53 protein-coding genes (1 of these 53 running past the window's edge) are annotated in these 54,369 nt (G+C 68.3%); 22 read left to right on the forward strand and 31 right to left on the reverse strand.

All coding sequences use genetic code 11. The annotated features are described in order from the left end of the window. Positions 1-272, forward strand: the 3' portion of a protein-coding gene (treS, locus tag AC5RTY_RS11580) for a maltose alpha-D-glucosyltransferase (RefSeq protein WP_494013131.1). The gene continues 2,092 nt to the left of window position 1, outside the view; 272 of the gene's 2,364 nt are visible here — the last part of the coding sequence; its start codon lies beyond the left edge, outside the window; the stop codon is at positions 270-272. A 4-nt stretch (positions 273-276) separates the two neighbouring features. Here treS and AC5RTY_RS11585 read toward each other — a convergent pair whose 3' ends face one another. The 3 genes from AC5RTY_RS11585 to AC5RTY_RS11595 form a co-directional block, all read right to left on the reverse strand. Next, the gene (locus AC5RTY_RS11585; RefSeq protein WP_494013130.1) at positions 277-1,188 is read right to left on the reverse strand and encodes a hypothetical protein; all 912 of its coding nucleotides are present in this window, start codon (positions 1,186-1,188) and stop codon (positions 277-279) included. 96 nt (positions 1,189-1,284) lie between these two features. Further along, positions 1,285-1,632 carry a GNAT family N-acetyltransferase gene (locus tag AC5RTY_RS11590; protein WP_494013129.1) on the reverse strand — a complete coding sequence of 116 codons (348 nt, stop codon included), beginning with the start codon at positions 1,630-1,632 and terminating at the stop codon, positions 1,285-1,287. 34 nt (positions 1,633-1,666) lie between these two features. Beyond that, positions 1,667-2,680: a pirin family protein gene (locus AC5RTY_RS11595; protein WP_494013128.1), complete on the reverse strand. Its 1,014-nt coding sequence runs from the start codon at positions 2,678-2,680 to the stop codon at positions 1,667-1,669. Between the two features lie 84 nt (positions 2,681-2,764). Between AC5RTY_RS11595 and AC5RTY_RS11600 the strand changes: the two genes are divergently transcribed. After that, a complete protein-coding gene (locus AC5RTY_RS11600; RefSeq protein WP_494013127.1) occupies positions 2,765-3,388 on the forward strand; it encodes a DedA family protein in 624 nt (207 codons plus the stop codon). 44 nt (positions 3,389-3,432) lie between these two features. Here AC5RTY_RS11600 and AC5RTY_RS11605 read toward each other — a convergent pair whose 3' ends face one another. From AC5RTY_RS11605 to AC5RTY_RS11615, 3 genes are all read right to left on the reverse strand, one after another. Then, a complete protein-coding gene (locus tag AC5RTY_RS11605; protein WP_494013126.1) occupies positions 3,433-4,707 on the reverse strand; it encodes an ArgE/DapE family deacylase in 1,275 nt (424 codons plus the stop codon). Between the two features lie 134 nt (positions 4,708-4,841). Beyond that, positions 4,842-6,170, reverse strand: coding sequence for an MFS transporter (locus tag AC5RTY_RS11610; protein ID WP_494002204.1), 1,329 nt, complete (start codon positions 6,168-6,170; stop codon positions 4,842-4,844). Between the two features lie 186 nt (positions 6,171-6,356). Continuing rightward, a complete protein-coding gene (locus tag AC5RTY_RS11615; protein ID WP_494110372.1) occupies positions 6,357-7,553 on the reverse strand; it encodes a helix-turn-helix domain-containing protein in 1,197 nt (398 codons plus the stop codon). A 162-nt stretch (positions 7,554-7,715) separates the two neighbouring features. On the opposite strand from AC5RTY_RS11615, the gene AC5RTY_RS11620 reads away from it, so the two are divergent. Together AC5RTY_RS11620 and AC5RTY_RS11625 are read left to right on the forward strand one after the other, a co-directional pair. Further along, complete coding sequence (locus AC5RTY_RS11620; RefSeq protein WP_494139571.1) at positions 7,716-9,410, forward strand: amidohydrolase; 1,695 nt, start codon at positions 7,716-7,718, stop codon at positions 9,408-9,410. Next, on the forward strand, positions 9,407-10,660 hold the full coding sequence (locus AC5RTY_RS11625) for a M20 family metallo-hydrolase (protein WP_494139572.1): 1,254 nt from the start codon (positions 9,407-9,409) through the stop codon (positions 10,658-10,660). Before AC5RTY_RS11620 ends, AC5RTY_RS11625 begins: the two co-directional genes overlap by 4 nt. Before the next feature lie 27 nt (positions 10,661-10,687). Here AC5RTY_RS11625 and AC5RTY_RS11630 read toward each other — a convergent pair whose 3' ends face one another. Genes AC5RTY_RS11630 through AC5RTY_RS11645 form a run of 4 tightly spaced genes read right to left on the reverse strand, consistent with a single transcriptional unit; the run spans position 10,688 to position 14,498 of the window. Further along, on the reverse strand, positions 10,688-11,128 hold the full coding sequence (locus tag AC5RTY_RS11630; protein ID WP_494139573.1) for an ATP-binding protein: 441 nt from the start codon (positions 11,126-11,128) through the stop codon (positions 10,688-10,690). Further along, positions 11,121-11,453: an STAS domain-containing protein gene (locus AC5RTY_RS11635; protein ID WP_494002209.1), complete on the reverse strand. Its 333-nt coding sequence runs from the start codon at positions 11,451-11,453 to the stop codon at positions 11,121-11,123. The genes AC5RTY_RS11630 and AC5RTY_RS11635 overlap by 8 nt, the downstream gene beginning before the upstream one ends. After that, complete coding sequence (locus tag AC5RTY_RS11640; protein WP_494139574.1) at positions 11,437-13,389, reverse strand: glycosyltransferase family 2 protein; 1,953 nt, start codon at positions 13,387-13,389, stop codon at positions 11,437-11,439. Before AC5RTY_RS11640 ends, AC5RTY_RS11635 begins: the two co-directional genes overlap by 17 nt. Further along, positions 13,386-14,498 carry a response regulator gene (locus AC5RTY_RS11645; RefSeq protein WP_494139575.1) on the reverse strand — a complete coding sequence of 371 codons (1,113 nt, stop codon included), beginning with the start codon at positions 14,496-14,498 and terminating at the stop codon, positions 13,386-13,388. The genes AC5RTY_RS11640 and AC5RTY_RS11645 overlap by 4 nt, the downstream gene beginning before the upstream one ends. Positions 14,499-14,556: 58 nt before the next feature. On the opposite strand from AC5RTY_RS11645, the gene AC5RTY_RS11650 reads away from it, so the two are divergent. Continuing rightward, positions 14,557-16,314, forward strand: a complete 1,758-nt coding sequence (locus AC5RTY_RS11650) for a sensor histidine kinase (RefSeq protein ID WP_494139576.1) — start codon at positions 14,557-14,559, stop codon at positions 16,312-16,314. Between the two features lie 65 nt (positions 16,315-16,379). Here the strand turns inward: AC5RTY_RS11650 and AC5RTY_RS11655 are convergent, their stop codons facing one another. After that, positions 16,380-17,603 (reverse strand): glycine cleavage T C-terminal barrel domain-containing protein, encoded by a 1,224-nt coding sequence (locus AC5RTY_RS11655; RefSeq protein WP_494013116.1) that lies wholly within the window; start codon positions 17,601-17,603, stop codon positions 16,380-16,382. A gap of 428 nt (positions 17,604-18,031) precedes the next feature. Between AC5RTY_RS11655 and AC5RTY_RS11660 the strand changes: the two genes are divergently transcribed. Then, positions 18,032-18,553: a CarD family transcriptional regulator gene (locus AC5RTY_RS11660; protein ID WP_494013115.1), complete on the forward strand. Its 522-nt coding sequence runs from the start codon at positions 18,032-18,034 to the stop codon at positions 18,551-18,553. A gap of 95 nt (positions 18,554-18,648) precedes the next feature. Here the strand turns inward: AC5RTY_RS11660 and AC5RTY_RS11665 are convergent, their stop codons facing one another. Beyond that, the gene (locus tag AC5RTY_RS11665) at positions 18,649-19,332 is read right to left on the reverse strand and encodes a pullulanase X25 domain-containing protein (protein WP_494139577.1); all 684 of its coding nucleotides are present in this window, start codon (positions 19,330-19,332) and stop codon (positions 18,649-18,651) included. Positions 19,333-19,431: 99 nt separating this feature from the next. Further along, positions 19,432-20,484: an NAD(P)-dependent alcohol dehydrogenase gene (locus tag AC5RTY_RS11670; RefSeq protein WP_494013113.1), complete on the reverse strand. Its 1,053-nt coding sequence runs from the start codon at positions 20,482-20,484 to the stop codon at positions 19,432-19,434. A 102-nt stretch (positions 20,485-20,586) separates the two neighbouring features. On the opposite strand from AC5RTY_RS11670, the gene AC5RTY_RS11675 reads away from it, so the two are divergent. Beyond that, on the forward strand, positions 20,587-21,309 hold the full coding sequence (locus tag AC5RTY_RS11675; RefSeq protein ID WP_494013112.1) for a TetR/AcrR family transcriptional regulator C-terminal domain-containing protein: 723 nt from the start codon (positions 20,587-20,589) through the stop codon (positions 21,307-21,309). Positions 21,310-21,521: 212 nt separating this feature from the next. Here the strand turns inward: AC5RTY_RS11675 and AC5RTY_RS11680 are convergent, their stop codons facing one another. Next, positions 21,522-24,116 (reverse strand): ATP-dependent Clp protease ATP-binding subunit, encoded by a 2,595-nt coding sequence (locus AC5RTY_RS11680; protein WP_494013111.1) that lies wholly within the window; start codon positions 24,114-24,116, stop codon positions 21,522-21,524. 211 nt (positions 24,117-24,327) lie between these two features. On the opposite strand from AC5RTY_RS11680, the gene AC5RTY_RS11685 reads away from it, so the two are divergent. Together AC5RTY_RS11685 and AC5RTY_RS11690 are read left to right on the forward strand one after the other, a co-directional pair. Further along, the gene (locus AC5RTY_RS11685) at positions 24,328-24,702 is read left to right on the forward strand and encodes a LexA family protein (protein ID WP_494139617.1); all 375 of its coding nucleotides are present in this window, start codon (positions 24,328-24,330) and stop codon (positions 24,700-24,702) included. Next, positions 24,695-26,053, forward strand: coding sequence for a Y-family DNA polymerase (locus tag AC5RTY_RS11690; RefSeq protein ID WP_494013110.1), 1,359 nt, complete (start codon positions 24,695-24,697; stop codon positions 26,051-26,053). Before AC5RTY_RS11685 ends, AC5RTY_RS11690 begins: the two co-directional genes overlap by 8 nt. A 108-nt stretch (positions 26,054-26,161) precedes the next feature. Here the strand turns inward: AC5RTY_RS11690 and AC5RTY_RS11695 are convergent, their stop codons facing one another. From AC5RTY_RS11695 to AC5RTY_RS11720, 6 genes are all read right to left on the reverse strand, one after another. Then, positions 26,162-26,377 (reverse strand): hypothetical protein, encoded by a 216-nt coding sequence (locus tag AC5RTY_RS11695; protein WP_494013109.1) that lies wholly within the window; start codon positions 26,375-26,377, stop codon positions 26,162-26,164. A gap of 75 nt (positions 26,378-26,452) precedes the next feature. Further along, positions 26,453-26,932 (reverse strand): hypothetical protein, encoded by a 480-nt coding sequence (locus AC5RTY_RS11700; RefSeq protein ID WP_494013108.1) that lies wholly within the window; start codon positions 26,930-26,932, stop codon positions 26,453-26,455. 62 nt (positions 26,933-26,994) lie between these two features. Beyond that, a complete protein-coding gene (locus AC5RTY_RS11705) occupies positions 26,995-27,213 on the reverse strand; it encodes a hypothetical protein (RefSeq protein WP_494002222.1) in 219 nt (72 codons plus the stop codon). Positions 27,214-27,295: 82 nt separating this feature from the next. After that, entirely contained in the window at positions 27,296-28,366 is a 1,071-nt protein-coding gene (locus tag AC5RTY_RS11710; protein WP_494139578.1) for an NAD-dependent epimerase/dehydratase family protein, read from the reverse strand. Between the two features lie 140 nt (positions 28,367-28,506). After that, positions 28,507-30,156, reverse strand: a complete 1,650-nt coding sequence (locus AC5RTY_RS11715; protein ID WP_494139618.1) for a catalase — start codon at positions 30,154-30,156, stop codon at positions 28,507-28,509. 358 nt (positions 30,157-30,514) lie between these two features. Further along, positions 30,515-31,741 carry an MFS transporter gene (locus AC5RTY_RS11720; protein ID WP_494024387.1) on the reverse strand — a complete coding sequence of 409 codons (1,227 nt, stop codon included), beginning with the start codon at positions 31,739-31,741 and terminating at the stop codon, positions 30,515-30,517. A 225-nt stretch (positions 31,742-31,966) separates the two neighbouring features. Here AC5RTY_RS11720 and AC5RTY_RS11725 point away from each other — a divergent pair, with 225 nt between their 5' ends. After that, on the forward strand, positions 31,967-32,446 hold the full coding sequence (locus tag AC5RTY_RS11725) for a TetR family transcriptional regulator (protein WP_494002225.1): 480 nt from the start codon (positions 31,967-31,969) through the stop codon (positions 32,444-32,446). A 157-nt stretch (positions 32,447-32,603) separates the two neighbouring features. Here AC5RTY_RS11725 and AC5RTY_RS11730 read toward each other — a convergent pair whose 3' ends face one another. After that, positions 32,604-33,050, reverse strand: coding sequence for an iron chaperone (locus tag AC5RTY_RS11730; protein ID WP_494139579.1), 447 nt, complete (start codon positions 33,048-33,050; stop codon positions 32,604-32,606). Beyond that, a complete protein-coding gene (locus AC5RTY_RS11735; RefSeq protein ID WP_494024593.1) occupies positions 33,031-33,966 on the reverse strand; it encodes an NADP-dependent oxidoreductase in 936 nt (311 codons plus the stop codon). The genes AC5RTY_RS11730 and AC5RTY_RS11735 overlap by 20 nt, the downstream gene beginning before the upstream one ends. 168 nt (positions 33,967-34,134) lie before the next feature. Between AC5RTY_RS11735 and AC5RTY_RS11740 the strand changes: the two genes are divergently transcribed. Beyond that, entirely contained in the window at positions 34,135-34,761 is a 627-nt protein-coding gene (locus AC5RTY_RS11740) for a malonic semialdehyde reductase (RefSeq protein WP_494002227.1), read from the forward strand. A gap of 211 nt (positions 34,762-34,972) precedes the next feature. On the opposite strand, the gene thiD is transcribed toward AC5RTY_RS11740, so the two are convergent. Further along, entirely contained in the window at positions 34,973-35,806 is an 834-nt protein-coding gene (thiD, locus tag AC5RTY_RS11745; RefSeq protein WP_494024385.1) for a bifunctional hydroxymethylpyrimidine kinase/phosphomethylpyrimidine kinase, read from the reverse strand. Between the two features lie 121 nt (positions 35,807-35,927). Further along, a complete protein-coding gene (locus tag AC5RTY_RS11750; RefSeq protein ID WP_494024664.1) occupies positions 35,928-36,380 on the reverse strand; it encodes a hypothetical protein in 453 nt (150 codons plus the stop codon). A gap of 199 nt (positions 36,381-36,579) precedes the next feature. Between AC5RTY_RS11750 and AC5RTY_RS11755 the strand changes: the two genes are divergently transcribed. Then, the gene (locus AC5RTY_RS11755) at positions 36,580-37,287 is read left to right on the forward strand and encodes a queuosine precursor transporter (protein ID WP_494024383.1); all 708 of its coding nucleotides are present in this window, start codon (positions 36,580-36,582) and stop codon (positions 37,285-37,287) included. Here the strand turns inward: AC5RTY_RS11755 and AC5RTY_RS11760 are convergent. Beyond that, complete coding sequence (locus tag AC5RTY_RS11760; protein WP_494002231.1) at positions 37,254-37,490, reverse strand: hypothetical protein; 237 nt, start codon at positions 37,488-37,490, stop codon at positions 37,254-37,256. The two genes, AC5RTY_RS11755 and AC5RTY_RS11760, sit on opposite strands and share 34 nt — an antisense overlap. Before the next feature lie 321 nt (positions 37,491-37,811). Here AC5RTY_RS11760 and AC5RTY_RS11765 point away from each other — a divergent pair, with 321 nt between their 5' ends. The 3 genes from AC5RTY_RS11765 (at position 37,812) to AC5RTY_RS11775 (ending at position 39,547) form a co-directional block, all read left to right on the forward strand. Continuing rightward, positions 37,812-38,525 carry a TetR/AcrR family transcriptional regulator gene (locus AC5RTY_RS11765; protein ID WP_494024382.1) on the forward strand — a complete coding sequence of 238 codons (714 nt, stop codon included), beginning with the start codon at positions 37,812-37,814 and terminating at the stop codon, positions 38,523-38,525. A 276-nt stretch (positions 38,526-38,801) separates the two neighbouring features. Next, entirely contained in the window at positions 38,802-39,233 is a 432-nt protein-coding gene (locus tag AC5RTY_RS11770; protein ID WP_494002233.1) for a GNAT family N-acetyltransferase, read from the forward strand. Then, the gene (locus AC5RTY_RS11775) at positions 39,230-39,547 is read left to right on the forward strand and encodes a hypothetical protein (protein ID WP_494024381.1); all 318 of its coding nucleotides are present in this window, start codon (positions 39,230-39,232) and stop codon (positions 39,545-39,547) included. The genes AC5RTY_RS11770 and AC5RTY_RS11775 overlap by 4 nt, the downstream gene beginning before the upstream one ends. 126 nt (positions 39,548-39,673) lie before the next feature. Here AC5RTY_RS11775 and tgt read toward each other — a convergent pair whose 3' ends face one another. Then, complete coding sequence (gene tgt / locus AC5RTY_RS11780) at positions 39,674-40,933, reverse strand: tRNA guanosine(34) transglycosylase Tgt (RefSeq protein ID WP_494024380.1); 1,260 nt, start codon at positions 40,931-40,933, stop codon at positions 39,674-39,676. A 130-nt stretch (positions 40,934-41,063) separates the two neighbouring features. On the opposite strand from tgt, the gene AC5RTY_RS11785 reads away from it, so the two are divergent. Further along, the gene (locus AC5RTY_RS11785) at positions 41,064-42,122 is read left to right on the forward strand and encodes an FUSC family protein (protein ID WP_494024379.1); all 1,059 of its coding nucleotides are present in this window, start codon (positions 41,064-41,066) and stop codon (positions 42,120-42,122) included. 42 nt (positions 42,123-42,164) lie between these two features. On the opposite strand, the gene AC5RTY_RS11790 is transcribed toward AC5RTY_RS11785, so the two are convergent. Both AC5RTY_RS11790 and AC5RTY_RS11795 read right to left on the reverse strand, forming a co-directional pair. Next, positions 42,165-42,941 (reverse strand): SRPBCC family protein, encoded by a 777-nt coding sequence (locus AC5RTY_RS11790; protein WP_494024378.1) that lies wholly within the window; start codon positions 42,939-42,941, stop codon positions 42,165-42,167. Positions 42,942-42,996: 55 nt separating this feature from the next. Then, positions 42,997-43,905 (reverse strand): DUF6707 family protein, encoded by a 909-nt coding sequence (locus AC5RTY_RS11795; RefSeq protein WP_494002238.1) that lies wholly within the window; start codon positions 43,903-43,905, stop codon positions 42,997-42,999. A gap of 359 nt (positions 43,906-44,264) precedes the next feature. On the opposite strand from AC5RTY_RS11795, the gene AC5RTY_RS11800 reads away from it, so the two are divergent. Then, on the forward strand, positions 44,265-44,516 hold the full coding sequence (locus AC5RTY_RS11800; RefSeq protein ID WP_494002239.1) for a hypothetical protein: 252 nt from the start codon (positions 44,265-44,267) through the stop codon (positions 44,514-44,516). A gap of 107 nt (positions 44,517-44,623) precedes the next feature. Here the strand turns inward: AC5RTY_RS11800 and AC5RTY_RS11805 are convergent, their stop codons facing one another. Then, positions 44,624-45,163 carry an NUDIX hydrolase family protein gene (locus tag AC5RTY_RS11805; protein WP_494002240.1) on the reverse strand — a complete coding sequence of 180 codons (540 nt, stop codon included), beginning with the start codon at positions 45,161-45,163 and terminating at the stop codon, positions 44,624-44,626. Between the two features lie 118 nt (positions 45,164-45,281). Beyond that, positions 45,282-46,040 carry a VOC family protein gene (locus AC5RTY_RS11810; RefSeq protein WP_494024377.1) on the reverse strand — a complete coding sequence of 253 codons (759 nt, stop codon included), beginning with the start codon at positions 46,038-46,040 and terminating at the stop codon, positions 45,282-45,284. A gap of 79 nt (positions 46,041-46,119) precedes the next feature. Here AC5RTY_RS11810 and AC5RTY_RS11815 point away from each other — a divergent pair, with 79 nt between their 5' ends. Next, positions 46,120-46,713: a YdeI/OmpD-associated family protein gene (locus AC5RTY_RS11815; protein ID WP_494002242.1), complete on the forward strand. Its 594-nt coding sequence runs from the start codon at positions 46,120-46,122 to the stop codon at positions 46,711-46,713. 103 nt (positions 46,714-46,816) lie between these two features. Here AC5RTY_RS11815 and AC5RTY_RS11820 read toward each other — a convergent pair whose 3' ends face one another. After that, positions 46,817-47,977, reverse strand: coding sequence for a glycoside hydrolase family 76 protein (locus AC5RTY_RS11820; RefSeq protein ID WP_494024376.1), 1,161 nt, complete (start codon positions 47,975-47,977; stop codon positions 46,817-46,819). Positions 47,978-48,132: 155 nt separating this feature from the next. Between AC5RTY_RS11820 and AC5RTY_RS11825 the strand changes: the two genes are divergently transcribed. From AC5RTY_RS11825 to AC5RTY_RS11840, 4 genes are all read left to right on the forward strand, one after another. Then, positions 48,133-48,909 carry an SDR family NAD(P)-dependent oxidoreductase gene (locus AC5RTY_RS11825; RefSeq protein WP_494024592.1) on the forward strand — a complete coding sequence of 259 codons (777 nt, stop codon included), beginning with the start codon at positions 48,133-48,135 and terminating at the stop codon, positions 48,907-48,909. Positions 48,910-49,156: 247 nt separating this feature from the next. Further along, positions 49,157-52,120: a phosphoenolpyruvate carboxylase gene (locus tag AC5RTY_RS11830; RefSeq protein ID WP_494024375.1), complete on the forward strand. Its 2,964-nt coding sequence runs from the start codon at positions 49,157-49,159 to the stop codon at positions 52,118-52,120. Positions 52,121-52,618: 498 nt separating this feature from the next. Then, positions 52,619-53,305, forward strand: a complete 687-nt coding sequence (locus tag AC5RTY_RS11835) for an HD domain-containing protein (RefSeq protein ID WP_494024374.1) — start codon at positions 52,619-52,621, stop codon at positions 53,303-53,305. A gap of 201 nt (positions 53,306-53,506) precedes the next feature. After that, on the forward strand, positions 53,507-54,301 hold the full coding sequence (locus AC5RTY_RS11840; RefSeq protein ID WP_494024373.1) for an IclR family transcriptional regulator: 795 nt from the start codon (positions 53,507-53,509) through the stop codon (positions 54,299-54,301). The last annotated feature ends 68 nt before the right edge of the window (positions 54,302-54,369 follow it).

The raw sequence follows: 54,369 nt of genomic DNA on the forward strand, positions 1-54,369 counted from the left end.
GCGGCATGCTGGTGATGGTCCACCAACTGGTCTCGGGCGGGCAAGAGGTCACGGTCCTGAACTTCTCCGGGCAGGAAATCGCCGGTACCGTCCGCTCCGAAGCCTTGGAGCTGGGCTCCGAAGTGACCGACGCGTTCAGTGGCGAAACCATCGGCACAGTGGACGACCTGCACAGCTTCTATCTCCACCTCGGACCGTACGCGGGCACCGCCTTGCTGATCGCGCCGCCGGTTGCCGAGGCCGACGACGACGCTCCCCAGGCGGGTGCCTGATCCGCTAGATCTCCCAGTCGCCGAGCCCCTCGGCGCCGTCGCCAAAGAAACCACCGAAGCCTGCGTTGTCTGCAAAGCCCTCACCGGCGGAGGCGACGGTGTCGCCGAATCCTTCTGCGGCGCCGGCCAGTCCTTCCCCGATGCCGGAGAATCCTTCCAGCAGGGGACCGGCGATGGCCGAGCCGACGAAGCCGGCGGCCACACCGGCCAGCAGGCCGGCGCCCAGACCTCCCGCGGCGCCGGCGGCTCCGGCGGCAAGGCGGCCGCCGCCCCGGCCCGTTCCGCTCCGGCCGAGGATCCGTTCCATGAAGCCCGGCTGCGCCAGTTCGGCGCGGGTGGCGGTCCTGGCCAGCGTCTCGGGCCGGTCGGAGGCGGCCCGCTCTGCGGCGGGGAGCTGGCTGTTGAGCTCGTCCCGGAGCATCGCGCGCTGCTGCGGGGTCAACCGGTTGAAGGCTTCGGCGTGGGCCCGCTCCATGTCCTGGGGCGGTGCAGTCTGCAGCATGTACTTGTATTTCGCGATGGCCGCCTGGTCGGCGTCCCGGCCGGCGGGTTGCCCGGGCCTGCCGTCGCGAGGCTGCGGCCGGGACGGATACCTTTGACCGCCGTCGCCACCGCCTCGGTTGTACCCGCCGTCGTAGCCGCGGTCCTGCCCATAACCACGGTCTTGCCCGTAACCGCGGTCGTAATTACGGTCCTGGCCGTAGCCGCGGTTGTAACCGCCGTCGTAGTTAGGGTCCTGGCCGTATTCGCGGTTTTGGCCGCGCCCGTAGCCTGCATCCTGGCCGTAGCCGGGTCCCCGGCCGGAGTCCTGGGGCCGCGGCGGGCGCTGCTGTCCGGTGCGTTGGGCCAATTGCTCCTTGGCGTACTGGATGGCCTTTTGCTTGCCCTTTTGGACCAGCTTGTCGAACATTCCCATGTTTCCGCTCCTTGCCTGCCCGGTGGAAGCCGGTGCACGGGGTCATCTCTCCCCGTTAAGAACTGTTGGCGACGGCAAAGGGTTCCGGCGGTCTCCCTAGCCCGCGACGCGTTCGACCGCTTTAAGGTGTTCGGGCCGCACCGGGGCGGTCTGGGCCAGGTACTCCGGGTGCTTCTCGACGTAGGCCTTAATGTAGGGGCATACGGTCACCACGGACACCCCGGCAGCGGCGGTGTCATCCAGCGCGTAGCGGGCCAGGCGTCCGGCCAGTCCCTGCCCGGCATACTCTTCGTCAACGGTGGTGTGGAAGAAGACACGCTCGGGGCCCGACGGCCCCTCGAACGGCAACCAGTGGGCCTTGCCGATCACCTTGCCGCCGTCCACCAGTTCGTAGCGGCGCCGTCCGGCATTGCTGCGGACGGCGATGGGGGCGTCGGCTTCCATGGGTCCTCCTGATGATGGGTCGGTCCGGCAGTGCTCAGCCGCGGGGTCGCAGCTGGACGGTCGGCAGTGTCGGGGCGGGCAGCGGTGCGGGCGTCCCGTCGGGGAAGGGGCCGAACCGGGGATACGGGGCGCCGTCCGGATAGGTGCCGTTTTCGGGTTCCGGCGCGGTGTCGACGTCGATCTCGGCCTGCCAGGCGGCGCGGTACGCCACGATCTCCTCATGGCTCCGGCCCACGAAGTTCCACCACATGATGATCTGCTCGCCCAGCGGCTGGCCGCCGATGAGCAGCAGCCGGGCCGGGGCGTCCCCGGCCTCGAGGACGAGGCGCTTTCGCCCGGGGGCGAGGTAAACCAAGTGGTCCACCGGGACGTCGTTTCCGTCCAGCCGGAGGTCGCCGGTATCCAGCAGGACTCCGTGTTCGAACCCGGCGTCCAGGGCGAGTTCCAGCCGGGACCCCGCACGCAGCGTGGCCTCGGCACCGAGCAGCGGAGGGGTGTAGGTGTTGACGGGAGACGTGGAGCCGGCCAGCGAACCGAAGAAGACGCGCAACTCCGTCCCGTCGCCGACGACGGGTTCCGGTGCGTAATGTTCGAACGTCGGCGGCATGTTGCGGGTCGAGTCCGGAAGGGCGAACCAGAGCTGCGCGCCGTGCAGGACGGTGGTGTCCGGCGTCGAAAATTCCTGGTGGGAGATGCCCCGGCCGGCGATCATGAGGTTCACTTCCCCCGGGCGCACGATGGCTTCAAACCCGGCCGAATCCCGGTGCGCGATCTTGCCGGAGAACAGCCAGCTGACCGTGGCCAGGCCGGTGTGCGGGTGGCGGGGAACCTGCATGCCGCCGGTACCGGACACCAGGTCGGGCCCGTAATGATCCAGGAAGCACCAGGAACCGATCAGGCTGCGCCGTTTCTGCGGCAGGGTGCGGCGGACGTTCATGGCCCGGATGCCGCCCAGCGGGACGTCACGCGGCGCCAGGACCTCCGCGTCGGCGGAGTCTGCTTCCAGTGAACAGACAACTTCCCTCGGTGCCGCCTCCAGGTTGCTCATGGCCCCAGTTTAGACGGGCGATTGTAGCGTGTCGCCAGATGCAGCGTTGCACCTGCACCGCCGTGCATCGGGGAGGATGGGGGGATGGAAGAACTCGGCGAACTGCTGCGCAGCCTGGATTACTGGTGGATCTACCCTGCCGGTGCGCTCTCCGTGACCGTTTCCGCGCTGGTTCCTCCGGTGCCGAGCACCACGCTGTTCGTCGCGCTGGGGTCGCTCTCGGTGCACTCGGACCACCTCGACCCTTACGTACTGGCGGCCGCCATGCTGGCCGGTGCGGTAGCGGGTGACGCCGGCACGTTCTTTCTGGTGCGCCGCTTCAACCTCGCCGAGCGGAAGGTGTTCTCCGGGCGACACTGGCAGTCAGGCTTCCGCAAGGCCCGCACCGGGCTGGGGCGCAAGGGGCTGCCGCTGGTGCTGACGTCCCGGTTTGTTCCCATGGGGCGGGTGACGCTTAATGTGGCCGCCGCGATGATTCCCCAGCCCGGCCGCCGGTTCCTGGCCCACTCCGCCCTGGCCGGTGTGCTGTGGTCCGCCTACTCGGTGGGCATTGGCACCGCGTCGGGCGTGTGGCCGCAGCTGTCCACCGAGTTCGCGGTGCTGCTCGCCATCGCAGCGTCCTTGGTGCTCGGGTCGCTGATCAACCACACGTTGAAGTGGTGGGAAAACCGGCAACGGATGGAGTCCAGCGGGAATCGGGGCCGCTAGGCGGTCGCCGGCACCGGCAGGAAGTGCGGGTGCCGGCGACTGCATCAGGCCCGCTCTTCCACGCCGCACCAGTTGGCGATGAACAGAGCGATGCTCTTGGTGATTCGACGGACCGATTCGATGGATACCCGCTCGTCGAAGCCATGGATCGCTTCGGAGACTGGGCCGTAAACAAGCGCGGGCGTGTCGGCATAGAGCGCGAAGACACGCCCGTCCAGGTAGCCGGGAGTGGTGAAACTGCCAAGCTCCTGACCGAAGACCTGCTCGTGCGTGCTCTCCAGCAGGGACTCGGCTTCGCTGCCGGGCTCCAGCACGTAGCCTTCGGAGAAGAATCCGGTTTTGGTGGCGACGGCCTTGATCGGCTCGGGGCCGGCCCCCAGCCGGGCGAGGCATTCCTGCAGTTCGTGCCAGGCCTGCTCGGCCGGGATCCCGGGGTAAATGGCCGCCCGCACATCGAATTCACACCAGGCGGGCACGCTGGAGGGCCAGTCGCCGCCGATGATCTGCCCGAAGTTGAAGTTGATGGGGTGTTCCAGGTCCTCGAAGTAGCGGTGCCGGCCCCGCTCCGCGTTCCACTTCTCCTCGACCTCGCGCAGGGCGGTGATGGCGGTATAGGCGGCGTCGATGGCGTTGAAGCCGGTGCCCATCTCGCGCGGATGGGTCGGGTTGCCGGTGACACGCACCTTGAACCAGAGCACCCCGACGTTGGCCCGGACCAGCATGTCCTCTTCGGGCTCGGGAATGATGACCGCGTCCGCCCGGTACCCGCGCATCAGCGCGGACAGGGAACCGTTGCCCGTGCATTCCTCTTCGACGACGGACTGGAAGTGGATGCGGCCGGCGGGTTCGAGGCCGGCCGCCTTGACGGCGTCGAACGCGAAGAGGTTGGCGGCCAGCCCGGCCTTCATGTCGCCGGCTCCGCGGCCGTACATCCAGCCGTCGATGATGGGAGCATCCCAGGGGGAGCGCGACCATGCCTCTTCCGGCCCTTCCGGCACCACGTCGACGTGTCCGTTCAGGATAAGCGAGCGGCCGGTTTCGGCGGCAGGCCGGTACGTGCCGACAACATTGTCGACGTCGTCGTAGGAGACGGTGACGGGGCCGAAGCCCGGATGCGTGGCGAGCTCGTCGGGATCCAGCTGCCAGCGGTCCATTTCCAGGCCGCGGGCGGCCATCGCCGTGTGCAGCAGGTCCTGCGCGCTGCCTTCCGCGGTCCGGAGCGACGGGTGCTTCACCAGCTCCTGGGTGAAGGCCAGCTGCGCGTCGAACGCGGCGTCGACGGCATCGAGAATACGTTGGGACTGTTCGTCATTGATCATCCGAATGCTCCTTGATATGGCGCGGGGGAGCCGCCCGGCTGGACGGCTCCCCGCGAGGTGGTGAGACGCTGGCTTCCGGAGGCGGTGTCCACCGGAGGCCGGAGCCCGCCCCGGGGTGGGGCGGGCGTGGGGACTTAGCTGTCGGCCACGATCTGCTTGTCCTTGACCCGCAGCCGTTCGCCGAGGAACCCGCCGAGGGCCGTGAGCAGCGCGATGATGGCAAGGATCATGGCCGCGCCCCAGGACTGGTTGCCGGAGACGCCGAGCATGGCGGTGGCGATCATGGGCATGAAGCCGCTGGTCGCGCCGGCGATGTTGTAGCCCAGGGCCACGCCGGAGTAACGCAGTTTCGCCGGGAACAGTTCGGTCAGCAGCGCGCCGTTGACCGCGTACGCCACGGCGATCAGCATGATGCCGAACGTGATGGCCAAGGTGATCAGCAGCGGGGACTTGGTGTCGATCATGGCGAACAACGGGAAGGCCAGGACGGCGGTGAGGATGCCGCCCCACATGGTGACCTTGCCCGGGCCGATCTTTTCCGCGAGCCGGCCCATCAGGATGGTGACGATGATCTGGGCGACGGCGGCGATCAGGGTGGCGTTGACCATCACGTTGCGGTCCACACCCAGGGTGTTGACGCCGTAGCTGACCACGAAGGTGGTGATCATGTAGAAGCCGCCCACGCCCAGCAGGGCGGCGAGCACGGCAACCACCAGGCGGCCGCCGGCGTTGCGGAAGACGTCGAAGGCCGGGACCTTGGAGGTCTCTTCCTGGGCCAGCAGATCCTTGAAGATCGGCGACTCCTCCACCTTGAGCCGGATCCACAGGGCGATCAGGAGCATCGGGAAGGCCAGCAGGAAGGGAATGCGCCAGCCCCAGGCGTCAAAGAAGTCGGACGGGAAGAGCAGCACGAGGGTGAACGCCGTGGAGGCCAGCAGGGTCGCCACCGGCGAGCCGACCTGGACCAGGGCGGCGTACCGGCCGCGCTTCTCGGCCGGGGCGTGCTCGACGGCCATCGTGACCGCGCCACCCCATTCGCCGCCCACGGCCAGTCCCTGGACGAGCCGCAGGACGGCGAGCAGGATCGGGGCCGCCAGGCCGATGCTGCCGAAGTCGGGCAGCAGGCCGATCAGGCCGGTGGCGACGCCGATCATGACGATGGTGGTCAGCAGGGCGGGCCGGCGGCCGTACTTGTCGCCGATGTAGCCGAACAGCATAGCGCCGATCGGACGGGCTGCGAAGCCGACGCCGAAGGTGGCGAACGAAGCCAGCAACGCGGCCGTGGGATCCAGTTCCGTAAAGAACAGGCGGTTGAACACCAACGCGGCGGCCGTGCCGAAGAGGTAGTAGTCGTACCACTCGAGCGCCGTTCCGACGAAGGCGGCCCGGGCGATCTTGCCTGCGTCCTTGCCGGAGACTTTCGGCGGAGCGCCGGGGGTGTTGAGAGATTGCGGCGTCGTCACGTGTTGCCTTTCAAGCTGTGCGGGGCCGGCATCGTTGGAGGAGGCAGCGGCAGCCCGTAATTCCTATGGCCCTGAACGGAGGACATCCCGAGGTAGAGCTGTGAAGTACCTCTCGACTGTAAGGTAGTGCCATTCCCCTGAACAATGACAATACTCACCGGCTTGACAGAGCTTACTTGTGCCTTTTCACAACTTGTGCCCATTTTTGTAGTCCGCGAGCGCCACGAGTGCGAGCGCTGCCTGCGCCGGAACCGTCATGTCCAGCCCGATGACTTCCTCCAGCGAATGCAGCCGGTTGACCACCGTGTTTCGGTGGCAGTACAGTTCCTCCGCGGTTTCCTTGATCGAACCGGTACGGCCGTAACTTTGCGCCACCTGCAGCAACCGCTGGCGCTCATGCGGCGTGCAGTGGTCCAGTGCCGTGGTGACGGGGAGCGAGAATCCGGGGAGCGCCTTCTCCAGGAGGTCCCGGGCGATGGACATCCAGGTGCCCGCGATGGTGGCCAGCCCCGTATCGGCACCGTGCTTGGCGGCCAAAACCAAAGCCGCCGCTGCCGCCTGCGGAATCGCGGCCAGGCCCTCCACGCCGGGCATATAGCCGGCCGGAAATTCGGGCGGATCGTCCTGCCAGGTCCGTCCGGCTCGGCTTACCCGGAAAAGGTAGAGGGCGCCGGCGCGTTCGTAGGAGAAGGTGTGACGGTCGGCCGCCGGCTGGTCCGGCAACTTCGTCGCGGCCTCCTTGGTGACCGCAATCAGTTCAAACACGTCCGAGCTTTCTACTTCCAAGCCGGCGGCGATGTCGGAGACCTCGCCGGTGTTTTGGGTGTCGGTGTTAAAGAGCCGCGAAAGCAGCCGTTGCCGGTGCAGCTGCTTGTCGCGGGCAAGCAGGGCTTCCTCTTCCGAAAACGCCTGCTGGATGCTGCTGACGTATCTCTCCACAGTGTCCAAGACCCGGTCCATGTTGGCAACGAGCACGTCGGTGCCGTGCCCCCGTGCAACGCGTTCAAGGCCTTTCCACAGGACCCGGAAGTCGTTGCGTACCGCGCTCAGGAAGGCCTCCAGCGGAACCCCCTGGCGTGCCCGGCGGGAAGCCACATCCCTCGGCAGGGACCGAAGATCGGGCGGCAACTCGAGGCCGGCCATCTGGAACAGGAACATCTCCATCGTGTCCACCGCTGTCCGGCGGACATCCTCGTCCGGAACCAGTGCCCCCTCATAGGAGATGGCCGCAAAGCGCTCCAGGAAGTCGCTGACCAGTAAATCGCGTTCCTGCCACAGGCGCCGGATAAGTTCGGTCCACTGAGGTTCGGCCGACGGGTCGGGATTGAAGTCCCGGTGCCGGCTGGCGTCGTGGGGGAAGGGCTCTACGCGCGGCTCGCTCATGCATCCATCTTATGCATTTGCCTAATCCTTTCGCTGGAGATGGCGTCTTTTGTCCATTGAGCGTGACATTGCTCCAGTGTTGAAATGGAGGGGGCGCCGGGCACGGCTAGCTGCGCCATCTACCGCTCCGGGCACGCCGCAGCGAAAGCACGAAGAGGACTCATGCTCGTCGATCTCCTGATCCGCAACGCCCGCATACTGACCCAGGACCCCGGACATCCGGTGGCAGAAAACCTGCTGATCCACGACGGGAAGGTGCTGGCACTCGACGTCGACCCGCAGGCCGCGCCCCGGGCCCGGAGGGTCGTCGACGCCGCCGGTGCGGTCATCGTCCCCGGCTTCAATGACGTGCACGCCCACAGCGTCTGGTTCGGGCTCGGCCTGATGGAAGCGAATTTGGGGACCGTCGCCAGCCTCGATGAGGCCTATGCGGTGATAGCCGACGCCGCGTCCACGCTGGCGGAGGACGAATGGGTGGTGGCCTCGGGGTACAGCCCGCTGCTGCACGGCGGAGCCCAGCCTGACCGCGACCGGCTCGATGCTGCCGCCGGCGGCCGCCCGGTATGGATCAAGCACTCCTCCGGCCACGCCTGCAATGTCAACGGTGTCGCACTCGATCTCATCGCCGCACGCGGCGCCGACCTTGCCGCGCCGATCGATGGCGGCGTCGTTGTCACGGATGCCCAGGGCCGGCCCACCGGGCTGCTGGAAGAGAACGCCATGCGGTTGGTGCAGGACATCATGCTGCCCTACCCGCTGGCGACCATCGAACGCGCGCTGGACCTCGCGACCACCCACTATCTGACCGAGGGCATCACCAGCGTCACCGACGCAGGCATCGCCGGCGGCTGGATCGGCTACTCACCGCGCGAGTTCGGCGCCTACCAAAGTGCACGGGACAAGGGGCTGCTGAGCGTCCGGATGCAACCCATGCTGGTTCTGGATGCCTTGCACGAGGTTCCAGGGCACGACGCAGACCCGGTCTCGCGGGGCCTCGACGCCGGCATCCGCACCGGTCTGGGGGACGACTGGCTCCGGCTGGGACCGGTGAAAATCTTCAGCGACGGATCGCTGCTGGGCAGCACCGCCTACGTCACCGAAGAGTACGTCGGCTGCCCCCACAACCACGGCTACCTGCAAATGGACGCCGAAGTGCTGCGCGCATCGTCCCTCGAGGCGTACCGCGCCGGTTGGTCCATCGCGATGCACGCGATCGGGGACCACGCCATCGACCACGCGATCGACATCATCACCGAAGCCCAGGAAATCTACGGCCGCAGGCCGCTGCCCAACAGGATTGAGCACGGCGGCGTGATCCGGCCGGAGCAGTTGGACCGCATCGCCGCGGCCGGCATCGTCCTGGTGCCGCAGCCGCATTTCATCACCGAGTTCGGCGACGGCATGGCGCGGCTGCTCGGTCCGGAGCGGACGGCCACGTCCTACCCGGCCAACAGCCTGCTGCGGCGCGGCGCCACGTTGCCGGGCAGCTCGGACCGACCGGTGTCCAACGGCCGTCCGCTCGACGTGATCCAATCGTTCGTGCAGCGGCTGACCCCGTCCGGCGAGGTATACGGCCCCGACGAGCGGATCACCGCGGCCGAGGCGCTGGCCGCCTACACCGTCGGTTCCGCCGCGGCGACGGGAGCGGGGGACACCAAGGGCCGGTTGGTACCGGGCATGCTGGCCGACCTGGTCTTTCTGGACCAAGACCCCACTGCCGTCGAGCCGTCGCGCATCGGCGCCACGCAGGTGCTGGCCACCATGGTGGGCGGCGACATTCGCTTCGGCGCGGAGAAATTTCCGGCACTGGACTTCGCTGATGCGGCGACGGCGTCGACGGGGGAGGAAGCACGATGAGCACGACCGGCCAGGGATTTCTCAACGACTTCGGTGCCATGTCCGGGTTCGGCGCGACCGCCGGCGGCGGCGTGGACCGGCAGGCCGGTACGCCGGAGGACCATGCCACCCGCCGGTGGTTCGGCGAGTGGCTGGCGCGGCACGGCTTCACGGAAACGGTAGACGCCGCCGGAAACCAGTTCGGGACCCTTGAACTTGTTCCCGGTGCTCCCTATGTCTTGCTCGGCTCGCACCTGGACTCCCAGCCGTTGGCCGGGCGGTACGACGGCGCCTACGGCGTGTTGGCCGGGGCCCACGCCGCGGCCCGCGTGGCGGCCGAAGCTGCCGCGGGCGGGATCGACCCGGTCTACAACGTGGCCGTGGTCAACTGGTTCAACGAGGAAGGCAGCCGCTTCACGCCCAGCATGATGGGCAGTTCGGTTTTCACGGGGAAGCTGCCCCTGGAAGAGGCGCTGGCCACCGCGGATCCGGCCGGGACGACGGTTGCCGCGGCCTTGGCCGCCGGCCACCGCACCGCCGACGACGGCGCCCCCCGGCTCGCCGACGTGGCCCGTTACGCCGAGATCCATATTGAACAGGGCCGGAGCCTCGAGGAAACCGGCACGCAGGTCGGAATCGTGGACCGCACGTGGGCGGCGAGCAAGTACCGCGTCACGGTGGACGGGGAGCAGTCGCATACCGGCTCCACCCGGATGGAGGACCGCAGGGATGCCCTCTACGGAGCCGCCCTGGTCATCTCCGCCGCCCGCGACCTCGCCGCGGAGTTCGCCCCCGGCCAGCTGCACACCTCGGTCTCCGAGATGTACGTGTTGCCCAACTCGCCGGTGACCATTGCGCGCCAGGCCGTCATGAACCTGGACCTGCGGTCGCCGGATGAGGACGTCCTGGCCCGCGCCATGGAATTGCTGGACAAAAGGATCGCCGAGGCGGAGGCCGTGTCCCGGACGACGGTCGGTTTGGAGCTGACCCACCGGTGGGGACTGGTGTCCTACCAGCCCGCGGGCGTGGCGCTCGGCATCGCCAGCGCGGAGCGGCTCGGGTTCAGCCACACGGATATCATGACCGTGGCCGGCCACGACTCGACGAACCTGAAGGACGTTGTGCCGACGGTCATGCTCTTCGTTCCCAGCGTCGAAGGGATCTCCCACAACGAGGCCGAATTCACCCGGGACGACGACGCTGTGCGCGGCGTGGAACTGCTGACCGAGGTCGCGCGGCGGCTGGTCGCCGGGGAGCTCGCGGCCGGCTAGGAGCCGGTAAGCAGCCGGACGGCGGCTTCAGGCGCTGTCCTCGGAGGCATGGCGGCAGAGGACCCATACGTTGTCCTCGCCGTGGCGCTCGAAGGTGACGGTGCTGACCAAGGCATGGATCAGGTTGAGTCCGCGCCCTGACTCCGACCCGTCGTCGACGTCGTGCTCTTGCGGGTTCGAGATGCCGGGGCTGGAAGGTGCTGCGCCGATTTCGGAAATGCGTGCTTCCAACCGGCGGGACCAGATGGTGATCTCAACACCGAGCTGGAGGGGAGTTTCGGAAGCAGGGACGGCGTGCTGGACCACATTGGTGGCGGCCTCGATCACGGCAGTCGAGAAGGCCATCCGGTCCAAGTCCGGAACGAAGTCGGCTTTCGTCCACAGCGCCTCGAAGTCCTCGTGCAGGGCCTCGACGGTTTCGGCCGTGGCCAGCCCCTGGCGTGTCGTTCGGGCGAGGACCTCAGTCATCGGAAAACGCCGCGTCGACGCTCTGGTAAGGAGTCAGCACGCGGTGCATGCTGGTCAGCTCAAGCACCATCCTCACCTGCGGCTGCACGTTCGCGATGCGGAGGTCGCCCCCGGCTTGCCGGGCGATCTTCAGGCAGCCGATGAGCGCCCCGAGGCCGGAGGAGTCCATGAACTCCGTACCCGCCATATTCACCACCACATGGTGGTTTCCTTTAGCCACGACGGCCGCGACAACTTCCCGGAGGCGGGGTGCTGCGACCATGTTGAGCCGGCCGCTCCCGATGACTTCGGCATAGGCGGGCGTGGTCTCAACGGTGAACTGCATCCACGTTCCTTTCGTCGGGCTTGAACCCTTTGTACCTGACGGCCTTGACCAGCACGCCCAGAATCAGCAAATCAAACATAACCCAGGCCACGTTCACCAGCGTGCCCACGGGTTCGTTCAGTCCGGCCGCCAGTCTTGCCGCGCCCGTCAGGAGGGCAGCAACCAGCAAAGCCATGGTGACCAGCTGGGGTGTGATCAGGTTCCAGCTGCTCCCCCCGGATTGGCGGGCTTTCGGAGTGACGGCAAAGCCGAGGGGCCGTCCCAGCCACACGTTGCGGGCCGCCGTCGTGCAGGCCTTGATCCAGGTGGGGAAGAGGGCGAGGCTGTACTGCTGCCCGCGCCAGGTGCTGACGCCCTTGCCCACCACGGCGAACAGCAGTTGGTTGACCACCATGAACGGGATGAACCGGATGAAGAAGTCCGTGCTCAGGCTGTTGACGGGGAGGATGCCCAGAGTGAGGTAGACGATTGGCGCGGCGAAGTAGATCACCGCGGCAAAGCCACTGAGGTAACTCCACATCGTGGAGAAGTACATCAACCGTTGGCCGAGCCTCAGCCCGCGTTGCGCCAGCGGGTTCTCGCGCAGCATGACCTGGACGGTGCCCTGGGCCCAGCGCAGCCGCTGGGTCAGCATGGTTTTGAGGTCCTCCGGGGCCAGGCCGTGGGCGAGTACCTCGTGGTGGTAGACGCTGTGCCACCCCATCGAATGCAACCGCATCGAGGTCGCCATGTCCTCTGTCACGGAGATGGTGGCCAACGGCATCACCGGCTGGGCCTCGTCGGGGCGTTCTATCGAGACGGCGTCCAGCACCGCCTGCACTGATCCCAGCGCCCCCAGCGGGGACCAATCCCGCCGGGACATCCGCTCGAGCGCGCCGTCCAATTCGTCCGGCTCGGGCACACCGGCCGTGCCCCCGAGTTCCATGGCGGCGATCTCGGCCAGGTCCGCTTCCACGGCCGCGAAGTTCTCGGCAACCAAGGACCGCACGGCGTCGTCGACCTTCTTCCGGAGGTCATAAGTGATTTCGCTGAGCGACCCGCCGCTTCGGAGGCTGGCGCGGGCCGTGTCGGTGGCGGCCTCCACGTCGTCGAGCAGCATTGCCACGAGTGGATCTGCCGCCTCCGGGGACCTTCGGGCCTTGCGGATGGCACTTCGCGCCCCTGCGAGCGCGCGGTGAACCCCGCGGTCGACTTCGGTGACATAGCCGGCCAGGCCCAGTTGCATCAACGCTTCGCGCCGGAGCAGGGCATTGGAACCGCAGAAGAAGGCTGCGTTCCAGCCGTCCTTGCCTTGCTGAATGGGCCCGTAGAACAGCGGGGCCTGGCTGCCCAGCGGATCGTTGGCCGGAACGTTGCTGAAGTACTGGGGGGTCTGGACGAGGGCGACCCTGCGCTGGTTGAAATACCCCAGCGTCTTGTCCAGAATGTCGGGCCGGGGGACCTGGTCGGCGTCGAGGATCAAGAGGAATTCCCCGTGGGTCATCATCAGCGCGTTGTTCAGGTTGCCCGCTTTGGCGTGCCGCGGCTTGTCCGCCCAGTCACCGGTGCGGGTCAGGTAGCCCAGCCCGTGGCGGGCGGCCAGTTCGCCCAGCTCCGGCCTGGCGCCATCGTCCAAAATCCAGGTGCTGTGGGGGTAACGGATGTCCCGCGCCGCCAGCGCGGTAGCCATGACGAGGTCCAGCGGCTCGTCGTAGGTGGTGATGAAAACGTCGACGGTGGCGTCCGCAGGCGGTGGCGGCGCTTTGCGCTCCCGGAACCGCCAGACCGTTAAACCAAAGAGTCCGACGTCGATCAGGCTGTAGGTCTCGGCCAGCACCAAGGGGACGGCTATCCACCACGCCGACCAGTTGAGCGAGTCGAGCCATCGCCACGCGAGGTAGTTGGTTCCGAGGATGACCGTCAGAACCACCAGCAGCCGGATGGCAAAACGTTTCACGAGCGGACCGGGCTGTCTGCCGGGCATCGGCGCAGCATCACGGCGGTGATGTCGTCCGCCACCGCGGCGCCGGCCAGGTCCAACACGGCATCGCAGACGTCCCGGACATCGTCGCCGGAGCTGGCAACGGCGGCCACCGCGTCCATGGCTGCGTCCACCGAGTCGAAGGCATCGAGAAGCCCGTCGCTGAGTACAAGGAGCGATTCGCCGGGCTCCAGCAGCAGACGGCTTGCGGCCCACGTGCTGCCCGGGACGGCACCGACGGGCGGGCCACCCGAGGGCAGGCGGCGCAGGCCGCCGTCGTAGAGGTGCAGCCCAAGCCCGTGCCCCGCGTCCACGTAGTCGACCGTAGAGTTCCCGGCGTCCAGCCTGGCATGAAAGATCGTGACGAAGGAGTCGGACTGGGCCAGGTCGCTCTCGAGCGACTGGCTCGCCGCCTGGAAGGCCGGGACGATGTCCGCGTGTCCGTGGGAGGCGCGCAACACCGCGCGAACCGTCGCGGCGATAAGGGCAGCGCCCATGCCCTTGCCCATGGCATCGGCGACCGTCAGTTGCAGCCCGTTTTCCGTGGCGCACCAGTCGAAAAAGTCCCCGCCCACGCTTCGGCTGGGCCGGCAACGGCCGCCGATCTCATAGCCTTGAAGTCTCAGGGGCTCGGCCGGCAGAAGGCTGCGCTGAACCTCGGCTGCGCGTTTCTGGTCTTCGCTAGGAATCGCCTCAACGGGTTGGGATCGCGGGCGGCGGAAAAGCGCTCCGATTCTTGCCTGGAGCTCCCGGGGGCTGAACGGCTTGCTGATGTAATCGTCGGCGCCCGTGTTCAACCCGCTGAGCCGGTCCAGCTCCTCAGCGCGCGCGGTAATCATCAGTATGTAGGCGTCGGAAAAGGTCCTGACCTGCCGGCAGACTTCAATGCCGTCCAGATCGGGCAGGTTCAAATCCAACGTAATGAGGTCGGCGCCGCCGTTGCGGACCAGCTCGAGGCCGTCCCGCCCATTTTCTGCCTCCGCCACCGTGAAGCCTTGGTCGGAGACGATTTGGGCCAGCAACCGGCGGATGTCCGCGTTGTCCTCGACTATGACGGCACGGCGGTTGCTGGGGGCAGCTGGCATGCTTTCATTAAGGCGGTTATCTTCCCGTTTGTCACATCCGTCACTGCAGAATCCGCCCGTGACGACGATATTGGAGTTCGCCGCCATGGAAAAAATCCTCGACCTGCTGACCCTGCATCGGGTGAAGTTCCACGACCTCTCACTGCGCGGGCGGGTAGTGATGAGCCAGTTGCCGCTGTCCATCACCATGCTGTTCCTGGGGGTGGGCACGTGGCTTTTTTCTCCCCCGCTCCTGGTGAATCCGCTCTTTGAACTCAGCATGGTGCTCAACGCGGTACTGCTGGCGGCGTGTTTCCTCGTTCCGTGGGAGAAGCTGCCGTACCCGTCGTTCCTGATCATCCCGCTGCTGGATTTCATTCCGATCGGCCTGCTGCGCGAAGGCGCCGGGTCGCTCCTGACAGGGGTAGGGCTGCTGGCCGCTTTCCCGGTGATCTGGCTGGCGGCCTCCGGACAACTGCCGCGGCTGTCCGTCATCGGGGGCGCGCTGGCCGCGCTGGCGATGGTGTGGATTCCGGTGTTCCTCAAGCAGCCTGCCGTCACTTTCGATGCGTTAATCCACCCGCTGCTCATCCCCTTCATGATGCTGGCCATCGGAATCACCGTCCGGGTCATGACCGCGAGCATGATGGAACAGCAGCAGGTGGTCGAGGCCAAGGACGCAAGGCTCCGCGCGCTGCTGGAAGCCAGCGACAAGCGCGAACGGCTCCTGTCAGCCGTCGTCAACGCCGTGAACGTGGGGGTCCTGGCCGTCGATGAGGACGGCAACCCGACTCTGCGCAACCGTCGGCAGGAAGAGCTGCGCCGCCTGGCGCTGCCGCCGGGCGACGAGGACGCGCCGGAATCCAGGCTCGAGCTCTATGCCGACGGAGGCAAATCGCTTATGCCCGTCCAGGATCGGCCCATCCGCCGCGCACTGCGGGGCGAGTCGTTTGCCGAATACCTGGTCTGGTTCGGCCGGCCCCCGCGGCAGCGGGTACTCTCCGCGTCCGCCCAGGCGATGGTCGACGGCAGCGGCCGGCGCGAAGGCTCCGTGCTCGCCTTCAACGACGTCACGGAACTGGTGTCCGCGCTGGAAGCGAAGAGTGATTTCCTGTCCAGCGTGTCCCACGAACTGCGAACTCCGCTGACCTCCATCCAGGGGTATGCCGAGTTGCTGGCGCTGACGCCGGACTTGCCAGAGAACATGGCGGCAGGCCTGGACACCATCCTCCGCAATTCGCACCAGTTGCTCGCCCTGGTCAAGGATTTGCTGGGGACGGCCGCCGGCTTCTCCGAGCTGCAGCCGGTTCCTGCGGATCTCGGGGATATCGTGGCGCAGGCCGTAGCAGCAGCAGAACCCCGGGCCGCCGCCGGCGGCATCACGCTCGCCGTACAGGCGCCGCCTGCCCTGCGGGTGGTCTGCGACCCGGCGCGGGTCCGGCAGGTGTTGGATAACCTGCTGTCCAACGCCATCAAGTACTCCCCGCAGGGCGGTGACGTCACGGTCAGCTGCACCGGCGGCGACGAAGCCGTTCGATGCGAGGTGGCGGACCGGGGCATGGGGATGGGCGCCGAGGAAAGCCGCAACGTCTTCACGCGGTTTTTCCGCAGTCCCGCCGCCCGCCGTAGTTCCATCCCGGGGCTGGGCCTCGGACTTGCCCTGTCCAAGGACATCGTGGAACGGCACGGCGGCAGCATCAGCTGTGAGAGCGAGCCCGGCCGGGGCAGCGTCTTCACGTTCACCCTGCCCGTAGCCGGGCCGCCCCGGGACGATGAATCCGAAGCCGATAAGACCAGCGTCCAGAGCGCCACCGTCGGCGCCCGGCAAGAGCCGTAACCCCGAACGACGGGGGGGCCCGCCTTCTACAGGTGGGCTCCGCCGTCGTTGTGGTTTTGGCGGTTTCAGTCCTTGGGTGTGGATTTGGCGGGGTCGACGAAGGGCTTTTGGACGACCTGGCCGTCGCGGACTCCTTCGGGCGTGTGGATGGACAGCGTGGTGCCTTCGCCGCTGAGGTCGATCGGCACCATGGCCAGGCCGATGTTCCGGTCCAGCCGCGGGGAGTGGCAGGCGCTGGTGACCTCCCCGATGGGGGAGCCGTCGCCGACCGAGACCGGGAACGGCTCGATCATGGAGCCGTCGTTGTAGCTGCCCAGCGGCTCGCCGCCGATCTCGACGCCGACCATCAGCCGGTCGATGCCCTTCTCCCGGATGCGGCCGAGCGCTTCCTTGCCCACGAAGTCCGCTTCCTGGTCCAGATCCACCATCCAGTTGTAGTCGTAACCAACCTCCAAGGGGTTGGTGCCGAGGGTGATGTCGCACCCGTAGGCCAGCATGCCCGCCTCGATCCGGCGGATGTGGCAGGGGCCGATAACCCGCAGGTCGTGCGCCTGCCCGGCTTCCCAAACCGTGTCCCAGAGGCGCCCGGCGTTTGCGGTGGCGTTGTAGAGGTAGATCTCGTAGCCGACTTCGCCGGTGTAGCCGGTCCGGCTGACCACCACGTCCATGCCGTTGAGGGTGTGGTGCTGCATGTAGTAGTACGGCATGTCCAGGATCTGCGGGCCGAACAGGTCGGACATCAGCCCCTTGGCCTTCGGGCCTTGGACCTGGACGGGTGCCACGTCCACCTCTTCCACGGTGACGTCCCAGCCGCCGGCGTGCGCCAGGCCCATGGCCCACAGGTGCACGTCGCTGTCCGCCAGCGAGAGCCAGAACTTGTTCTCCTCCACGCGCAGCAGGATGGGGTCGTTGATGATGCCCCCGTCGGCGGCGGTGATGAAAGCGTACTTGCACTGGCCCACCTCGCACTTGGTCAGGTCCCGCGGGGTGAGCATGTTGGTGAAGTCGAAGGCCTGCGGGCCGCTGATCTGCAGCTGCCGCTCCACGCCGACGTCCCACAGGGTGACGTCGTTCAGCAGCGACCAGTACTCGCTGACCGGATCGCCGTAATGGCGCGGGTGGTAGGTGTGGTTGTACACGCTGTAGGCCGCGACGCCGTGCTCTCGCGACTTCCAGAAGTAAGGGGACTTGCGCAGCCGCGTGTAAAGGGTGACGGCCGGGTTGGGGTTAACGCGGGACGAATCGGTGCCGTTGAACTGGGCGGAGCCAGAATCGAGAATCTCCGACATAGGGGCTTTCTCCTTCGAGGTTCTGGCGCCAGCCGGACCTGAGGAGTTGCGCATGATGCGCAACTTTGCGCCATGTGAGACTGCCATGGTGGCAGTCGCTCCGCCGGGGAGTCAAGGGGCAGCGCCATCCGGTTGCGCGGCGCCGCGGCGTCCCATCTGCCGCGCGGGCCCACGGCCGCGAGGGGTCCCACCGTTTGGTATTCCCACGGACATCAGGCGCACGCGTGAGATAATTGAGGCAGCCAAGCTCGCGGGTTTGGGCGGGTCCATCCGCATGGATCCGAGCCGGTCCGCGTGCTCACAATATCGAAGCTCCGGTCTGCTGGCCGCGGTTTCGATCCGTGGGACGACCGTCTGGCGCGAGGGCCCCGGGGCGCTCCGTCCACTGATGTCGAGTGTGGCGCTCGTGCGAATCAGAGGACTCTCAAATGCTGTTTGCTGAAGGTCAAACCCTTGTTCACCCACACCACGGTCCGGCCGTGGTCCGAGGCATCAAAACCCGGCCCCTGCGGCAGGACGCGGAATGCCGCTACGTCATGCTGGAAGTCAAGAACTCGAACCTGACGGTCGGTGTCCCGCTGGAGCGTGCCGAGCAGGTCGGCCTGCGGCCGGTCTTCGATGAGGGACAGCTGGAGGCACTGTTCGACGTGCTGCGCGCCGCCTCGCGGGAGGAGGATCCGCAGTGGTCCCGGCGCTTCAAGGACAACCAGGAACGGCTCCGCACCGGCGACATCTTCGTGATCGCGGGACTGGTCCGCGACCTCGCCCGGCGGCTGCACGCCAACGGCAACATGTCCCACGCCGAGAAGGACATGCTGCAGTACGCCAAGAAACCGCTCGTCACGGAAATTGCGCTGTCCAAGGGCATTGATCTGCAGGAAGCCGAAGAGGTCCTCGAGTCCGTGGCGACCGGTTCGGGGCCGGAGGTGGAGCACCTGGCCAGCGCCTGAACGACGACGACGCGCGCAGTGCGACCGCGGGCTCGACGTCGGGGGGCGGAGCGACGGCGACGACGTGCCCATTGCCGCCGCGCGCCGCCGAAGGGTCAGGCGCGGACCAGTCGGGATGTCGCGGCCAGGTCATGGATGGCGTGGTCGTACGCGATGGTGAGCGCGCCGCCGTCGTGCTGGAACTCGTGGTTGGCGCCGTCAAGCACGCCATACGCCCCGTAGTTTTCCTCCCACGAGCGGTTCAGTGCGAACTTGAAGTTATACCGGCCGGCGGGCAGCTCGGCGTCCAGCTTCCACAAGCCGTCCGTGGCGTCGAAGCGCATCTGCACCGCCCCGTCGGCCGGGTCCCAATCCTGGTCGGCGCCGAGCAGCACGCCGAAGTCGCCCACCACGGCGACTCCAGCAGGTTGGTCGGCGGGCAGGGCGGGCTCCGCCGCCGGCGGCGACGGTTCCGGCAGCGGGGTGCCCGCCGCGAGGGCTGCGGCCAGTTCGGCGCCATCGGAAAAGGCGGTGACCGCCCGCAGCCCGTCCTCGGTGATGGCCCACCCGCCGCGGTCCTTCGACATCCAGCCGGCTTTCACCAGCCGCGCGGTCGCCGTCGTCAGGTTTTTGAAGCCGCGGGGCACACCGCCGCTCAGCAACTCCTTCTCGTGCGCGGTCGGCGGTACGCGCCGCAAGGCCTCGCTGATGACGTCCCTGGCGTCAGGCCGAGTGCCGGTTGCGGCTGCCGCCGCCAGAATCTCGAGGACAGGTTTGAGACGCAGATGGGTTTTAAGCATGGCCGTGGCTCCTTCGCGGGGCTGCCGGAACTGGTGACGCTCCCAGTCTGTTACCCGGCCGTGCCGAGCACCACTATTTGGCGTTGTGTGTCGGCTCCCCTAGACCTTGATGACCACCTTGCCCCGCACCTCGCCGGCCTCCAGACGGCGGAGTGCTTCCGGCATCTGCTCCAGCGGATAAGTGTGGTCGAGCACTGGCTTCAGCTGCCCCGAGACGATCAGCTCACTCAGCCGTCCGAGGTCCGAAGCCGCCTGTCGGGCCATGAACATGACAACACGCTGCCGGTTGAAGAGGGACAGGATCATTCCGCCCAGCGGCCTGAACAGGCCGCCCGTCCAGCGGTCGCCATGCTCGCCGCCGACGATAACCGCCGTGCCGTCCGCTGCAATGGATCGGCGCACGCGCGACAGGGACGGGTTCCCGGCGATGTCCACGATCACGTCATACTTGTGTCCTGCTGCCGCAAAGTCTTCGCGGGCGTAGTCGATGACGGTCCCGGCACCGAGGCTCCGCACCAGCTCCGCCTTGGCTGCGCTGCAGACGCCGGTGACCGTGGCGCCCAGGGCCGTGGCTATCTGCACGGCGTAGGTGCCGACGCCGCCGGAGGCCCCCGTGATGAGTACGCGGTGCCCGGCCTGTACGCGGCCGGCGTCCCGCAGCGCCTGCAGCGCTGTCACGCCGGAGACCGGAAGGGCCGCTGCCTGCTCGAAAGTCAGGTCTGCCGGCTTTCGGGCCAGCAGCGACTCCGCTGCCACCGCAAATTCCGCGAAGGAACCCTTGCCGAAACCGAAGACTTCGTCTCCGATCGAAAATTTCGTGACGGCACTGCCTACCGCCGCTACCGTTCCCGCGACGTCAAGCCCGGGGACCGGGTTCTTCGGGGACTTCCACCCGGAGACGGCGCGGACCGGGTACGGCAGGCCGGTGGCCATGTGCCATGTCCCGCGGTCCAGGCCTGCGGCGCGGACCTTGATGAGGACCTGGCTTTCGCCGACCTCCGGTACTGCGATCTCTTCGGGGTGCAGGGCATCGGTGATCCCGTACCGGGTCTGCACTATGGCGCGCATCGTGGGTCTTATGGGGTCCGGGGAGCCGCTGCCGGGAACCGGCTGCGTGTTCGCGGCCGAAGGGGTGGATTCTGTTGGTTCCATGGGACTTCCTTCTCGAGGACGTGGATGACGTGGAGCCCAAGTACTTCGTACAATGTACGAAGCTACCGTACAAAGTACGAGAATGCTATAGTCGCGGGAACAATGATCAAAAAACCGGGCAGCGCCCCCGCGCAACGCGAGCCACTCAGCAGGGAACGGGTGCTCCGCGCCGCCATGGACATCGCCGACGGCGGCGGGCTGGCCCGCCTGACCATTCGTTCACTGGCCCAGGCACTGGACGCCAAACCGATGTCGCTCTACCACCACGTGCGGAACAAGGACGAGATCCTCGACGGCATCGTCGACGCCGTCTTCGAAGAGATAGAACTGCCGGTGCCGGGCCGGGAGTGGAAGGCGGAGTTGAAGCGGCGTGCCGCCTCGGCCCGCGATGTGCTGCGCCGCCACCCGTGGGCCATAGCCTTGATGGAATCGCGCACCGCGCCGGGACCGGCAAACCTGCGCCACCACGATGCGACCCTGGGGACCCTTCGGGCTGCCGGGTTCTCGCTGCCGCTGGCGGCCCACGCCTATGCGGTGCTCGATGCGTACGTTTACGGGACGGCTCTCCAGGAGGCATCGTTGCCTTTCGACGGGCCGGACAGCCTGGCGGAGGTCGGCGGGCCGATGGTGGAGATGTTCACCGTCGAGGACTATCCACACCTGCGGGAGTTCGCCGTGGAGCATGTGCTGCAGCCCGGATACGACTTCAGCCACGAGTTCGACTTCGGCCTCGACCTCATTATCGGCGGCTTGGCGGCGTCGCTGCAGGGCCGCTCCGGGACTGGCGAAGAGACACCAGAGCGGGCCGAGGCGCCCTCGCCCTGAACCACCGGGTCGCGGGCGAGGCCATGGGCCCGGAACCCTGGAACGCGATTGCAGGCAGGAGGGCCCGTGAGGCCCCGCCTTTATTCCGCATTGTCGTTGGCCTGAACCGGAGCGGCGGGTCACCCCACTCCGGTGGAGTGCCCCGCCATCGCTCCGGGGTTGCGATTGGTGCGCGCGGGCACATCAACCGCGCCCGGCGTCAGTCGCCGCCGCTATGCCGCAGCGGACATGCTATCTGCCGCGACGCGCAGCCCGTCGTCGCCGGCCGCCACGCGGATTCGCCCGCCGTCGGCAACGGCCTCGGCCACCAGCAGGTCCGCAATCCGGTCATCAAGCTCGCGCTGGATCACGCGGCGCAGGGGCCGGGCGCCGTATTCGGGCTCGTAGCCGGCCTCTGCGATCCAGGCCACGGCGTCCTCGCCAACCTCCAGCGCGATGCCCTGAGCCGCCAGCCGGACTTCGGTCTTGCGCAACTGCAGCCGCACGATGGAACGGAGCTGCTCCTGGTCCAGCTTGCGGAACAGCACGATCTCGTCGATCCGGTTCAAAAACTCCGGCCGCATGGTTTCGCGCAGCCGGCCCATCACCCGGGCGCGCAGATCCTGCTCGCTTCCGAAGCCGTCCACCCCGTCGTTGGCGGTGAAGCCCAGCGCTCCGCCCTTGCTGGCCAGAAACTCCGAGCCGAGATTGGAGGTCATGATCACAACGGTGTTGCGGAAGTCCACGGTGCGGCCCTGCCCGTCGGTAAGGCGTCCGTCGTCGAGGACCTGCAGCAGGAGATTGAAAACGTCCGGGTGGGCCTTCTCCACCTCGTCCAGCAGCACCACAGAGTACGGGCGCCGGCGGACGCGTTCGGTCAGCTGGCCGGCCTCGCCGTAGCCGACGTAGCCCGGAGGGGCGCCGACCAGCCGTGAGACGGTGTGGCGCTCGCCGTATTCGCTCATGTCGAAGCGCACCATGGCGTCCTCGTCACCGAACAGCGACTCCGCCAGGGCCTTGGCCAGCTCGGTTTTGCCCACACCGGTCGGGCCCAGGAACAGGAAGCTGCCGACGGGCCGGCCCTCGTCCCCCATGCCGGTGCGGTTGCGCCGCACGGACCTGGCGATAGCGGCCACCGCATCGTCCTGGCCAATCACCCGGGCGTGCAGGTCCTCCTCCAACCGCGCCAGCCGCTGCCGGTCGCCCTGGGTCAGCCGGGCGGCCGGAATGCCGGTGGCGCGGGAGATGATCTCGGCGATCTCGGCCTCGCCCACCACATCGGAAGACGCGACGCCGGGGCGGGCCCCGCCGTCGTGATCTTCCGTGGCACCCGGGGCCGACTGCTGGGCGGAGGCGGCTTCCAGCCGGGCCTTCAGCTCTTCGATTTCGTCGCGCAGCTTCGAGGCGTCCTCGTAGCGTTCCTCGGCGACGGCGGCGTTCTTGGCCGACTCCAGCTCGGCCAGCCGGCCGCGCATGGCCTCCACGTCAACGCGCGGGCCGCGTCGCAGGCTCAGCCGTGCGCCGGCCTGGTCGATCAGGTCGATCGCCTTGTCCGGCAGGAACCGGTCGGTGAGGTAGCGGGAGGACATCTCGACGGCGGCCCGGATCGCTGCCTCGGTGTAGGCCACCTGGTGGTGTTCTTCGTAGCGGTCCTTGAGGCCGGACAGGATGCGGACGGCGTCCTCGATCGAGGGCTCTGAGACCATGACGGGCTGGAAGCGCCGCTCCAGGGCCGGGTCCTTCTCCACCTTGCGGTACTCGCCCAGGGTGGTGGCGCCGAGCACGTGCAGTTCGCCGCGGGCCAGCCGGGGCTTGAGGATGTTGCCGGCGTCCATGCCGCCCTCGCCGCCGCCACCGGCGCCGATCACGGTATGCAGTTCGTCGATGAACACGATCAGTTCGCTGCTCGCGGCGCTGATCTCGTCCAGGGTCTTGGTCAGGCGTTCCTCGAAGTCGCCGCGGTAGCGGGTGCCGGCCAGCATGCCCGGCAGATCCAGTGACACCACACGCTTGCCGCGCAGCTGTTCCGGGACGTCGCCGGCCACGATGGCCTGCGCCAGCCCCTCGGCGATGGCGGTCTTGCCCACGCCGGCCTCGCCGATCAGCACCGGGTTGTTCTTGGTCCGGCGCGCGAGGATTTCGATGGTCTGGGCGATTTCGTCCGCCCGGCCGATCACCGGGTCCAGCCGGTTCTCCCGGGCCTGGGCCGTCAGGTCGGTGCCGAACTGGTCCAGCATGGGGGTTTCCGACTCGGTGCCGGTGCTCTGTTGCGGGCCGGTTGCAGGGGTGGGGCCGTCGGGCTGCGCCGCAGCTTTCTCCGCCGCCTGCTGCAGTGCCTGCGGGGTGACGCCCGCGCCGCCCAGGATTTGGCCGGCGGGGGTCTCCTGGTTCAGCACGAAGGCGGCGAAGAGGTGCTCGGGGTCGATGTAGGTGGAGCCGAATGCGCGGGCGACCTGGTGGGCGTCCAGCAGGGCACGCTGCGCCGACGGCGTGAGCGACGGCGTTTCCCGGGTCGGGCCGGTCTTTTCCGGCAGGCCCTGCTCCGCGGAACGCGCGATGGTCTGCGGGTCCGCGCCGGTCAGCTTGATCTGGCTGGCGGCCGGCTCCTGGCCGACCATGACGTGCAGGATGTGCAGCGCGTCCACCTCGATGTGGCCGAGGCTTGCGGCAAACCGGGCTGCCTGCGCCAGCACTTCATGGGTGCGGCGGCTGAGCAGCCGGGTGAGGTCGACCGTGCGGGATTGGGCCGCCCGCTGGCCCTGCAGGTAGCGGGCCAGGAACTCGTCGAATGAACCGTTGCCGGAAGCTGGTCCGAAGAACAGTGGCATGGATAATCCTCCTGTGGAACGTGAGTGCCTTCGACTCATGTTAACGCCTCTACGACAGGATTATTCCAGAAGTTACCCAAACTTGAGTGGAGCTGGCTCATATGTAGGCCACGGCGGGCCGGTGCTAGTGTTGTTTTCGAAGCTTTGTTCGAAGACGGGGGTCGGGATGTTCGGTGTAGAGCAGCCGTCGGGTGCTTCGGCGGGCCCGGAGATGGGCAGCGGAGCGCCCGAGGAGGCGCGCGGTTTCCCGTCGCCGGCCAGGGACTACTTCCACGGCGGCATCGATCTGAACCGGCACCTGATCCGCGACCGCACCAGCACCTTTGTGATGCGGGTGGCCGGAAACTCGATGGCCGCGGCCGGGATCAGTGATGGCGATGAGCTGATAGTGGATCGCTCTTTGACCCCGCGCGACGGTTCGGTAGTGGTCGCGGTGCTGGACGGGGAACTGGTGGTCCGGCGCCTGCATCTCACCGCGGACGGCGTGCGCTTGCAGGCGGACGACGGCGGCGTTCCCACCGAAGTGGGCGAACTCGACGACCTGAGCATCTGGGGCGTCGCCACCCGTTGCCTGCACCATGTCTAGCGCCCCGGTGCCAGGGGCAGGCGGGGCGGCCTCCGGCCGGCCGTCCGGCTCCGGCGGGGCGACCTCCGGCCGGCCTGGCGAACGGATCGCGCTGGTGGACGTCAACAATTTCTACGTCTCCTGCGAGCGGGTCTTCGATCCGTCCCTCGAGGGACGGCCCGTCGTCGTGCTCTCCAACAATGACGGCTGCGTGGTGGCGCGCTCCGAGGAGGCCAAACAGCTGGGGCTGAAGACCGGGACGCCGTGGTTCCAGGTGGCGCCGCGGGCCAAGGCCTGGGGGCTGGTCGCGCGGTCCAGCAACTACGAGCTGTACGGGGACCTAAGCGCCCGGGTGATGGAAGTGCTCGGCCGGTTCGGGGCCTGGCAGGAGGTCTATTCGATCGACGAGTCGTTCCTGGGCCTGCCCGGCGACGACGCCCAGTTGCTGGAGACTGCCGGCCGAATCCGTGCCGCAGTGATCCGGCAGGTGGGCGTGCCGGTCAGCGTCGGCGTGGCGCAGACCAAGACCCTGGCGAAGTTCGCCAACCACGTTGCCAAACGGAATCCCCAGATGGCCGGGGTGTGCTCGCTGGGCTCGATGCCCGCTTCCGACATCGCCTGGATCCAGTCACGCGTCCCGGTCACCGGGCTGTGGGGCGTGGGCGGACGGACGGGGAAACGGCTGAACGCCCTCGGGATCGAGTCGATCGCAGACCTCAAGGCCGCCGACCCGCAGGCAATCCGCAAAAAGTTCTCCGTGGTGCTGCAGCGAACCGTGCTGGAGCTGAACGGGACGCCCTGCATCCCGCACGCGGAGGAGCGGGCCGACAAGCAGCAGATCATGTTCTCGCGCAGTTTCTCCACGCCGGTGACCACCATCGAGGAGATGGACCAGGTGATGGCGGTCTATGCCCAACGCGGGGCGGCCCGGATGGCGGCCGAGGGACTGCGCGCCTCGGTGCTGACGGTGACTGCGGGGACCAGCAGGTTCGCCGGCGGCGAGGCATCGTTTCCCGCGGCCAGCGTCAACCTGGCGACGCCCACGCAGGATCCGATCCAGCTGACCAAGGCTGCCGTGGCCGCCATGCGCGGCTGCCTGACTCCGGGCGCCCACTATGTCCGGGCAGGGGTCCTGCTGTCGGGGCTGGAGCCCGCGGCCGGCCAGCAGACCTTCGACCCCTTCGTCAGCGATTTGGAACAGCGGCACATCGGCGACCTGCTGGGCGCGGTGCGTACCAAGTTCGGCGAAGCCTCGATCGGCCTCGGTCAGGGCGGGCTGGCGGCCCCCGCGGCGTGGTCAATGAAACGCGAATTTTCCTCGCCACGCTACACCACCGAGTGGAGCGACCTGCCGGTGGTCAAGGCGGATTAACCGGCTGTGCACCGGGTCGCGCCGCAGCGGCGCAACGGGCACGACGGCGGCCGAACAGTGGCACGGCAGCGGCCGTATCTCGACGGCCGCTGCCGTGCCCGCGGTGGATCAGTCGCTCGGGCTCGTGTCGGTGGTGAGCCCGCGGTCGTCCGGCGTTTCCTGGTCCTTCTCTTCAGCCGGCCCGGGCGCGATGTTCATGCCCTCCTTGCCCTCGGGCTCGGGGGCGGAATCGGCCGTTTGCTGCTCCTGAGCATCCGGCGGATCTGCCGCGGTGCCCGACTGGTCCCGCGGACCTTTGACCTGGCCGGCGTCGTTCTCCGTCATGCCAGTCCTTCCCTACTGCCGTCGATGCAGGCGGAGCCCCGGCGAGGGGCCCGGCCCGCCAGAATCCCGGGCGGGTTACACTCCGGGCGGGCGCAGGTCGTCGTCCCTGTTGAGGGTGGCGGGTCCGTCCGGCATGGTGCCTCCCTCGCCCGTCCAGCTCTGCCCGAGTTCGTCGTTCTGCGCCGGATCCGACATCGTGGTGTCGCCCAGGGTGGTGCCAGTGGTGTCGCCGAGGGTGCTGGTGCCCGTGGTGCCGCCGGCGGTGGTGGTGGGGCCGGTGGTGCCGCCGTCGTCCTTACCCGAACCGTGGTTGCCGGGCAGCTTGGAGGTTGCCGCGGACCCTGCCTTCTTGGCCGCTTCGGTAACACGGTCGGCGACGCCTGGTGCCTTTTCCTTGACCAGGTCGGTGGCTTCGTGCACTTTTTCCTGGACCGCTGGGTTCTGCCAGAACTCCTGGCTCTTGGCCTTCAAGGAATCGTAGGCGGACCTTCCGGATTTCGAACCCAGGACGAATCCGAGGGCGATGCCGGCGCCGAATGTGAGTTTCCCTTTCACAGCGTGCTCCTGTCTGTAGACGGTTGATGGGCGGTGCTAGGTGGAGGTGCGGGCGGTGCCAGTCAGCCGGGGAAAGGCGCGTTGGGCGCGTCCCCGCGGCCGTCCTGGTCCTTGTCGCCGTAGGCCTTCTTGACCAGGTCGTCGGCGAGTTTCTCGTCACCGTGGACCGGGATGTGGGCCTCGTTGACTTCCTTGTCGATGCCGCCTGCGTCGGCGGGAGTCAGAGTGTCGTCATTCGCGTCGTCCGGGTGTTCCGGGCGCCGCTCCTCGTTCGGATTCATCAGGTCCTCCTTCTCGAGCGGGTCGTCCTGTGGGATCAGACCGGGCAGCTGCGCTCTTCGCGCGGCTTCCCATGGGGCCACACTACGCGCCGGTCTCCGGCTTCGCACGGGTCCAGCGGCTGCGCGGGCGCATCGCGGGGGATTCGGTGACACCTCCGGCCCCGGCCATTCCCGCCAGGACTTCACGGATCGCCGACAGCGAATCCACCTGCGGTGTCCAGCCGAGTTCGTCCCTGGCCCGGCTGGTGTCCATGACCGGAGCGTAGCGGGCCATGTCCACCCAGCCGGGGTCGCTGGCCAGCAGCCGGAGGGACCACGCGGCGCCGACCAACTGCCGCACCAGCGGCACGGGAACGGGCAGCCAGCGCCGGGCACCGAACAGGGAGGCGACGAGTCCGGGCGTTACCACCGGTTCGGCCGCCACGTTGAAGGCGCCCCTCGCGCCCTGGTCCAGCACCCGCCAGTAGGCGTCCGCCACGTCGTTGGCATGCAATGCCTGGAAGATGAACTCCTCGGGGAACGGGAACAGCGGCAGCCGCAGCCGGTTGACGAAGAACTTGGGGATCCACCGGCCCACAAAGTAGCGGCCGATCTGGCTGCCGGCCTCGGCTTGGAAAATCAGGCCGGGCCGCAGCCGCGCCACCTTAATTTCCGGGTGATCGTCGGCGAACTCGTCCAACAGCGCTTCCTGCTGGCCCTTGAACCGGCTGTAGTGCGAGCTGGCGATGCCTCTGGCCGGCCAATCCTCGCGGACGCGGGAGTGCTTCGGGCCGGGGCTGTACGCGCCGACCGACGAGGCGCAGACTACTTGCCCAACGCCGGCGTTGGTGGCAGCGGCGAGCACGTTCGCGGTGCCGTCCACGTTCACCCGGCGCAACTGCCCTTCATCGTGGTTCGGTTGCAGCAGCCACGCGAGATGGACGACGGCGTCGCATCCCTTAAACGCCTGCGTCGACCTTTCCCGAGCATCGCGGGAGGCGATGTCCAGCGAAACCCACGTGACGCCGTCGTACGGTTCCGTCGTGGCATCGGGCAGCCGCCGCGCGATGCCGACGATCTCCACGTCGTCCGCGCGTTCGCCCCGCGCCTTCTGCAGCCGGCGCAGCACTGCTGTACCGACGTTCCCGCTGGCTCCGACCACGGCGACTCGCATGGACAGACGCTACCGCGGATGCCACGGCTTGGCGAGGGCCCGGCTGGGCGGCCGGCCGCCGGAATCCGGGCTGGATTCGGCCGCCGTCCGGGATTTCCGCAGGTCAGCCGCCGCTTAAACGTGGAGGTCGCGCGGTACGGCTACCGCTCCACTTTGACGCGTTCGTTGGGCACGCAGTGCGTCATGGTCAGCCCGGAAACGTCCCGCGGCCCGTTCTTGCCGAGGTTGGCCATCCACTGCTGCTCCGCTTCGGAAAGGTTCTGGCTGGCCAGAGGCCCAAGGTCCTTCACCTCGTCCAGCGAGATGCCGATGCCGCCGCCCACGCCCTGGCCGAGCTCGTCCGCAATCATGTAGAGGTGCCAGAGCATGCGCTCCTGGATCGGCCGGTCGCACTGCGCCAGCGCGTTGGTCAGGTTGGTGATCAGGTCCTCGCGCTCCCAGTCCTCTTGCAGGTAGAACCGCTGGCCGGCCTGCAGGTAGTCGTTGGTCCGCTCGATCCGTTCCCTGGTCAGCCGGCCGCCGATCTCGGGACCGACGGCGTGGTGGTAACCGGAATCCTTCGCCGCCTCCTGCAGCCCGCCGGTGATAGTCGGCTCGTAGTTCACGTGCGGGTTCTGGCCCGGCGCGGTGTCCACAAAGTGCGTCAACTGGCCGTCCCGCTGGTTGGTGGCCACCGGCACCCTCGGGCTGTTGACCGGAAGCTGCAGGTAGTTCGGGCCCACCCGGTGACGCTGGGTGTCGCTGTAGGAGAACGTGCGGCCGACGAGCATCTTGTCGTCGGAGAAGTCGAGGCCGTCCACCAGCACGCCGGTGCCGAACGCGATCTGCTCGCTCTCGGCGAAGAAGTTCTTGGCGGTGCGATCCAGCACCATCCGGCCGACCGGCCGGGGAGGGAACTGCTCCTCCGGCCAGACCTTGGTATCGTCCAGCGGGTCGAAGTCGAGCTCGGGATGCTCGTCGTCGGACATCATCTGCACCACCAGCTCCCACTCGGGGTAGTTGCCGGCTTCGATGGCGTCGTAGAGGTCCTTGGTGTGTGACCCGAGGGTCTGCGCCTGCACGTTCGCGGCGTCCTCGGCGGTCAGCGACTTCACGCCCTGCTTGGGCATCCAGTGGTACTTCACCAGCACCGTCTCGCCGGCGGCGTTGACCCACTTGTAGGTGTTCACGCCGAAGCCCTGCATGTGCCGGTAGTCGGCGGGGATGCCGCGCGGGCTGAAGACCAGCATGACCATGTGCATGGATTCGGGGGACTGGCTGAAGAAGTCCATCGCACGGTTCGGCACCGACGCCTCGAACGTTACCGGGTCCGGCTTCTGCGAGTGGATGAAGTCGGGGAACTTGATCGCGTCGCGGATGAAGAACACGCCCAGGTTGTTGCCGACCATGTCCCAGTTGCCGTCCTCGGTATAGAGCTTCACGGCAAATCCGCGCGGGTCGCGGGCCACCTCGGAGGAATCACGGCCGCCCGCCACGGTGGAGAAGCGGATGGCGAGGTCGGTGCGCTTGCCCGCTTCCTGGAACAGCTTGGCGCGGGTGAACCTGGCGATCGGCTCGTCCCCCCACTTGCCGTAGGCCTCGAAGTAGCCGAAGGCCGTGGTGCCGCGCGCATGCACCACGCGTTCGGGCACACGCTCGCGGTCGAAGTGGCTCATCTTCTCCAGGAACTGGTAGTTCTCCAAGGTCGCCGGGCCGCGTGCGCCGATGGTTCGCGTGTTCTGGTTGTCGTAGACCTTGTGGCCCTGGCGGTTGGTCAGGGGCTGGTCCGGGGACTGGGCCGCATCGGTCATCACTGATCACTCCTGGGGAAAAGGGGGAGGCCGCTTGCCGTGATTCCAGCTTCCTCCTCGGCCGCGGCGAGGGCAAGAGTCCGACGACGACGCGGCCGAGCTTCGCGGGGAGTGGCCCGGGGGCGGTGCGGCGGGAGCCTCGCGGGAGTGGACTTGGCGGTGCGGCCGGAGCCTCGCGGGAGTGGACGGGGGCGGTGCTTTTCGCTCCCACGTCTTGGCGGCGGCTCCCGGCGTTTCGCCTAGTCAGCGCGCTTTAGCGGTAGCCAAAGATGGGCAGTTAGTCCGAGACATGGGAACGAACACACCGGACGCCCGGTCCGGACCCCCGGGCCCGGACCAGGCCCCGCCCCGCCCGGACCTACCGGTGGGCGAAGCTAAGCCCCAGGCGTTTCTCGCTCAAGTACACGCTCAGGCCAATGCCAAGGGCCGCGAACGCGCAGGTCATCCACCAGGTGGACTGCCAGCCGCCGGTAGCCGTGGCCAGCCAGGCGATCAGGGCCGGGCCGGTGAAGTTGCCGACGTTGAAGATCTGCTGCATCAACCCCATGGCGGCCGGCGGGGACCCGTCCGCCGGCGCCAGGTCCACGGCCATGCGGGTGAGCGCGGACGGGATCACCGAGCCCACCATGGAAAACAGCGACACGCAGGCGAACTGGATGGCCATGCCGCCCGGCGCAACGGTCCAGTCGATGCCGAAGGTGAGCACCGTCGTCGTGCCCATCAGGATGAAGGTGGGGATCATCAGCAGCCGCGGGGGGACGCCGCGCTGCAGCAGGGGAGCGGCGCCGATGGCCCCCAGCGCGTTCAGGCCGCCCACCACCGCGGACAGGATGCCCGGCCAGATCCCGGTGACCCCGTTCTGCTCGTAGATGGTGGGCAGGAAACCGACCACGGCCATCCACTGGACGGTGTAGCAGGCGAATACCACGCCGGCGATCCACGGCTTGGGGGACCGGACGGTGCGGCCGATGCGACGGGTGGCCGCGGGCAGGCCGGAACCGTCGCGCCGCGGGTCCTGTGGCACGAACTTCAGCACCAGCGGGATCGGAATGAGCGTCAGGGCGGCCATGATCCACCACCACGTGTGCCAGCTGGTGGCCTGCAGGATAAGCGCGCTGGCCACCAGGCCGGCGAAGGTCGCGAAGCCCTGGTACGCGCTCCAGAAGCCGACCGCCAGATTGACGCGGACCCCGGGCGTGTTCGCCCGGATCAGCCCTGGCGCCACCACCGTGGTCAGCAGGAAGCCCGCTCCTTCGAGTGCGCGGCAGGCCATCAGTACGGCGGCCGAGTCGGCGAAGCCCCCGATGACGGATCCGATGATGAGCAGCCAGAGGCCGGCGAGCAGGCAGCGGCGTGCGCCGATCATTTCCGCCAGCAGGGAAACCGCCAGGCCGCCGACCATGCCGGCCACCTGCACCACGCCCAGCAGCACCCCGGCCTGCACCAGGGACATGCCGAGCTCGTCCCGGATAACGGGAATGGCCGACGGCAGCTTCCAGATGTGCATGGCGGCCGTGACGCCGGCCAGGACGACGACGATCCATGCCGCGTCTGCCCGCGGCCGGATGGCGCTGGTGGTGGCCACACTGCTCCTTTCCGGCGGGTTCGATTAGTTGCCCGTACAGACTATCCGCGGCCGGAGAAGGGTGACGCTCGGCACGTAAGACGGGCGCCGGCGTCGTAATAGTTGGCTACGATATGGGCTGAGCCGGGCTGGCTCGGCGCACCATGCCGAGGCGCGGCGGCACCGCACCGCCGTGGATAGACTGGCCAAGGCGGCAAACCCGCCGGGGAACTACGGGAGGGCAACATGTTCGAACCTGGGGCGCCGATCGACGAGGTCGAGCGCGACGTCGAAGCGATCATCATGGAATTGGTGCACGAGCTGGGCGAGCGGGCCGACGCCGATCCGGAGCCGCTGGGCGCCGAGGAGCGCGCCTACATCGCAGCGTTTTCCGACGCCAGGGCCAACAACGACCGCAACCAGACGGCGTTGCTGTCGACGGCAATACGGCAGCCGAACCTGGCCGAGTCGCTGGTCTACCTTAACCAGCGGCTGGACCGGCAGGATCTTGACCCGCGCGAGCCCGTGGGCATCATCGGGATCATCGTCCGGCTGGCGATGGACGGGCTGTGGGTCTCCGACATGCTGGACAGCACGCGGTTCAAGCCGGAGGACCGGCGCCGGATCACCGACGTGCTCACCGGCATGACGTACCTGACCGACGCGCGGCTCAAGGAACTGCTGGCCGAGCTGGCGCCGAAGGGACGGGCGTCGCAGAAGGACTGATCAGCGCAGCCTGCGCCACCGGGCCCGCCCGCACCTTCAACGGCAGGGGCGGGCCCGCTGTCGTAGGGGTGTTCCCGTCGTCGTAACCGGCCCGCCCGCACCTTTACCGCTGGGGGCGGGCTCGTCGTCGTGAGGGGTCCGGGACGTCCGAGGGTAGCTAGGCATCGGTTGCGTCGTGGCCGCGCTGCCGGGCCAAAGCCTTGGCCACCCGGGTGATCAGGTCGTACGGAACGGGCCTTCCCAGCGGAAACTTCAGGGTTCCCTTGGCCGCCAGATACGGTTCCATGTCGTGCTGCAGCGCCGCATCGGCTTCCGGTACGGGGTAGAGCGAGACGTGGTGTTTCCAGCCGGCGAAATAGACCAGATAGTGTCCCTCAAACATGATGGTCGGTATGGCGTAGCTGATCTTCTCTTCAGCCCCAGGGACGGCGCCGTGGATGGTCTGCCGGATTTCCTGCAGGATGATCCTGACGTCCTCGGGGAACGACGCGATGTAATCGTCGATCGTCGTAAACTGCTCCGCCTTCCTGACCCACCTGCCGCTTTCCGGCCTTGCCCTATCAGACGTCCTATCCGGCCACGTCCTAGCCGGCCTGTCCCGCAAACGGCGTCAGCACGATCTTGCCGGACGCGTGGCCCTCCTGGCTGTAGCGCATCGCGTCCGCGGCCTGATCCATCGAAAACGTGCGGTCGATGTCCACGGTGAGCTTGCCGGCGTCGGCCAGTGCGCTCAGCCGCGCGAGTTCGGCAGCATCCGGGCGTACCCAGATGTAGTGGCCGCCGTGCTTGGCTGCGGTCGGATCGGCGATCGACGCGTGCCGGCCGCCATTGCGCAGCACGGCCAAGGTTTCCTCCAGGACCCCTCCCGCGAAGTCCGCCACGGCGTCCGCGCCCTGCGGAGCGAGCCCGCGCACGCGGTGCACCAGCCCGTCGCCGTATTCCACCGGCTCGGCGCCGAACTCCCGCAGCCGTTGGTGGTGTTGACTGGAGGCGGTGGCGATGACCCGGAGGCCGCGCTCGATGGCGAGCTGGACGGCGATTCGACCGACGCCGCCGGACCCGTTGTGGATCAGGAGTGTCTCGCCGGTTGACGGGGCCAAGGCGTCCAGGGTCCGCTGCGCCACCATGCCGGTGAGCGGCAGCCCGGCGGCCTGCTCCCAGCCCAGCGCTTCCGGCTTGCGCGCCACCATGGATACCGGCAGCGCCACGAACTCCGCGTACGTTCCGCCGCTCACGGTGTCCCGGCGGCCGTAGGCATAGACTTCGTCGCCGGGAGCGTATTCGGGGGTATCCGGTCCCACTTCCTCGACGACTCCGGCCACGTCCCAGCCGGGAATTACCGGGAAGTGCACGTCCAGCATCGAGTCCAGTCCGCCGGACATCACCTTCCAGTCCACCGGGTTCACGCTGGCTGCCTTGACCCGGATGAGCACCGAACCCGGTGCCACCTTCGGCCGCCGGACCTCCATCTGTCCCAGCACCTCCGGCCCGCCGTACCGCGAGTAGGTCATGGCCTGCATGGTCTTAACCAACGGATGCCGCCTTCCTGTTTTCGCTCCACCCTAGCGGCGGGCCGCGGCCTTGCCTATGCAGAGGGCCGCGTAACGAACGTCACAGGCCCGCAGGAAATTCCGGCACGGAGGGGCGGTGTTCAACCCTGTAGACCCATCCCGCAACTAAGGAGTCACATGAGCGTCGAAACCGTTGACGTCAGCCTCGAGAACGAACTGGCCGTGGACCGCGAGGCCGCGAACCAGCTGTTCCTGGAAGCCCGCACCGCGAACACCTTCTCCGCCGAGCCGGTCTCGGACGAGCAGCTCGCCGCCATCTATGAGCTGGCCAAGATGGGCCCGACCATGATGAACAACCAGCCGCTGCGCATCACCTGGGTCCGCTCCGCCGAGGCCCGCGAGAAGCTGGGCGCCCGCATGGCGGAGGGCAACCGCGCCAAGACGCTGACGGCTCCGATGGTCGCCGTGCTCAGCTACGACGCCGACTGGCACGAGCACTTCGAGACGTTCTTCCCGCACGCTCCCGAGCGCAAGGCAATGTTCGACGACAACGCCGAAATGCGCGCCGAGGTCGCCAAGAACAACGCGTGGCTGCAGGCCGGTTACTTCATCATGGCCGTCCGCGCCGTGGGCCTGCACGCCGGCCCTATGGGCGCGTTCGACGCCGCCGGCATCGACGAGGACTTCAACGCCGGAACCTCCCACCGCACGTTCATGGTGGTCAACATCGGCACCCCGGGCGAGAACCCCTGGTTCCCGCGGCTGCCCCGCCTGGACGCGGAAATCGCCGTGCAGACGGTCTGATTCCGTCAAACCGCTGACGACGGCGGTGCCCACCCACAGGGGGCTTGCTAGCTTCCCGGGGGAGGGCGCCGCCGTCGGCGTTTAACGGGTGGCGGGCGAGGGCCGCCGCGGCCGGTCAGGACAGCACAGTGCCTGCCGGTCATGACGGCGCCCCGCCGGACAGGGCACGGCGCCGCCCCGCCGGACAGGGCGCCACGGCGTCGCCGGCCGGTCAGGACAGCCCGGCGCCGCCTTGCCATAGTGCGTCGAACGGTGCGTGGGAGGAAACCCGCGCCTTGATGCCCTCGGTGACGAAGTGCTTGGCGGTCTTGGCCGCCTGCAGCGGTGTGGCGCCCTTGGCCAGTTCGGCCGTCACCGCGGCGGCCAGGGAGCAGCCGGCGCCGGAGACGGCCACCTCGCCGACCTTCGGCGCGGAGAGCACTTCGAGGGTTTCGCCGTCGTAAAAGACGTCCACCGCGTCCGGGCCGGCGAGGCGCACGCCGCCCTTGGCCAGCACCGCGGCGCCGGAGGCCTCATGGATGATCTTGGCGGCCCGTTTCAGGTCCTCGACGTCGTTGATCGTGATCCCGGAGAGGGATTCGGCCTCGAAGTGGTTCGGGGTGACGAAGGTGGCCAGCGGCAACACCTGGGCCTTGAGGGCCTGGTCGGTGTCCAGCGCGTGGCCGGGTTCCTGCCCCTTGCAGATCAGTACCGGGTCCAGCACGATGTTGTCCCATTCCTGGTTCTGCAGCGCCGCCGCGACCGTGTCGATGGTCGCGGGCGAGCCGAGCATGCCCAGCTTGACCGTCTTCAGCGAACCTTCATAGCAGGTTTGAATCGCCTCCAGCTGATCGGCGATGACGCCGGCGTCCACCGGGACGAAGCGGTGGTTCCAGTTGTCCTGGGGGTTGAAGGACACGATGCAGGTCAGGGCGGTGATGCCGTAGGTGCCCAAAGCCTGGAAGGTCTTCAGGTCGGCCTGGGCTCCCGCGCCTCCGGTGGCTTCGGAGCCGGCGATGGTCAGCGTAATGGCGGGCCGGTTGGTTTCGGTGATGGAAACAGACATGCGGTTATTTTCCACTGACAGACCCTCAGGCTCCTAATGACGACGACGACGGCGCTCACCGCCCGGCGACTGTGCGGTGGCCATCCGCTGAGCCGGCTGCCGCCCTCAAGCGCACGCCGGCTCAGCGGATGTCCACCATCCGCCATACGCTGAACCGGCCGATTGCCGCGGCCAGCCCGATCAGCGCTGCCAGTTCCAGCGTGCCGAGCGGGTCGCCGCTGGAGAGCGAGACCAGGATCAGGAACGAAGCTGCCGTCATGACCGCGAAGAACGCGAGCACGTGCAGCCATTGGTTAGCCACCGGCCGGAGCAACATGCCCAGCACGAAGGCGATGGGTGCGCCGATGACCAGCCCGACGCCGCCGGCGTACAACCCGACGACCAGCGCCAGGAGGGCGGCCGACGCGAATTGATGCCAGCTGAGCGGACCGCCGGCCAGGGTGAGCAGCAGGGCGCCCAGCGCGAATACGGAGACGGCCACGAGGAATCCGACCACGAAGGCCCCGAACCCGAAAGTCACCCGATGGCGCGGGTTGTCGTCCTCGAAGTCGTCGGGTTCGGGCTCCTCACTCATACAGCCAGAATAGGACGGCGGCGCCGTGGAGCAGTCGGGCATCGCAGGCGTCGGAGCGCGAAGCCCCGCGCGCATGGGAGAATGGTAGGCGGTCCGGGTGGCAGACGGACCCCTAGTGCTAATACAGCGGACGTTTCTTCAGGTCACCGTGAGGTGCGAAACGTTGCGCGAACCACTACTACGAGGGTGAACACCACTGATGACTGAACTGCAATTCCGCACGCCTGCCCGCTTTGCCTCGATCGGCAGCCCCTACTTCGGCATCATGCTTGCCGTGATGGCGGTGGTCCTGATCCTGTCCAACATCGGCGCCTCCAAGGGCGTGGCCCTGGGCCCGATCATTACTGACGGCGGATTTTTCCTGTTCCCGCTGGCGTACATTCTGGGCGACGTGATCAGCGAGGTCTACGGCTTCAAGGTGGCGCGGAAAGCCATCCTCACCACCTTCGCGCTGTCGGTCTTCGCCTCGCTGTGCTACTGGGTGATCATCGCGCTGCCGGGCTTTGACGACGAGTTCGGGCAGATGAAACAAGAGGCACTTGAAGGTGCGCTCGGCCCGGTGCCGCTGATCGTGCTGGCCAGCCTCCTGGGCTTCCTCGTGGGGCAGACGCTGAATTCCTGGGTGCTGGTGCGCATGAAGGAGCGCTGGGGCGAACGCCGGTTGTGGGCGCGACTGATGGGTTCGACAGGTGTGGGCGAGTTCGCGGACACGCTCATTTTCTGTTCCATCGCGGCCTCGGTGATCGGCATCGGCGATGTCCCCACGTTCATTAACTACGTGGTCGTCGGCTTCGTCTACAAGACCGCGGTGGAATTCCTCTTCGTTCCCGTCACGACTGCCGTCATCGGGCGGGTGAAGAAGCGCGAACCGTCCTACAGCGCGGCGCCTTCTTCGTCCGCCGGCTGATCCTCGGCGGCGAGCGCCGGGACGCGTTCACTGAGCTCCGTCGGCGACAGGTTCGCTGCCCCGCTGATCTCCTCCGGGGCGGCCCCGGCCTTGAGCGCTTCGTCAATTGCAGAGTCCAGGATCGTCTCCGCCTGGTCCATTTCGCCCTGCAGCGTTTCTACAGCCGCGGAGGCGGTCCAGACCTGTTTCAAGTGCTCATCCATTGCTCTACTTCCTATCTTGCCGAGGGATGAATCCCGCCCGAAGGGCATGTCGGCATCGGTGGTGCGGAGTCCGGGGCCCGGAAGCCCCAGCTTACAATGTAAGCCCTGGGGAAATCGAGCCCCGCCGCCGATTTTGTGGCGTCTTCTGCCCAAAACTTTTCATACTTTCGCCAACGGCGGCAAAACCGCGGGTTACCGCGGAAAATCACGTACTTTTGGTACCGGATTAACCGGCTGCCGAGGGGGCTCCGGCCGGTCGGCGGGAGGACAGGGCTGAGCCCGGCGCGTAGGCTGGGGCGCGAATGCAGGAGGGAGCGGTCAATGGTCGAACCCGAAACATCTTCGACGGCTGATGCGGGCCATGGCGGCCACGACAGGCAGCGACTGGATCGACAGCGGATCCTGGAGGCGGGCGCGGCGTTCATCGAGCAGCACGGGGTCCGCCAGTTAAGCATGCGGCGGCTCGGCGCGGAGCTGGATGTCGAAGCCATGTCGCTTTACCGCTACGTCCCGTCGCGGGAGCATCTGCTCGACGGCATCGTGGAGATAGTGGTCGATGAGCTGTACAGCGACCCGGAAGTGTATGTAGAACCCCGCCACGGGTGGCAGGACTACCTGTTGCGGCTGGCCCACGGGCTGCGGCGGCTTGCGGTCAAGCATCCCGAGGTGTTCCCGCTGATTGCCACGCGCCCGACGGAGGCCCCCTGGGTCCAGCCGCCCTTGCGCAGCCTCAAGTGGGTGGAGTCGTTCCTCAAGGCCATGACCGGCGCGGGCTTCAGCAATGAGCAGGCGGTGGAGGCCTACCGGGCCTTCAGCAGTTTCCTTATTGGCCACTTGCTGCTGGAGGTGGCCGCGCTCGGTGCCGACATAGGGCCGGTCGAGGAGGGCACGCCACCGCCGCCCGGCCAAACCGATCTCACCGACTATCCGCTGCTGCAGAAACTGCAGGGCCTACTTTCCCAAGACCGCGCCAAGCAGGAATTCGAAGCCTCGCTGGATTGGCTGCTCGAGCGCCTGGACAGCCAGCTTTCCTGAGCGCGGATACGATCCACGCCGTGCCGCGGCGGCGCTTCCGCCGTCGTGCACTATCCCTTCGCCACCGTGCCGCGGCGCTTCCGCCGTCGCACGTTATTGCGTCCGTAGTAAGGCAATTTAGCTGCGCCGTTTTGCAGATTGATAATAAGCATGCTTTGCTTACATCGTAAGCATGATTACCGTTTGGTCCGGCACCGCCGGACCGAGGTTCCCAGCCAGGGGTCCGGTCGGGTCACGCCCGCGCCCTCCGGTTGGAGACGCTAAGTGAGGAGAGGCATGCAGGTCATACGCAACAACTACGACGCATCACGCTTCGACGCCTATGTAGACGGAGAAGTAGCGGCGTCGCTGCAGTACAAGATCCAAGACGGTGAGATGTGGCTCCTCCAGATTGACGAAGACCGTTTGCACCGCGGGCTTGGCCTGGCCGACGAATTGGTGCGCCGGGCATTGGTTGAAGCCCACCGCCGCCGCCTGCGCGTATTGCCGTTCTGCCAGGAAGCCCGGCAGCAGGTCTTTAACCATCCTGTGTTCCTCCGGCTGGTACCGCAGGAACAGCGCAGCCGCTTCCATAAGTCGTGGGCCTTGGAGAGCAAGGCCGGGGCGGGTCGTCGCCGGCGCCGGGTGTCCTCCGGTGTGGCCCGGAATTCCACCGCGCCGAAGGCAACGGCCCGAAGTTCCGCCGCGCCGAAGGCAGCGGCCCGATGAGTGGCAAACTCAAGGTCACGGTCCGGGTCGACCTGGAGTGCTCGGCCGCGCACATCGAGGTACGCGGCCGCGTCGACGAGCGGAACGTTCTGGCCGTCTACTCTCTGGCCAGGCGGGCAAACTCGCTGGCGTCAGGACTTCAGATAACCATTGACCTGCAGAATGCCTCCGTGGACGGGGCAGTCCTGGCAGACCTGCAAGGATGCGCGGCGGCCGGAGCGCTGCCCGCACATGCCGACCCCGGGCAGTCCGACTGCTGGCTGAGCATTCTGGCTCCGGCCACTGAGCTCTCCGACGTGGCGCTGGCCGCCTGATACCGGCCCGCACCAAGACACGGAAGGCCGCCGTCGTTCTCACGGAAACGACGGCGGCCTTCCGCCTGCCCGGACCTTGGCCCGCCTCCGGCCTGCCGAAACCCTGTTCCGGGCCGCGCCGGTAGATCAGGCGTAGTAGCGGCCGAGCACCTCGGCCTTGAAGTCAAAGAAGGAACCGTCGTCGATGGCCAGCCGCGCGTCGTCGACCAGTTTTACCGTGAAGCGCTCATTGTGGATGGAGATCAGCGTGTGGCTGACCATCTCGTTTGCCTTGTACAGGTGGTGGATGTAGGCGCGCGTGTAGTTTCCGCAGGTGTAGCAGTCGCAGCCGTCCACCAAGGGGGTGAAGTCCATTTTGAACCGGCGGTTGGACAGGTTCTTGCGGCCGTCGGGCGTGTAGAACGCGGAGTTGCGCGCCACCCGGGTGGGGGAGACGCAGTCGAAGGTGTCGGCGCCGTTCTCGATCGCGGTGAAGATGTCGTCGGGTTCCGAGATGCCCAGCAGGTGGCGGGGCTTGTCCTCGGGCAGCTCCTCGGTGCACCAGCGCACGATGGTGCCCAGGTTCTCCTTCTCCAGCGCGCCGCCGATGCCGAAGCCGTCGAAGTTCATCGCTCCGAGGTCGCGGCAGGCCTTGCGGCGCAGGTCTTCGTACTGGGCGCCCTGAATAACGCCGAAGAGTGCCTGATACGGCCGGTGGGAGCGCTCCTCGGTGAGCCGCTCGTGCTCGGTCACGCACCGCTCGGCCCACCGCCGCGTCCGTTCCAGCGACTCCTCCTGGTAGCCGCGCGAGTTCATCAGCGTGGTCAGTTCGTCGAAGGCGAACATGATGTCCGCCCCGAGCTGGTGCTGCACCTGCATGGAGATCTCCGGCGTGAAGCGGTGTCTGTCGCCGTTGAGATGGGACTTGAACCAGACGCCGTCGTCGTCCACATGGGCCAGGCGTTCCTTGCCGGGTGCCACCCGGTCGTCGGAGCCGCTGCCGGCCGCGGCCGCGTCCATGCTGATGACCTTCTTAAAGCCGGAGCCCAGGCTCATCACCTGGAAGCCGCCGGAATCGGTGAAGGTGGGCCCGTCCCAATTCATGAACCTGCCCAGCCCGCCGGCCGCATCGAGCACCGCCGCCCCGGGCTGCAGGTACAGGTGGTACGCGTTGGCCAGCAGGGCCTGCGCGCCGAGCTCCTTCATCGACTCGGGGAGGACGGCCTTGACCGTGGCCTTGGTGCCGACGGCGATGAAGGCGGGGGTCTGTATCTCTCCGTGCGGCGTGGTGATGGTTCCGGTCCGGCCCTGGAACGCGCCCCCGTTGTCTTCTACCTGGGCGGGGGCGGGGCTGGCGGTGTCGGACAGGCGGCTGCCGACGCGAAAGGAAAAATCAGACTGGGGCACCCCACCATTTTGCCTTACCGGGCGGCGGCCGGACTCCGGGGCACTGGGTGCGTGGGCGGTGCGTGCGTGGCTGCGCCCAATGAAAGACGGGAGCAAGGTAGCTACAGTAGGCAACCGAAGGGCGGAAGGCATGCTGAAGCAGCAAGTGCGCGAGTTCTTCCGGGTTGGTCCGGCGCGCCAAGACCATATTGTTGCCACGCGCTGCGGTCTCAGCGTGGGCCTGCCCTTGCTTGCCCTGCTGGCGTTTGGCCGGTTTGACCTGATGGTCTTCGCCGCCTTCGGCGCCTTCACGGGGATCTACGGCCGCGGTGAAGCACACGGCTCCAGGCTGCGGCATCAAGGCTGGTTTGGCGTCCTGATCCTCTTGGTCATGTTCCTCGGCGCGCTCACTGCCCGGGCCGGCCCCGGGCCCTGGGGGATCGTGTTCGGCACCACCGTGGTAGCCGGGTCGTGCTCCCTGGCAGTCAACTACCTCCGGCTGCGGCCGGCCGGGGTCATCTTCTTCACCTTCGGTTATGCCGCCATCGGCTCGATTCCGCCGACGGCGCCGTTGTGGCAGGCGATGCTGACCGGACTGGTGAGCGTGGTGCTGGCCATGCTGATCGGGATCAGCAGCCGGTTGGTGCCGTCCTGGCGGACGTCCATGGCCGCGCCGCCGAAACAGGAACTGACCGCCGCACACTGGCGGGAATTCGCGGTGGAGGCCGGCGCGAATGCCGTCGCGGCGCTCGCGGCCGGGACGCTCGCCACCATGGTGGGTCTGGGGCACAACTACTGGGCGATGGTGGCCGCGGTGGCCCCGATCGCCGGCCCCAGCCTGGTCCAGCGGGTGAACAAGGGCGTGCACCGCATCCTGGGCACCTTTGCGGGCGTGGCGGTGGCCGGGGTGCTGCTGGCCCCGCACCCGGCGCCGTGGGTGCTGGTGCTGATGGTGGTGGCGCTGCAGTTCGCGGCCGAGATGTTCGTGCTGCGCCACTATGCCCTCGCGCTGATCTTCATCACGCCGCTGGCCCTGATCATGACCGAGCTCGCTGCCCCCACGGATCCTCAGGAGCTGATGGTGGACCGGGCTTTGCAGACCGCGATCGGTGCGCTGGTAGGGCTCAGCCTGGTGTACCTGATGCACCAGCGCACCGTGCGCATGAAGAACCGGCGGCGCTTCCAACGCAAGCACCGCGGCGAGGGATGAGCGGGGTTCGCCCGCCCGCCCTCCGGGCTGCTGCGGTGTGGTCTAGTCGGCGACCGGCCCGGCGGTGCTGCCGAGCACCAGCGGGTCGGCGACGGGCAGCGCGCTGCTGCGCCAGCCGTCCCAGGCTTTCCGGATTTCGGCGAGCCGGCGGGCACCAAGGCCGTAACAGCTGATCAGCACCTGGCAGCCGCCCTCCGGCCGGCCCTCCGGATGCGGCGGCGTGGTCGCAAGAATCAGGAGGCCGCCGCCATGGTCGGCGTATGAATCCACCGTCAGCCCGAGCTGGCGCTCCGACCGGAACCACACCTTGCCGGAGAGAGCCTCACCGGTGGACAGCGTGGCGGAGTACGGCTCGTCCGGCTCCGGCAGGTTGTCGAGTCCCAGGCTGGCGAGCAGGCCGCCGGGCGGCAGCGAGTCGGCGCCGAGGTACGTGGTCTGGCGTGGGTCGTTGGGGTGCCGCTCCAGGGCGAACCGCAGCTGCTGCAGGAAGGTCAGCCAGCCTTCGGTGACGTCCTCCCACCACTCGTCGGACTTCTCGCCGGACTCCCGGCCGCGCTCGAGGCTCAGCTGGACGCCGTCGCCCACCGGCTTCAGGATAAAGGCATCGCCGTCGCTCAGCCTGAGTTGTTTGTGGTCTTCGGATTCGGTGGCACCGGTGAAGTAGATCTCGCGGATCTCCTCGTCCAGGCCCTTCATGTCCCAGCCGTGCCACTGTGCAATGGACCTGGGCTCGCGCAGCATGACCCAGACCTGGCGGGCGTCCGCATTGATGTGGACGCTCAGGGGACCGGTCGCCGGTGCAACGTCGCTATCCGTCATGCGGCCGACTCTACCCGCGGGGCCGCAGGGGTGGCCAGAGTCGGGCGGAACGGGCCTAGGAGTTCCGCTGCTGGGCGTCCAGTGCGCGGATCGCCACCAGCTCGTTGCTGATCCGGCGGTCCAACTCGACCGGCTCCAGGGTCTCCGATCCGCCGTGCGTGCGCAGGTACAACAATGAGCTCAAGCGCAGTTCGCGCCACTCACGCTCCACGTCGCGGTCGGCGGCGGCCATGGCGCGGTGGATTTCCTTGTCGTAGAGGTTCGGCTCGTTCAGCTGGCGCTGGCGGACCTCCGCGTTGACCTTCGCGCGGAACGGGTCCTCGTCGGCGTCGTCGGGGGTGCGCAGCGCCTCGGCCAGCCTCCGGGCTTCCTGCTGGTCCTCCTCGTCGCCGGACTCGCGCAGCATGTAGGCGGCCATGGCCATCGCCGACTGAATCCATTTCCACCGGCCGAAGTTCCCGTCGAACGGCTGGTCGATGATCAGCCGGCAGACTGTGAGTGCGCGTTCGCGATCGTCCAGCTCCACGAACAGGATATGGGCCAGGTCCCGCACGTCCTGCAGGTGGCTGCCGGCCTTGGTGTTGAGGCCCCGGCTCAGGCGTGCGGCCAGCCGCTGCACCCGGGCATTGCGTGCGTGTGCCCGCGCCACCTCGACCACCACCGCCTCGGGAGTGCCTTCCTCGGCCGGGATCAGTTCCAGTTCAGCCAGCGCCAGCGCGCCGGGCAGCGGCGCGGGCCGGCGGGAGGAAGCCACGCGGATGCGCGAGCCGTGGGCAATGCGCACCTTGCTGCCGTCTTCCAGCGTGGCCACCACCAGCGCCGGCGTGCCGAAATCGTCGGGTACGACGGCGGTGCTCGCCACCGGCGCCGAGTGCTCGCCGGAGCGGGTCAGGAACCGGGCGCCCGCGGCCACGGCCTCGGCCTTGACATGGTGGATGTATGTCTCGGCCTGCTGTTCCGTCATGGGTAAATCCTTAGTCACGCTCGCGATCGTCTGAACAGTATATGAATTCGTTATCTTTTCGGGGGGAGGTGCGGCCCGGTGTCCAGCCCGCCGACCTGATGAAACGATGGATTGTGAGCGGCCTCTCGCGCTGTCCAAATCCTGGGAATAGGGACAATGCGCCCGGGCGTTGATCTCGGCACCGGAGACCGCGGGCCCAAAAAATCGGTGTCCGGCTCGGGATCGAGGACCAAAGATGACCGCGATCGCCGATAGCGTCAAGACATCGAAGTTCCCGCCGGAACCGTACCTCGTCGGTTGTTCCGACGAAGCACCTCACGCACAGCAGCCCTACATCCTTGTGAAAGCTGAATCCAGCCATGAGCATCATTCTTGCCCCGGAGGCCCGCCTTGGCGAAGCGCCGACACACGCCCCCGTGTACCCCGAGCAGTTCCGCAGCAGGAGTCGTTTGACCGTGCTGCTGCATGCCGCCGGCGCGGCCCTGACGGATCTGGCCAACCGCCGAAGCCAGCGGCCGGTCCAGCTGAAGCGGCTGAGCTACCAGGACCAGCACCGGGAGGAGTCCCGGGACCTCGCCGCCCAGATGTACGTCTGGATGCTGCCGAAGTAGCCGGGCGGTCAAGCCGCCGGCACTCCGGGGGAGGCCTGCGCCGGCACTCGGCCGCGGTCAGCCCGCCGACCCACCGGGCGGTAAGCCCTCCGACATCCGGGCGGCGGTCAGCGGCACCAGCCCGCGTGAGCCAAGGCCTGGCGCAGCAGGTTGCCGCGGCCGCCGATGAATTCGGACTGGACCGCCTGGCTCAGCGCATCTTCCGGCGTCATCCAGCTCAGTTCCAGGGCGTCCTGGCGCGGGTTGCATTCCCCGGTGACCGGGATGACGTAGGCCAGGGCCACGGCATGCTGCCGGTCGTCGGTCAGCCCGGTCTCGGACGGCGAGGGGAAGTATTCCGCCACCGTGAAAGGCACCGGGCTGGCCGGCAGTTGCGGCAGGGCCAGCGGGCCGAGGTCCTTCTCCAGATGGCGCAAGAGGGCGGCCCGGACCGTCTCGCGGTACATGACCCGGCCGGAGACGAACGTGCGCACCATCTCGCCTTCGTCCGAAGCCTGCAGCAGCAGGCCGATCTCCGTCACATACCCCAGCGAGTCCAGCCGCACCGGCACCGCCTCCACGTACAGCATCGGCAGGCGTTGCCGCGCCTCGTGCAGGTCCTCGTGGGACAGCCAGCCGGGATACGGGTCGGGAGTACGTACGCTCATGTACTTGTTCTACCGCACCCCTGCGACGCCAGTCACGCCGGCCGCCCCGCCGGCGCGTCCGCTCCAGTGCACCCCAGCCACGGCCGGACCCGCCAGAACCGCGGAACCGCCGGTCCCGTCAGGGCCAAAGCGTCGGCGGCAGCGGGTGGTCTCCAGTCGAACCGTTTCGCGGGGCGCTGAACCGCAGGTACCCTCCGCTGGCCTGGTTCGCGCCGTCAGGATGCTCCACCAGCAGGACCACCCGGCCGGCCTCGTCCGCCCGGGAGCAGTCGTAACCGGCCGTGGCGAGGCGCTCCCGTAAGGCGCACAGGTCGCCGTCGTACTCAAAGGCCAGCCCAAGCTGCTCCGTACCGCCGTGCTGTACCTCGACCAGCCCGCCGTTCTTCGCCGCGAAGACCACGCAGGTGCCGTCGCCGCTGAACCGGGGGCGCGCGCCGATTCCGCGGAGGGTGGCCGCAGCACCGGATACGTCCGGCGTCACCCAGACCGGCATGACGGCCAACACCGGATCGGGCGGGTTGTGCCCGGCCTCGTGCCCGAACGACGGCGCGGCGGCCCGTGCCAGGAAGCTGAGGCCCGAGGGTGCGGTGATCCGCGCGGACCGGTCGTTGCCGGCCTCCTCGATTTCCGCCCGCGTGCCGTCGGCCACGGTGCGGCGGACAAATTCGTCGAGGTCGCGGACCTCGAAGCCCAGTTCCACGCTGCCGTCGGCGGCGTCGCCGGGATCGGCCGGGCGCAGGTCCAGCCGCCCCGAGCCGGCGGCGAACTCATGCCGGGCACCGCCGTCGTGGGCCACGCAGGCCAGCCCCGCCGCGGTCAACAACTCCCGCCACGGCCCGATGCGGGAGGTGGACAATACGGGACGGACGCGCAGCATTTGGGTTCCTCCTTGGGCAGGCACGGGACGATAACCCAAAACACTAGACGGCGCGGCCCTGCCGTGCTGCCATGAGGGCATGGCCGTTGAGCTTCCGGAGTTGCTGGTGCCAGACGCCGCCGCGTGGCGGGCCTGGTTGGAGGAGAACCATGCCTCGTCGGCCGGCGTGTGGCTGATCCTGGGCAAGAAGGGCGGCACGGTCACAGCCTTGGATTATGCCGCCGCCCTGGACGAGGCGTTGTGTTTCGGCTGGATCGACGGGCAGGGCAAGCGGCGCGACGCGGAAAGCACCCTCCAACGCTTCACCCCGCGGACAAAGCGCAGCATTTGGTCGCTGCGGAACGTCGGGCACATCGAGCGGCTGGAGCAGGCCGGGAAGATGCACGAGGCCGGCAGGGCTGCAGTGGCCGCGGCGCAGGCCGACGGCCGCTGGGAGAAGGCCTACGCCGGGCCCGCCACGGCCGAGGTGCCCGAAGACCTGGCCGCGGCGATCGCCGCCGTCCCGGAAGCGCAGGCAATGTTCGAGGTGCTCACCTCGCAGAACCGCTTCGCGCTGATCCACCGGCTGGCCCAGCTGAAGACCGATGCCGCCCGGCAGCGCAAGATCGCCGGCTTCGTGGAGATGCTGGCCCGGCAGGAGACACCGTATCCGCAGCAGAAGAAGCCGTCCTGACGGCCGGCCGAAGGCCCGTGCGCACGCCCCGGACTGCGCCGCTTCACCCGCCCGTTCCGACGTCCGTTCACTTCCCCGCGCCGACCCCGGTGCCCACGCCCGCTCAGGCGGGCAGCGTGGCGGCGGCTTCCAGGGTCATCCAGGCCTGCAGTTGGGTGGACAGCTCGACGCCGCCGCCGGGCCCGCCCGCTGTGGCGGCCGGAACCGCGGGGTCGGGGGAGAAAACCAGCACCTCCCCGGTGCGGTGGTTTCCGATGGTCCGCCCGTCCCAAAAGCCTTGCGCGGTGTCCAAGACCATCCGCGCGGCCAGTTCCCGCGCCGAGTCCGGCAGCCGGTCCGAGCGGGCGGCCAAAGCCAGGTAGCGGGCCAGGATCCCGGTGAACAGGCCGCCGTCGCCGGCGCCGTGCGTGCGCAGGACGAGTTGGCCCCCGTCCCCTGTGGTCGCCGAACGTCCTTGGACCAAACCGGCCGCGATGCCCTGCACCAGTTCGGCGGCCCGCGCCAGGTCGGCGTCGCGGCCCGTTTCCAGCAGTGCCCCGAGCACCGGCCCTTGGTTGTAGGTGTAGAGGTCGTCTACTAAAACCGGCCGGCCGCCGGCGACCCGGACGCCGTCGAGATACAGCCGCTGCCGGGGCGCGTACAGAGTGGCGTCCAACCAGTCCAGGAGCCGGGCGGCCTGCGCCCGGTCGCCCGTGCGCGCCAGATACAGGGCCGCCGGTGCCGTGGCGGGGGTGTTCTTGAAGTCCCTGGCGGTGTTCCAGAACAGGCCGCCGCCCAGGTCCGGGGTGTGCGCCGATTCCAGCTGTGGCAACAGGCCGCGAGCCGCGGCCCTGTTCCGGAAGCGGGGCTTGTGCGCCTCGGCGGCCAGCATGTCCAGCCGCTGCGCCGCCAAGGCCAGCCAGGCCATGTCGTCATAGTAGGAGTTGTTGAAGCGGAATCCGTTGCGCCAGCGGAGCGTGCGCAACAGCCGCGCGGCGAGACGGCCGGCGCTCGGCCCGTCGCCGCCGTCGTAATGCCGGCCCCCGCGCAGCTCCCGCCACCCGGCATCCACCAGGCAGTCCAGGAAGTGGGCCTGCCACCAGTAGTGCCATGGCCCGCCCCGGCCGGGAGAGGGTTGGCGGACCGCGCCCAGCATGGTGAACGGAAGGCCCAGCAGGCACTGGCGGAAATGGCGGACGACGGCGATGGCGGCCTCGTCCGCGCGTCCTGCCGCCAGAACGGGGTTGGGCGGGCGGAGTGCTCCGCCGCCGGGCAGGGTGGGCATGTGGACCAGCCTAACGGCGGATCGGCGCGGCGCAGGCCGGAATCTGCCCGCCGATGCCCGGGGTGTGCGCCGGGCCACACTAGGCTGAGGGTTGCAATGCCGCCGGCGCGCAGGCGGCCGGAGAGATGAGTGTTGAGGACCCGGAGGAGGATCCAGTGGAGGTAGCCGGAACCGTAGCGTTGATCACGGGCGGAGCATCGGGGCTGGGGGCTGCGACTGCCCGCCGGCTGCATGCCGCCGGTGCGTCAGTGGTACTGATGGACCTGCCCGGCTCGAAGGGGAAAGAGCTCGCCGCCGAACTCGGGGACCGGGCCGTGTTCGCGCCCGCCGACGTGACCAATGAAGATCAGGTGCAGGCCGCGGTGGCGGCGGCCGCGGCGCTGGGACCGCTGAGGATCGTGGTCAACTGCGCCGGCGTTGCCACCCCGGGCAAGGTGCTGGGCCGCGACGGGGTCCTGCCGCTGGAGGCGTTTGCCACGGTGATACAGGTCAACCTGGTCGGCACCTTCAACGTGATTCGCCTGGCCGCCGCGGCCATCGCCGCCACCGAACCGGTGGAAACCGAACTGGGCGGGCCCGAGCGTGGCGTCATCATCAACACCGCCTCCGTGGCGGCCTTCGACGGCCAGATCGGCCAGCCCGCCTACGCCGCGTCCAAGGGCGGAGTGGCTGCCATGACGCTTCCGCTGGCCCGCGAACTGGCGCGCTCGCTGATCCGGGTAGTTACCATCGCCCCGGGCATCTTCGAGACGCCGATGATGGCCGGGCTGCCGCAACAGGCGCAGGAATCGCTGGGCCGGCAGGTGCCGCACCCGTCCCGGCTGGGCCGGCCGGCAGAGTATGCGGAGCTGGCCGCGCACATCGTGGCCAACTCGATGCTCAACGGCGAAACCATCAGGCTGGACGGCGCGATCCGGATGGCGCCCAAGTAACCGAAGGGTCGGTGGGCGGGGGAGTAATCGGCGCTTCCGGGCTGCGCCTAAGTTCCCGGCACCTCCCGGGTGGGCGGGGGAGTAACCGGCGCGAGCCGGATGACGCGGGCAGCCGGCGCCTCCGAAACCCGTCGGCGAAAGGCGAGGCGTCGCCGTCGTACGCTTGAGGTGGACCGTGCCGAAGCTTGGAGTCCCCGGGAACGGCACGCCCGCCGCAGCCGCCCGCAGGACGCGAAAGGACGCACCCATGCCGCACGCCGCCCGCGACCGGGACCTCGACGCGAGCCTGCGCGCCGACGTGCGCCGGGTGAGCACGCTGCTGGGGGCATCGCTGGCCCGCCAGCACGGGCCGGAGCTGCTCCACCTGGTGGAGCAGGTGCGGCTGCTGACCAAGGAGTCCAAGGAAGCCGCCCGGGGCGAGGGCGAGGCCACCGGGCCGTGGACCGCCCGCGAGGTGATCGATCAGGTCCGCGAACTGCTCGCGGGGCTGAACGTGGACGAGGCCACCGACCTGGTGCGGGCTTTTGCCTTCTACTTCCACCTGGCCAACGCCGCCGAACAGGTGCACCGGGTGCGCCAATTGCGTGCCCGGCCGGAGGAAGACGGGCAGTTGCTGCGCACCGTCGCCCAGATTGCCGAGGAAGCGGGGCCCGAGGCGCTGCAACGCGCGGTCAACCAGCTCGACGTCCGCCCCGTCTTCACCGCGCATCCCACCGAGGCATCGCGGCGCACCGTGCTGGACAAGCTGCGCGCCATCTCCGACCTGCTGTCCACCACGACGGCGGAGGGCAGCACGGCGCGGCGGCGGCAGGACCGGCGGCTGGCCGAGATCATCGACCAGATGTGGCAGACGGACGAGCTGCGGCACGTGCGGCCGAGCCCCGTGGATGAGGCGCGCAACGCCGTTTACTACCTGGGCAACATCCTCAACAACACCATGCCGGAGCTGATGGGGGACCTGGCCGAACTGCTGTCCGAACATGGCGTGACGCTGCCCGCCGACCGGGCGCCGCTGCGTTTCGGCTCCTGGATCGGCGGCGACCGGGACGGCAACCCGCTGGTCACCGTGGACGTGACGCATGAGGTCTTCCAGCTGCAGAACCAGCACGCGGTGCGGATCAACATCGGCTTTGTGGACAGCCTGATCGCCGTCCTGTCCAACTCGACGACGATCGTGGCCGCCAGCGACGAACTGCTGAATTCCGTGGCCAGGGACCTCGAGAACCTGCCGGGCCTGGACACCAGGGTGCGCGAGCTGAACGCGAACGAGCCCTACCGGCTGAAACTGACCTGCATCAAGGCGAAGCTGCTCAACACCAGCGCCCGGATCCAGCGGCGGCTCCCACACGAGCCCGGGCGGGACTACAGCTCGACGGCGGAGGTGCTGGCCGATCTGGCGCCGATCGAGCGATCCCTGCGCGCCCACACCGCGTCGTTAGTGGCGGACGGTTCGCTGGCCGCAGTGCGCCGCGCGGTCTCGACCATCGGGCTGCACCTGGCCACCCTGGACTTCCGGGACAACGCGGGGAAGCACCACAAGGCGGTCGCGGCGCTGCTGGCCGCCCGTGATGCCGCGCGGACCCCGGCCGGCGTGACCGCGGCCTCGGGTGCTGCGGCGAGTGGCGAGGCGGGTTCGGGTGGTACGGCTACGCCGGGGGCTGTGGCGACAGCTGGGGGCGGCGCGGCTGCTCCGGCGGGTGTGGCGACAGTCGTGGGCGGCACCGACTCTGCGGCCGACGCTGCTGCGCCGTCCGGCTACCTCGAACTGGCCCGCGGACCGCGGCAGCAGCTGCTTTCCGCGCTGCTGCTCGAGCCCGGACCGCTGGCACCGCCGTCGTTGTTGAAAAAGAAGCGCGCACGCACCTTGGAGGTGTTCGGAGCGATCGCCGAGGCACTGGGCCAGTATGGTCCGGACGCCGTGGAGACGTACATCGTGTCCCGGGCACGCGGCGCCGACGACGTGCTGGCCGCCGCGGTGTTGGCGCGCGAGGCGGGACTGCTGGCGCTGGACGGCTCCGTGCCTAAGGCGCTGATTGGCTTCGCGCCGCTGCTGGAAAGCGTGGAGGCGCTGCGCAGCGGCGGGAAGATTTTGGACGACCTGCTCTCGGATCCGCAGTACCGCCGGATCGTGCGGCTGCGCGGTGACCTGCAGGAGGTCATGTTCGGCTACTCGGACTCCAACATGGAAGCCGGCGTGGCCACCAGCCAGTGGGAAATCCACAAGGCCCAGCTGGTGCTGCGCGACGTGGCCGCCCGGCACGGGGTGCGGCTGCGCTTCTTCCATGGCCGCGGCGGGTCGGTCGGCCGCGGCGGCGGGCCCACCTACGACGCGATCCTTGCCCAACCGAACGGCGCGCTCGCCGGCGAGATCAAGTTCACCGAGCAAGGCGAAGTCATTTCCGACAAGTACACCCTGCCGGAGCTTGCCCGGGAAAACCTGGAGCTGGCGCTCGCGGCGGTGCTGCAGGCCTCCGCGCTGCACCAGGAGCCGCGGACCTCGGAGGCCGAACGCGGCCGCTACCACGCTGCCATGGAAGCGATTTCCGGCGCGGCCTATGAGCGCTACCGGCTGCTGGTGGGGCACCCGGACCTGCCGGAGTATGTCCGGACGTCGACGCCGGTGGAGCAGCTGAGCGAGGTGAAATTCGGTTCGCGTCCGGCCGACCACCCCGAGGCGGGCCCGGCCGCCGGCCAGGGGCTGGGCAAGCTGCGGGCCATCACCTGGGTGTTCGGCTGGACCCAGTCGCGGCAGATCGTTCCCGGCTGGTATGGCGTCGGCAGCGGATTGCGGGCCGCCCGGGCCGCCGGATTGCAGCCGCAGTTGCGCGAGATGATCAGCAACTGGCACTACTTCCAGTCCTTCATCTCGAACGTGGAGATGACGCTGGCCAAGACCGACCTGGAGATCGCGGCGCATTACGTCTCGACGCTGGTGCCTGAGCCGTTGCGGCACCTGTTCGACGACATCCGCGCCGAGTTCGAGCTGACCGTGGCCGAGATCCGGAAGCTGACCGGCGAGAACGAACTGCTCGATAACCAGCCGGTGCTCCAGCGCTCGCTGCACATCCGAGACCAGTACTTGGACCCAATTTCGTACATGCAGGTGGAATTGCTGCGCCGCATCCGGACGTCGGAGCCGGACGAGGCACTGCAGCGGGCCATGCTGATCACCGTGAACGGCATCGCCGCGGGATTGCGGAATACCGGCTAGCGCGGCCGTGTGGCGACGGGCGAGGCTTGTACGCGCGGCCTACGCGGCGCGTCGGGCCGGGCTGGCGGCCTCGCTGGCGGCCGCGCGCGGCCTCGCGGTGTCAGAGTGCGCAGGATGCCTATCCTCGGCGGCTTGGCAGCGCACATCTGCCCATGTTTAGCCATAACTTCCCATGTCTTGGCCGACCCACCCACGTCTGACTAGGCAGGATGCTTAAGCATGCGGCTAAACGTGGGAAGTCACGCGCAAACCCGCCCGTCTGCGACCCGGCCAAGCAGCGCGCAAGTGGCCCGCCCAAGCCTTCCGCCCGCCAAGGTGCCCGCAAGCCGCCCGTCTGCCACCCGCCCAAGCCTTCCGCCCGCGCGTCCCATCCCGCCGCCCGGTAAGCGCCCCGTTCACCCCGCCTATGCCGCCCGCGCGCACCATCCCGCCCGCCCACCTTCCGTCCAGCGGAACCACCCGGTTGCCCGCGCCGCGATTGCTCGTCATGCTGTGGGCATGACGAAGCTGCTGCCTGCCGCCAACCTGTTCGGCCACGACGTCACCGCCGCCATCGAGGCCCAGCCGGACGGCGTGGTGCACCTGGATGCGCACTTGGACCGGATCTGGCAGCAAGCGGCTCCGTTGCTGGCCGTCCGCGACAATGATGCCCACACGCTCTACGCCTTTGGCCTTGCCCAGGCCCTGCTGGCCGCCCACCCGGAGGCCGATGCCGACGTCGTCCTTCCGGCCATCATGCTGCACGACATCGGCTGGTCGCAGGTGCCCGCGGACCAGGTCCTCGCAGCGATCGCCCCCGGCGGCGGCCGGCCCGACCTCGTCTTGCTGCACGAGAAGGAGGGCGCCCGACTGGCGGCCGGGATCCTCGAAGATGCCGGCCATGACCCGGTGCTCATTCCGCGCATTCTGGAGATCATCGACGGGCACGACTCGCGCAAGGAGGCCCTCTCGATCGAGGACGCCATCGTCAAGGATGCAGACAAAACGTGGCGGCTCAGCCCGCACGGCGTCGACACCGTGATGGAGTGGTTCGGGCTGGACCGCGGACAGGCGCTTCGGCTCTGCAGCCAGCGCGTCCTGGGCCATCTCTTCACCGAGGAGGCCAAGGACATGGCGCGCGCGCTGTCTGCGCTGGAATCGGTAACGTTGTGGCCGCAGCGCCGGGCGCTGCTGGCCGACGGCTAGACTCGGTTCCGGGGCGGGTGCCGCGAGGGCACCGCCTGTGAAGCTCTGCGGCACTGACGGCGGCGCTGTCCGGCTTGCCCGGAAGACGGCGCCCGGCTTCGTTTGAACGACGGCCGTGTCCGGCTTTGCTTGGACGACGGCGGTGCCCCACTTTGCGCGGCGACCGGCGGCGCCGGGTTCAGCAGAATATGGGAGGCAGCTATGGCCGGCGGTAGCCGAGATCCGGGACGCACGGTCACGTCCCGCGTGCTGGCCATCCTTGAAGCCTTCGAGCAATCCCGCGGCGCGCTGAGCCTGACCCAGATTTCCGAGGGTTCCGGCCTGCCGTTGAGCACCACGCACCGGCTGGTCGCGGAGTTGACGGAATGGGGCTTCCTCTCCCGCGGCGCCAACGGCCGCTACCAACTGGGCATCCGCCTCTGGGAGCTGGCGCAGAATGCCGGCCGGCAACTGCGCGATGCCGCGCGCCCGTTCGTGCAGGACCTGTTCTCCCTCACCGGCGAGACGTCACAGCTGGCGGTCCGGGAAGGTCACGAGGTGCTGTACATCGAGCGTATCTACGGCACCAAGCGCGTGCCCCGTGCTTCGCGGGTCGGTGGCCGGCTGCCGATGCACGCCACCGCCGTCGGGAAAGTCATTCTCGCGTACGAGGAGGAGTGGGTGCGCACCGCCTACCTGAACCGGCAGCTGGAACGTCCCACCGCCCACACGCACATCGTTCCCGGGCGACTGGCGGAGGAACTGGTCCAGATTCGCGACCAGGGCTACGCCACCACGCTGGAGGAAGTCCGGCTCGGCTCCTGCTCCATCGCCGTGCCCGTTTTCCACACCGGCCGGATCGGCGCCGGGCTGGGGTTGGTGTTGCTGACGTCGCAGGCCGCCACGATGACGCGGCACCTTCCGGCACTGCGCGGTGTCTCGGCACAGATCGAACGCGCCACCGCGCACATCCCGCTGGAGTCTTTGCTGGGAAGCCACATCGCCCGGAAGGCGTGACCGCCCGGCGCACGTCCTGGTAATTCCCGGACCGCCGCACCACGCGTTACGGCGTATGCCTGATGAGT

The organism is Arthrobacter sp. Y3224055 (genome assembly GCF_059090825.1).

What these genes read in the sequence shown, in the direction of transcription:
- AC5RTY_RS11615 (WP_494110372.1), bottom strand. Translation starts at nt 7,553, where the DNA reads ATGAGCGAGCCGCGCGTAGAGCCCTTCCCCCACGACGCCAGCCGGCAC.
- AC5RTY_RS11710 (WP_494139578.1), bottom strand. Translation starts at nt 28,366, where the DNA reads ATGCGAGTCGCCGTGGTCGGAGCCAGCGGGAACGTCGGTACAGCAGTG.
- AC5RTY_RS11600 (WP_494013127.1), top strand. Translation starts at nt 2,765, where the DNA reads ATGGAAGAACTCGGCGAACTGCTGCGCAGCCTGGATTACTGGTGGATC.
- AC5RTY_RS11800 (WP_494002239.1), top strand. Translation starts at nt 44,265, where the DNA reads ATGAGCATCATTCTTGCCCCGGAGGCCCGCCTTGGCGAAGCGCCGACA.
- AC5RTY_RS11815 (WP_494002242.1), top strand. Translation starts at nt 46,120, where the DNA reads ATGGCCGTTGAGCTTCCGGAGTTGCTGGTGCCAGACGCCGCCGCGTGG.
- AC5RTY_RS11765 (WP_494024382.1), top strand. Translation starts at nt 37,812, where the DNA reads ATGGTCGAACCCGAAACATCTTCGACGGCTGATGCGGGCCATGGCGGC.
- AC5RTY_RS11655 (WP_494013116.1), bottom strand. Translation starts at nt 17,603, where the DNA reads ATGTCGGAGATTCTCGATTCTGGCTCCGCCCAGTTCAACGGCACCGAT.
- AC5RTY_RS11625 (WP_494139572.1), top strand. Translation starts at nt 9,407, where the DNA reads ATGAGCACGACCGGCCAGGGATTTCTCAACGACTTCGGTGCCATGTCC.
- AC5RTY_RS11630 (WP_494139573.1), bottom strand. Translation starts at nt 11,128, where the DNA reads ATGACTGAGGTCCTCGCCCGAACGACACGCCAGGGGCTGGCCACGGCC.
- AC5RTY_RS11660 (WP_494013115.1), top strand. Translation starts at nt 18,032, where the DNA reads ATGCTGTTTGCTGAAGGTCAAACCCTTGTTCACCCACACCACGGTCCG.
- AC5RTY_RS11785 (WP_494024379.1), top strand. Translation starts at nt 41,064, where the DNA reads ATGCTGAAGCAGCAAGTGCGCGAGTTCTTCCGGGTTGGTCCGGCGCGC.
- AC5RTY_RS11685 (WP_494139617.1), top strand. Translation starts at nt 24,328, where the DNA reads ATGGGCAGCGGAGCGCCCGAGGAGGCGCGCGGTTTCCCGTCGCCGGCC.
- AC5RTY_RS11795 (WP_494002238.1), bottom strand. Translation starts at nt 43,905, where the DNA reads ATGACGGAACAGCAGGCCGAGACATACATCCACCATGTCAAGGCCGAG.
- AC5RTY_RS11595 (WP_494013128.1), bottom strand. Translation starts at nt 2,680, where the DNA reads ATGAGCAACCTGGAGGCGGCACCGAGGGAAGTTGTCTGTTCACTGGAA.
- AC5RTY_RS11590 (WP_494013129.1), bottom strand. Translation starts at nt 1,632, where the DNA reads ATGGAAGCCGACGCCCCCATCGCCGTCCGCAGCAATGCCGGACGGCGC.
- AC5RTY_RS11695 (WP_494013109.1), bottom strand. Translation starts at nt 26,377, where the DNA reads ATGACGGAGAACGACGCCGGCCAGGTCAAAGGTCCGCGGGACCAGTCG.
- AC5RTY_RS11620 (WP_494139571.1), top strand. Translation starts at nt 7,716, where the DNA reads ATGCTCGTCGATCTCCTGATCCGCAACGCCCGCATACTGACCCAGGAC.
- AC5RTY_RS11775 (WP_494024381.1), top strand. Translation starts at nt 39,230, where the DNA reads ATGAGTGGCAAACTCAAGGTCACGGTCCGGGTCGACCTGGAGTGCTCG.
- AC5RTY_RS11725 (WP_494002225.1), top strand. Translation starts at nt 31,967, where the DNA reads ATGTTCGAACCTGGGGCGCCGATCGACGAGGTCGAGCGCGACGTCGAA.
- AC5RTY_RS11670 (WP_494013113.1), bottom strand. Translation starts at nt 20,484, where the DNA reads ATGGAACCAACAGAATCCACCCCTTCGGCCGCGAACACGCAGCCGGTT.
- AC5RTY_RS11680 (WP_494013111.1), bottom strand. Translation starts at nt 24,116, where the DNA reads ATGCCACTGTTCTTCGGACCAGCTTCCGGCAACGGTTCATTCGACGAG.
- AC5RTY_RS11830 (WP_494024375.1), top strand. Translation starts at nt 49,157, where the DNA reads ATGCCGCACGCCGCCCGCGACCGGGACCTCGACGCGAGCCTGCGCGCC.
- AC5RTY_RS11790 (WP_494024378.1), bottom strand. Translation starts at nt 42,941, where the DNA reads ATGACGGATAGCGACGTTGCACCGGCGACCGGTCCCCTGAGCGTCCAC.
- AC5RTY_RS11810 (WP_494024377.1), bottom strand. Translation starts at nt 46,040, where the DNA reads ATGCTGCGCGTCCGTCCCGTATTGTCCACCTCCCGCATCGGGCCGTGG.
- AC5RTY_RS11770 (WP_494002233.1), top strand. Translation starts at nt 38,802, where the DNA reads ATGCAGGTCATACGCAACAACTACGACGCATCACGCTTCGACGCCTAT.
- AC5RTY_RS11635 (WP_494002209.1), bottom strand. Translation starts at nt 11,453, where the DNA reads ATGCAGTTCACCGTTGAGACCACGCCCGCCTATGCCGAAGTCATCGGG.
- AC5RTY_RS11760 (WP_494002231.1), bottom strand. Translation starts at nt 37,490, where the DNA reads ATGGATGAGCACTTGAAACAGGTCTGGACCGCCTCCGCGGCTGTAGAA.
- AC5RTY_RS11740 (WP_494002227.1), top strand. Translation starts at nt 34,135, where the DNA reads ATGAGCGTCGAAACCGTTGACGTCAGCCTCGAGAACGAACTGGCCGTG.
- AC5RTY_RS11755 (WP_494024383.1), top strand. Translation starts at nt 36,580, where the DNA reads ATGACTGAACTGCAATTCCGCACGCCTGCCCGCTTTGCCTCGATCGGC.
- AC5RTY_RS11715 (WP_494139618.1), bottom strand. Translation starts at nt 30,156, where the DNA reads ATGACCGATGCGGCCCAGTCCCCGGACCAGCCCCTGACCAACCGCCAG.
- thiD (WP_494024385.1), bottom strand. Translation starts at nt 35,806, where the DNA reads ATGTCTGTTTCCATCACCGAAACCAACCGGCCCGCCATTACGCTGACC.
- AC5RTY_RS11585 (WP_494013130.1), bottom strand. Translation starts at nt 1,188, where the DNA reads ATGGGAATGTTCGACAAGCTGGTCCAAAAGGGCAAGCAAAAGGCCATC.
- AC5RTY_RS11840 (WP_494024373.1), top strand. Translation starts at nt 53,507, where the DNA reads ATGGCCGGCGGTAGCCGAGATCCGGGACGCACGGTCACGTCCCGCGTG.
- AC5RTY_RS11805 (WP_494002240.1), bottom strand. Translation starts at nt 45,163, where the DNA reads ATGAGCGTACGTACTCCCGACCCGTATCCCGGCTGGCTGTCCCACGAG.
- AC5RTY_RS11645 (WP_494139575.1), bottom strand. Translation starts at nt 14,498, where the DNA reads ATGCCAGCTGCCCCCAGCAACCGCCGTGCCGTCATAGTCGAGGACAAC.
- AC5RTY_RS11735 (WP_494024593.1), bottom strand. Translation starts at nt 33,966, where the DNA reads ATGCAGGCCATGACCTACTCGCGGTACGGCGGGCCGGAGGTGCTGGGA.
- AC5RTY_RS11665 (WP_494139577.1), bottom strand. Translation starts at nt 19,332, where the DNA reads ATGCTTAAAACCCATCTGCGTCTCAAACCTGTCCTCGAGATTCTGGCG.
- AC5RTY_RS11820 (WP_494024376.1), bottom strand. Translation starts at nt 47,977, where the DNA reads ATGCCCACCCTGCCCGGCGGCGGAGCACTCCGCCCGCCCAACCCCGTT.
- AC5RTY_RS11605 (WP_494013126.1), bottom strand. Translation starts at nt 4,707, where the DNA reads ATGATCAATGACGAACAGTCCCAACGTATTCTCGATGCCGTCGACGCC.
- AC5RTY_RS11705 (WP_494002222.1), bottom strand. Translation starts at nt 27,213, where the DNA reads ATGAATCCGAACGAGGAGCGGCGCCCGGAACACCCGGACGACGCGAAT.
- AC5RTY_RS11750 (WP_494024664.1), bottom strand. Translation starts at nt 36,380, where the DNA reads ATGAGTGAGGAGCCCGAACCCGACGACTTCGAGGACGACAACCCGCGC.
- AC5RTY_RS11835 (WP_494024374.1), top strand. Translation starts at nt 52,619, where the DNA reads ATGACGAAGCTGCTGCCTGCCGCCAACCTGTTCGGCCACGACGTCACC.
- AC5RTY_RS11675 (WP_494013112.1), top strand. Translation starts at nt 20,587, where the DNA reads ATGATCAAAAAACCGGGCAGCGCCCCCGCGCAACGCGAGCCACTCAGC.
- AC5RTY_RS11690 (WP_494013110.1), top strand. Translation starts at nt 24,695, where the DNA reads ATGTCTAGCGCCCCGGTGCCAGGGGCAGGCGGGGCGGCCTCCGGCCGG.